Annotated in this window: 49 protein-coding genes and 1 pseudogene (2 of these 50 running past the window's edge); 26 read left to right on the forward strand and 24 right to left on the reverse strand. The window is 68.2% G+C overall.

The window, feature by feature from the left end; translation table 11 throughout:
• Positions 1–363, reverse strand: partial view of a histidine-type phosphatase gene (locus tag AC07NI_RS09015; protein WP_494617925.1) — the beginning only. Its footprint begins 828 nt before the window's first position; the window shows 363 of its 1191 coding nt (coding positions 1–363); the start codon lies at positions 361–363; its stop codon lies beyond the left edge, outside the window.
• A 251-nt stretch (positions 364–614) separates the two neighbouring features.
• Here AC07NI_RS09015 and AC07NI_RS09020 point away from each other — a divergent pair, with 251 nt between their 5' ends.
• Together AC07NI_RS09020 and AC07NI_RS09025 are read left to right on the forward strand one after the other, a co-directional pair.
• Positions 615–2840 (forward strand): transglycosylase domain-containing protein, encoded by a 2226-nt coding sequence (locus tag AC07NI_RS09020; protein ID WP_494617927.1) that lies wholly within the window; start codon positions 615–617, stop codon positions 2838–2840.
• 70 nt (positions 2841–2910) lie between these two features.
• On the forward strand, positions 2911–3564 hold the full coding sequence (locus AC07NI_RS09025) for a DUF2799 domain-containing protein (protein ID WP_494617928.1): 654 nt from the start codon (positions 2911–2913) through the stop codon (positions 3562–3564).
• Here the strand turns inward: AC07NI_RS09025 and AC07NI_RS09030 are convergent.
• Entirely contained in the window at positions 3549–3749 is a 201-nt protein-coding gene (locus AC07NI_RS09030; protein WP_494617930.1) for a hypothetical protein, read from the reverse strand. The two genes, AC07NI_RS09025 and AC07NI_RS09030, sit on opposite strands and share 16 nt — an antisense overlap.
• Before the next feature lie 24 nt (positions 3750–3773).
• Entirely contained in the window at positions 3774–4376 is a 603-nt protein-coding gene (locus AC07NI_RS09035; protein WP_494617932.1) for a TetR/AcrR family transcriptional regulator, read from the reverse strand.
• 85 nt (positions 4377–4461) lie between these two features.
• On the opposite strand from AC07NI_RS09035, the gene AC07NI_RS09040 reads away from it, so the two are divergent.
• Positions 4462–4926, forward strand: a complete 465-nt coding sequence (locus tag AC07NI_RS09040) for a PaaI family thioesterase (protein WP_494617934.1) — start codon at positions 4462–4464, stop codon at positions 4924–4926.
• Here AC07NI_RS09040 and AC07NI_RS09045 read toward each other — a convergent pair.
• Both AC07NI_RS09045 and AC07NI_RS09050 read right to left on the reverse strand, forming a co-directional pair.
• Complete coding sequence (locus tag AC07NI_RS09045) at positions 4923–5327, reverse strand: DUF1636 domain-containing protein (RefSeq protein ID WP_494617936.1); 405 nt, start codon at positions 5325–5327, stop codon at positions 4923–4925. The genes AC07NI_RS09040 and AC07NI_RS09045 overlap by 4 nt on opposite strands.
• A gap of 23 nt (positions 5328–5350) precedes the next feature.
• The gene (locus tag AC07NI_RS09050) at positions 5351–6838 is read right to left on the reverse strand and encodes an esterase-like activity of phytase family protein (protein WP_494617938.1); all 1488 of its coding nucleotides are present in this window, start codon (positions 6836–6838) and stop codon (positions 5351–5353) included.
• 200 nt (positions 6839–7038) lie between these two features.
• Between AC07NI_RS09050 and AC07NI_RS09055 the strand changes: the two genes are divergently transcribed.
• Positions 7039–9393, forward strand: coding sequence for a TonB-dependent receptor (locus AC07NI_RS09055; protein ID WP_494617939.1), 2355 nt, complete (start codon positions 7039–7041; stop codon positions 9391–9393).
• Positions 9394–9452: 59 nt separating this feature from the next.
• On the opposite strand, the gene treF is transcribed toward AC07NI_RS09055, so the two are convergent.
• The 6 genes from treF to hmpA all read right to left on the reverse strand — a co-directional run bounded on the left by treF (position 9453) and on the right by hmpA (position 17082).
• On the reverse strand, positions 9453–11018 hold the full coding sequence (gene treF, locus AC07NI_RS09060; protein WP_494617941.1) for an alpha,alpha-trehalase TreF: 1566 nt from the start codon (positions 11016–11018) through the stop codon (positions 9453–9455).
• Between the two features lie 78 nt (positions 11019–11096).
• Positions 11097–13664, reverse strand: a complete 2568-nt coding sequence (locus tag AC07NI_RS09065; protein WP_494617943.1) for a TonB-dependent receptor — start codon at positions 13662–13664, stop codon at positions 11097–11099.
• Positions 13665–13720: 56 nt separating this feature from the next.
• Positions 13721–14800, reverse strand: a complete 1080-nt coding sequence (locus tag AC07NI_RS09070) for a FecR family protein (protein WP_494617945.1) — start codon at positions 14798–14800, stop codon at positions 13721–13723.
• 8 nt (positions 14801–14808) lie between these two features.
• Complete coding sequence (locus AC07NI_RS09075) at positions 14809–15315, reverse strand: RNA polymerase sigma factor (protein WP_494617947.1); 507 nt, start codon at positions 15313–15315, stop codon at positions 14809–14811.
• A gap of 105 nt (positions 15316–15420) precedes the next feature.
• Complete coding sequence (locus AC07NI_RS09080) at positions 15421–15855, reverse strand: hypothetical protein (RefSeq protein WP_494617949.1); 435 nt, start codon at positions 15853–15855, stop codon at positions 15421–15423.
• 21 nt (positions 15856–15876) lie between these two features.
• The gene (hmpA, locus tag AC07NI_RS09085) at positions 15877–17082 is read right to left on the reverse strand and encodes an NO-inducible flavohemoprotein (protein ID WP_494617951.1); all 1206 of its coding nucleotides are present in this window, start codon (positions 17080–17082) and stop codon (positions 15877–15879) included.
• A 120-nt stretch (positions 17083–17202) separates the two neighbouring features.
• On the opposite strand from hmpA, the gene AC07NI_RS09090 reads away from it, so the two are divergent.
• From AC07NI_RS09090 to AC07NI_RS09115, 6 genes are all read left to right on the forward strand, one after another.
• Positions 17203–17661, forward strand: a complete 459-nt coding sequence (locus AC07NI_RS09090) for an Rrf2 family transcriptional regulator (RefSeq protein ID WP_494617953.1) — start codon at positions 17203–17205, stop codon at positions 17659–17661.
• A gap of 128 nt (positions 17662–17789) precedes the next feature.
• Positions 17790–19367: an MFS transporter gene (locus AC07NI_RS09095; RefSeq protein WP_494617955.1), complete on the forward strand. Its 1578-nt coding sequence runs from the start codon at positions 17790–17792 to the stop codon at positions 19365–19367.
• Positions 19364–20467 carry an HlyD family secretion protein gene (locus AC07NI_RS09100; RefSeq protein ID WP_494617957.1) on the forward strand — a complete coding sequence of 368 codons (1104 nt, stop codon included), beginning with the start codon at positions 19364–19366 and terminating at the stop codon, positions 20465–20467. The genes AC07NI_RS09095 and AC07NI_RS09100 overlap by 4 nt, the downstream gene beginning before the upstream one ends.
• On the forward strand, positions 20467–21825 hold the full coding sequence (locus tag AC07NI_RS09105) for an efflux transporter outer membrane subunit (protein WP_494617959.1): 1359 nt from the start codon (positions 20467–20469) through the stop codon (positions 21823–21825). Before AC07NI_RS09100 ends, AC07NI_RS09105 begins: the two co-directional genes overlap by 1 nt.
• An 82-nt stretch (positions 21826–21907) precedes the next feature.
• Positions 21908–22255, forward strand: a complete 348-nt coding sequence (locus tag AC07NI_RS09110; RefSeq protein WP_494617961.1) for an arsenate reductase family protein — start codon at positions 21908–21910, stop codon at positions 22253–22255.
• Between the two features lie 114 nt (positions 22256–22369).
• On the forward strand, positions 22370–23410 hold the full coding sequence (locus AC07NI_RS09115) for a substrate-binding domain-containing protein (protein WP_494617963.1): 1041 nt from the start codon (positions 22370–22372) through the stop codon (positions 23408–23410).
• 52 nt (positions 23411–23462) lie between these two features.
• Here AC07NI_RS09115 and AC07NI_RS09120 read toward each other — a convergent pair whose 3' ends face one another.
• From AC07NI_RS09120 to AC07NI_RS09135, 4 genes are all read right to left on the reverse strand, one after another.
• Positions 23463–23831, reverse strand: coding sequence for a GFA family protein (locus AC07NI_RS09120; protein WP_494617964.1), 369 nt, complete (start codon positions 23829–23831; stop codon positions 23463–23465).
• Between the two features lie 97 nt (positions 23832–23928).
• Positions 23929–24273 carry a hypothetical protein gene (locus AC07NI_RS09125; protein ID WP_494617966.1) on the reverse strand — a complete coding sequence of 115 codons (345 nt, stop codon included), beginning with the start codon at positions 24271–24273 and terminating at the stop codon, positions 23929–23931.
• Positions 24274–24373: 100 nt separating this feature from the next.
• Positions 24374–25030: a peptidoglycan L,D-endopeptidase MepK gene (gene mepK, locus AC07NI_RS09130; protein ID WP_494617968.1), complete on the reverse strand. Its 657-nt coding sequence runs from the start codon at positions 25028–25030 to the stop codon at positions 24374–24376.
• 57 nt (positions 25031–25087) lie between these two features.
• On the reverse strand, positions 25088–26644 hold the full coding sequence (locus tag AC07NI_RS09135; RefSeq protein ID WP_494617970.1) for a L,D-transpeptidase family protein: 1557 nt from the start codon (positions 26642–26644) through the stop codon (positions 25088–25090).
• 205 nt (positions 26645–26849) lie between these two features.
• Here AC07NI_RS09135 and AC07NI_RS09140 point away from each other — a divergent pair, with 205 nt between their 5' ends.
• The 4 genes from AC07NI_RS09140 (at position 26850) to AC07NI_RS09155 (ending at position 34029) form a co-directional block, all read left to right on the forward strand.
• Positions 26850–28661: a glycoside hydrolase family 15 protein gene (locus AC07NI_RS09140; RefSeq protein ID WP_494617972.1), complete on the forward strand. Its 1812-nt coding sequence runs from the start codon at positions 26850–26852 to the stop codon at positions 28659–28661.
• 94 nt (positions 28662–28755) lie between these two features.
• The gene (locus AC07NI_RS09145) at positions 28756–31653 is read left to right on the forward strand and encodes a TonB-dependent receptor (RefSeq protein ID WP_494617974.1); all 2898 of its coding nucleotides are present in this window, start codon (positions 28756–28758) and stop codon (positions 31651–31653) included.
• 118 nt (positions 31654–31771) lie between these two features.
• The gene (gene otsB / locus AC07NI_RS09150; RefSeq protein ID WP_494617976.1) at positions 31772–32551 is read left to right on the forward strand and encodes a trehalose-phosphatase; all 780 of its coding nucleotides are present in this window, start codon (positions 31772–31774) and stop codon (positions 32549–32551) included.
• Positions 32548–34029, forward strand: a complete 1482-nt coding sequence (locus AC07NI_RS09155; RefSeq protein ID WP_494617978.1) for an alpha,alpha-trehalose-phosphate synthase (UDP-forming) — start codon at positions 32548–32550, stop codon at positions 34027–34029. Before otsB ends, AC07NI_RS09155 begins: the two co-directional genes overlap by 4 nt.
• A gap of 3 nt (positions 34030–34032) precedes the next feature.
• Here the strand turns inward: AC07NI_RS09155 and AC07NI_RS09160 are convergent, their stop codons facing one another.
• Together AC07NI_RS09160 and AC07NI_RS09165 are read right to left on the reverse strand one after the other, a co-directional pair.
• Entirely contained in the window at positions 34033–34398 is a 366-nt protein-coding gene (locus tag AC07NI_RS09160) for a BlaI/MecI/CopY family transcriptional regulator (RefSeq protein ID WP_494617980.1), read from the reverse strand.
• A gap of 68 nt (positions 34399–34466) precedes the next feature.
• Complete coding sequence (locus AC07NI_RS09165) at positions 34467–35357, reverse strand: PAS domain-containing protein (protein ID WP_494617982.1); 891 nt, start codon at positions 35355–35357, stop codon at positions 34467–34469.
• Positions 35358–35599: 242 nt separating this feature from the next.
• Here AC07NI_RS09165 and AC07NI_RS09170 point away from each other — a divergent pair, with 242 nt between their 5' ends.
• The 3 genes from AC07NI_RS09170 to AC07NI_RS09180 are packed head-to-tail and all read left to right on the forward strand — an operon-like array spanning position 35600 to position 37964.
• Positions 35600–36025, forward strand: a complete 426-nt coding sequence (locus tag AC07NI_RS09170) for a TadE/TadG family type IV pilus assembly protein (protein ID WP_494617984.1) — start codon at positions 35600–35602, stop codon at positions 36023–36025.
• 1 nt (position 36026) lies between these two features.
• Positions 36027–37676, forward strand: a complete 1650-nt coding sequence (locus AC07NI_RS09175; RefSeq protein WP_494617986.1) for a pilus assembly protein TadG-related protein — start codon at positions 36027–36029, stop codon at positions 37674–37676.
• A 27-nt stretch (positions 37677–37703) separates the two neighbouring features.
• On the forward strand, positions 37704–37964 hold the full coding sequence (locus AC07NI_RS09180) for a hypothetical protein (protein WP_494617987.1): 261 nt from the start codon (positions 37704–37706) through the stop codon (positions 37962–37964).
• Here the strand turns inward: AC07NI_RS09180 and AC07NI_RS09185 are convergent.
• The gene (locus AC07NI_RS09185; RefSeq protein ID WP_494617988.1) at positions 37961–40048 is read right to left on the reverse strand and encodes a hybrid sensor histidine kinase/response regulator; all 2088 of its coding nucleotides are present in this window, start codon (positions 40046–40048) and stop codon (positions 37961–37963) included. The two genes, AC07NI_RS09180 and AC07NI_RS09185, sit on opposite strands and share 4 nt — an antisense overlap.
• A 269-nt stretch (positions 40049–40317) precedes the next feature.
• On the opposite strand from AC07NI_RS09185, the gene AC07NI_RS09190 reads away from it, so the two are divergent.
• The 4 genes from AC07NI_RS09190 to AC07NI_RS09205 all read left to right on the forward strand — a co-directional run bounded on the left by AC07NI_RS09190 (position 40318) and on the right by AC07NI_RS09205 (position 46582).
• Entirely contained in the window at positions 40318–41139 is an 822-nt protein-coding gene (locus AC07NI_RS09190; protein ID WP_494617990.1) for a 2-keto-4-pentenoate hydratase, read from the forward strand.
• Positions 41140–41174: 35 nt separating this feature from the next.
• Entirely contained in the window at positions 41175–42449 is a 1275-nt protein-coding gene (locus AC07NI_RS09195; protein ID WP_494617992.1) for an MFS transporter, read from the forward strand.
• A gap of 72 nt (positions 42450–42521) precedes the next feature.
• A complete protein-coding gene (locus tag AC07NI_RS09200; RefSeq protein ID WP_494617994.1) occupies positions 42522–43565 on the forward strand; it encodes an oxidoreductase in 1044 nt (347 codons plus the stop codon).
• A 113-nt stretch (positions 43566–43678) separates the two neighbouring features.
• Complete coding sequence (locus AC07NI_RS09205; RefSeq protein ID WP_494617996.1) at positions 43679–46582, forward strand: hypothetical protein; 2904 nt, start codon at positions 43679–43681, stop codon at positions 46580–46582.
• A gap of 25 nt (positions 46583–46607) precedes the next feature.
• Here the strand turns inward: AC07NI_RS09205 and AC07NI_RS09210 are convergent, their stop codons facing one another.
• Positions 46608–47798, reverse strand: coding sequence for a putative Ig domain-containing protein (locus tag AC07NI_RS09210; RefSeq protein ID WP_494618000.1), 1191 nt, complete (start codon positions 47796–47798; stop codon positions 46608–46610).
• Positions 47799–48176: 378 nt separating this feature from the next.
• Between AC07NI_RS09210 and AC07NI_RS09215 the strand changes: the two genes are divergently transcribed.
• The gene (locus AC07NI_RS09215) at positions 48177–49724 is read left to right on the forward strand and encodes a tryptophan halogenase family protein (RefSeq protein WP_494618002.1); all 1548 of its coding nucleotides are present in this window, start codon (positions 48177–48179) and stop codon (positions 49722–49724) included.
• 9 nt (positions 49725–49733) lie between these two features.
• Here the strand turns inward: AC07NI_RS09215 and AC07NI_RS09220 are convergent, their stop codons facing one another.
• Positions 49734–51392 carry a flagellar hook-basal body complex protein gene (locus AC07NI_RS09220; protein ID WP_494618005.1) on the reverse strand — a complete coding sequence of 553 codons (1659 nt, stop codon included), beginning with the start codon at positions 51390–51392 and terminating at the stop codon, positions 49734–49736.
• A 220-nt stretch (positions 51393–51612) separates the two neighbouring features.
• Positions 51613–52977 (reverse strand): cation:proton antiporter, encoded by a 1365-nt coding sequence (locus AC07NI_RS09225; protein WP_494618007.1) that lies wholly within the window; start codon positions 52975–52977, stop codon positions 51613–51615.
• A 206-nt stretch (positions 52978–53183) separates the two neighbouring features.
• Here AC07NI_RS09225 and AC07NI_RS09230 point away from each other — a divergent pair, with 206 nt between their 5' ends.
• From AC07NI_RS09230 to AC07NI_RS09240, 3 genes and pseudogenes are all read left to right on the forward strand, one after another.
• On the forward strand, positions 53184–53426 hold the full coding sequence (locus AC07NI_RS09230; protein WP_494618010.1) for a type II toxin-antitoxin system Phd/YefM family antitoxin: 243 nt from the start codon (positions 53184–53186) through the stop codon (positions 53424–53426).
• Positions 53426–53926, forward strand: coding sequence for a PIN domain-containing protein (locus AC07NI_RS09235; protein ID WP_494618013.1), 501 nt, complete (start codon positions 53426–53428; stop codon positions 53924–53926). The genes AC07NI_RS09230 and AC07NI_RS09235 overlap by 1 nt, the downstream gene beginning before the upstream one ends.
• Positions 53927–53961: 35 nt before the next feature.
• Positions 53962–54097, forward strand: a pseudogene (locus AC07NI_RS09240) (hypothetical protein); the annotation flags it as partial.
• Positions 54098–54125: 28 nt separating this feature from the next.
• Here the strand turns inward: AC07NI_RS09240 and AC07NI_RS09245 are convergent.
• The gene (locus AC07NI_RS09245; protein WP_494618016.1) at positions 54126–54839 is read right to left on the reverse strand and encodes a hypothetical protein; all 714 of its coding nucleotides are present in this window, start codon (positions 54837–54839) and stop codon (positions 54126–54128) included.
• Positions 54840–54985: 146 nt separating this feature from the next.
• Here AC07NI_RS09245 and AC07NI_RS09250 point away from each other — a divergent pair, with 146 nt between their 5' ends.
• Entirely contained in the window at positions 54986–55651 is a 666-nt protein-coding gene (locus tag AC07NI_RS09250; RefSeq protein WP_494618021.1) for a LuxR C-terminal-related transcriptional regulator, read from the forward strand.
• Between the two features lie 11 nt (positions 55652–55662).
• On the opposite strand, the gene AC07NI_RS09255 is transcribed toward AC07NI_RS09250, so the two are convergent.
• Together AC07NI_RS09255 and AC07NI_RS09260 are read right to left on the reverse strand one after the other, a co-directional pair.
• Positions 55663–56409 (reverse strand): class I SAM-dependent methyltransferase, encoded by a 747-nt coding sequence (locus tag AC07NI_RS09255; protein ID WP_494618024.1) that lies wholly within the window; start codon positions 56407–56409, stop codon positions 55663–55665.
• 204 nt (positions 56410–56613) lie between these two features.
• Positions 56614–57343 carry the 3' portion of a sugar kinase gene (locus AC07NI_RS09260; RefSeq protein ID WP_099579441.1) on the reverse strand. Its footprint extends 377 nt past the window's final position, so only the last 730 of its 1107 coding nucleotides appear in the window; its start codon lies off the right edge, out of view; the stop codon is at positions 56614–56616.

The raw sequence follows: 57343 nt of genomic DNA on the forward strand, positions 1-57343 counted from the left end.
GGCCTCGGCGGTCTTGATGGCGCGCGGCTTGCTGCTGGCCCAGGCGACGATGTCGCCGCTCGGGGCGCAGCCGTCGCGCGGCAGGATCCCGCGCGCGCCCAGGAAGGTGCGGTAGTACGCGCCCATCAGCCGCGCGCCCTGAGCGCCATGTGGGGTCAGGTCGCCGTAGGGCGTGGTCCAGCTCGACCAAGGCTGAGCGGTCGTGCCGGCCGGCGTGGCCTGGGCCTTCGTCGGCGGACGGACGCTGTGGCGCATGACCATGACCACGCGCTCGAGCTTCAGACCGTCGGTCGCGTCGGCGGCATGCGCCATCGCCGGCATGGCGATCAGCGCCGCCATCAGCATGTTTCGCAGACCCGCCATCGTTCCCTCCGCGTGCGTCGTTTCCGTGGGCCTTAGGCCGGATCGGCGACGCAAGCATGACAGCCAAAAGAAAAGCCCGGCGAATGGCCGGGCTTGAGAAGTAGGGAGGAAACGCCCCAGGAAGGGCAGAGGCCTCGGGCCTCACGGGTGTTCATCTATGCCTGGAAGAACGCCGTTCAAGGGCGCTCCCGAAAAAACTTCGGTTTCGAACGCGCTTGGCTTGCCGGGGCCGTGTGGTAAAGCGCCAGTCCATGTCTGATCCCGCCGATCCCGCCGACACCCCGCCCGCTCCGAAGCCGCGCAAGCCTCGCAAGCCGCGCGCCCAGGCGGCGATGACCTCGGCGGCTGTCCTGCCCGAGACCCCGGCCGAGCCCGCCGCGCCCAAGCCGCCGCGTCCGCGCAAGCCGCGCGCGCCGAAGCCGCCGGTCGAGGTTGTCGCCGAGACGCCGGAGATCGTCGAAGAGGTCCCGGTCCCAGAGCCCGAGGCCCTGCCTGAGGAAGCCCCCGCGCCCGAAGCCAAGGTGGTGCTGCCAGAAGCCGTCGAGGCCATCCCCGAAGCCGCCCTCTCGCCCGCCGAGCCGGTCCCGACCAAGAAGCCGCCGATCTGGAAGCGCCCCGCCTGGCTGATCGGCGCGGCCGCCGCCGTCGTGCTGGCCGTCGTGCTTGTCGCGTCACTGTTCTGGTCGCTGCCGCTGAGCCGAGCTCTCGAGCCGCTGAACAACTCGGCCATCGTGCTGGTCGCCGAGGACGGCTCGCCGATCGCCCGTCGCGGTTCCTACAAGGAAGCCCCGATCGATGTCGCCAAGCTGCCGAAGTACGTGCCCGGCGCCTTCATCGCCATCGAGGACCGCCGCTTCTACAGCCACATGGGCGTCGACCCGAAGGCCATCATGCGCGCCCTGGGCAAGAACGCTCAGGCCGGCGGCGTGTCGGAAGGCGGCTCGACCATCACCCAGCAGCTGGCCAAGAACGCCTTCCTGAGCAGCGACCGCAACCTGCGTCGCAAGGCGCAGGAAGCGATGATCGCGGTCTATCTGGAAGCCCGTCTCTCCAAGGACGAGATCCTCTCGCGCTACCTGTCGTCGGTCTATTTCGGCGACGGGGCCTTTGGCCTGCGCGCCGCGGCCCGGCACTATTTCGGCAAGCAGCCCGAGCAGCTGTCGATCGGTGAGGCCGCCATGCTGGCCGGCCTGGTGAAGGCCCCTTCCCGCCTGGCCCCGACCAACAACATTGAAGGCGCCCGCGAGCGGATGCGGGTGGTGCTGGGCGCCATGGTCGAGACCAAGACCATCACCCAAGCCCAGGCCGACGCGGTCGGCGAGGTCTCGGCGGTCGAGAACCCGGACAAGCTGCCGACCGGCTCCTACTTCGCCGACTGGGCCCTGCCCCAAGCCCGCGCCTCGATCGGCGCCCGCTACGGCGAGACGGTCGTCAAGACGACGCTCGATCCCGAGATGCAGGAGAAGGCCGAGAAGATCCTCAACGACTACATCGCCCGCGACGGCAAGGTCCTGAACATCACCCAGGGCGCCCTGGTGGCCATGCGCAAGGACGGCCGCGTCGTCGCCATGGTCGGCGGTCGCGACTACAAGACCAGCCAGTTCAACCGCGCCGACGGCGAACGCCAGCCGGGCTCATCGTTCAAGCTGTTCGTCTATCTGGCCGCCCTGCAGTCGGGCATGACCACGACCTCGCCGATCCTAGACACCCCGGTGCAGGTCAGCGGCTACACGCCCAAGAACCACGAGGGCAAATACCGCGACCGCGAGATCCCGCTGATCAGCGCCTTCGCCGCCTCGTCGAACGTCGCGGCCGTGCGCCTGGCCCATGACCTGGGCCCGGCCAAGGTGATCAAGGTCGCCCGCCAGCTGGGCGTCACCGAGGACATCCCCAACGACCTGACCATGGCCCTGGGCACCGGCGGCATGAGCCTGACGCGGCTGACGGCGGCCTACGCCTCGATCGCGGCCGGCGAATATCCGATCACGCCGCATGCCCTGGACAGCTTCAAGGCCCCCAAGACCACCGCCTATGATCCCAAGGTGCTAACCGGCATGCGCGACCTGCTGCGCTCGGCCACCCATCGCGGCACCGGCCTGGAAGCGGCCATCGACGGCGCGTTCGGCAAGACCGGCACCACCCAGGACTATCACGACGCCCTGTTCGTCGGTTACGTCGACGACCTGGTCGTGGGCGTGTGGGTGGGCAACGACGACAACAGCTCGATGAACGGCGTGGTCGGCGGCGGCGAGCCCGCCAAGATCTGGAAGGCCTTCATGTTGTCGGCCTTGGGCCGCAGCGCCGGGCCGGCCATCATCGAGGACCCGCTGGACGACCTGGGCCTGCCGCTGGAAGGCGAGATCGGCCCCGACGGCCTGCCGGTCGCGCCGCTGACGGTGCCGACCGATCCGGCCCAGCCGGCGCCGCCCGCCCCGCCGCCTCCGGTCGCGCCCCCGCCGCCCGAACCGCGCGCCTAGGGGTCGTTCAGACACCGTTCAGGTGGCCAAGGCCTAGCTCCCCGAAGGCACAGCTTTGGGGAGCTTCGCAATGCGCCATCTACCGGGACGAGCCCTGTTGGTCGGAGCGCTTCTTGTCGCCGCCGCCACGGTGATCGCCAGCTGCGAGACCATGAGCCCTAAGGAGTGCCTGAGCGCCGACTGGCGATCGATCGGCTATGGCGATGGCGCCAGCGGCTATCTGATGAGCCGCATCGACCTACATGCGAAGGCCTGCGCCAAATCCGGCGTGACGCCCGAGCCCATCAGCTACGCCCAGGGCCGCGACGAAGGCCTGCTGCGCTACTGCACCGAGGCCAGCGGCTTCTCGCACGGTCGCGACGGCGCCCAGTACTACAACGTCTGCCCCGCCCCGACCGAGGCTGAGTTCATGGGCGGCTATGTCGACGGCAAGCGGGTCTATGAGGCCGAGCATCGGCTCAAGCTGGCGAAGATGGACCTCGACCTGGCCGACAACCGGGCGGACAAGCGCGCGCGGCAGGCCGACGGCGTCGAGGAGGAGCTGCGCAATCCCAAGCTCACCGACGAACAGACCCGCGAACTGCGCGACCGCCTGAACCGTCTGCGCCGCGAACGGCGCGAGGCCATCGAGGACGGCCGCCGGGCCGACGCGGCCATCCGCGACGCCGAACGCGAGGTCGATGACCTCAAGCAGCGCTTCGGCTCGCACTACGGCTGGTGGTGACGCCTCCGGCCCGGCACGGTCGAGGCCCAGACGACTACCGCCACGGACAGCAGGACGCCGCTGAACAGCGCGCCGACCGCCAGGATGCCGGCCGGCGTGACGCGCACCTCGGCGCGGGCGTGCAGCGGGCCGGCTTGGAACTCGGCGACGGCGGTTTGTAGGTCGGGGGTCTGGACTTCGGACATCGGCGCCTCCGCAGCGGTCTGCCGTCAGATATCGCGTGGAAGCGTCCATGACGCCAGATAGGCGCGGCCGAGACGCACCAGCTCGTCCTCGAACTCTCGGCTTTCCAAGAAGTCGACGCCCTCCAGCACCGCCGCGCGCATTGCACCGTGGATCGCCCGCGACAGCACGAAAGCCTGGACGCGGGTGAGCGGACGGCCTTGGGCGTCGGTGAGCCCCACCTCGGCCGCCGCGAACTTCGCCGCCAGTTCGGCGTGGTCGGCCTTGGCCAACAGCGCCGACATCGCGATCCGCCGTGCTTGGCTCCGTCCGGCGAAGCCCCGGATGAAAGCGCGGATCATCGCTCGGTCGCGGGCCACGCCCTGGCCGCCCTCCAGCGCCGCCATCACCCGGTCGCGGTGGGCCTCGGTCTCGCGCAGGGCCAGGGCCCGCAGGATGGCCTGCTTGTCGGGGAAGTAGCGGTAGAGCGTGCCGATGCTGACCCCTGCCCGCTCGGCCACGGCATTGGTGTTGAAGCCGGCCTCACCGGTGGCCTCCAGAACCTGAGCCGCCGCCTCCAGGACGACGTCGACCGATGCCTGGGCGCGGCTTTGGCGCGGCGTTTCCCGCATGTTTTCAACGAGGCTCATAGCGGCCCTCCGTCCCCTGGAAAGTCGAGTAACAGAGGCCGCGCCGCTCCCCTAGCCTTCCGTAGGATCACATGGAGGGACGGACATGACCTGGGCGACCGAACGCCTCGACGCGCTGAAGGCCGGGACCGCGACCCCGCCGCCGATCGTCGAGACCCTGAAGCTGGGCCTGATCGACGATTGGGGCGAAGGCTGGGTGCGGAAATCCTGGCGTCCGTCGCCGGAGCTGGCCACGGCCGACGGCTCGCTGTTCGGCGGCTATCTGGCGGCGCTGGCCGACCAGGTGCTGGCCTTCGCGGCCATGACCGTGGTGCCGGGTGATCAGCTGTATCGGACGGTGAACCTGCAGCTGAACTTCCTGAAGGTCGCCCGCGACGGGCCGCTGGCGATCGAGGCTCGGGTGGTGGCCAAGACCCGCCAGTTGATCACTGTCCGCGCCGAATTCCGCCGCGAGGACGGCGCGCTGATCGCCGACGCCACCGCCCAGCAGATCGTGCTGGCGTTCGAAAATTGGCCGGCCGAGCGGGAGGCGGTGAATGGGCTGGGTTAGTCCCCGACGAGCTTCCCCGCCGGCGGCACCCGCACGATGAAGTGGCCCTTCACGCCTTCCGGCCACTGGCGGTACGGCACCACGCCCTCTTCGCTGGCGGCATAGGCCACAGCGTAGTCGACGATCGCTTGAGCGGCCTCGGGCGTCGGTTCGAACCGGCCCAGGACGTAGCCGATCTTGCCCGGCGCCCGCAGGTGGATCGAGCAGTGCTGGGTGCAGTTGAATAGGCACGGCATCTCCTGGATCGCCACACCCGAACCGGCCGCCGCCTCGCGCAAAGCAGCCGCCAGCAGCGCGCCGCCGCGCACGCCCTCAGGCGTCTCGCGCTCCTCGGCCGAGAAGCGGCAGGTGTTGCAGACCACGACGGCGGTCCCGTCGTCGGCGTCGCGGAGAATAGCCATGCCTCGCCCCTAGAGGCTCAGGCTCATTTCGGCAAGGACAGCCGGTAGACCAGCACCAGGTTGTCGTTGTCGCCTGTCCCGGTGTCGCCGTGCAGCGAGGCGTCGAAGTCCTGGCCGTTGACGTGGCCCTTGGCCGTGGCGAAGTCGTTGTCCGAGCCGACCAGCAGGAAGACGTCGCCGGTCTTGTCGAAGGCCGAGCCGATGGCCATGGCCTCGATCTTCTCCGGCAGGCTGGTCTGGGTCGAAGGCGCGACCGACAGGTTGATCCCGGACTTGGCGAGCTGGACCGGGTTCAGGATGTTGATCAGCTCGGCCTGGGCGGCCGGCTTGATGTCGGGGTTCAGAACGCCGTCCTTGGCGACGGGCTTGGCCTCAAGCTCGTAGGGCGTGCCGGCCAGGTTCGTCGCGCCGGCCAGATCGACCAGCAGGATGCTCTTGTAGACCGGCGCGTTGGCCGTGCCCTTGCCACGGCCGTTGCCGTCGCGGGCAAGGACCAGGATGCGGTCCTCGCTGAGCGCCACGGCTTCCGACTGGGCGGCGGTGACGTCGGCGGGCTGGCCGTCACCGTTCTCGCGCACGGTCGGCAGTTGCAGCACGTAGTGGCCGACCGGGGCCTTGGGCAGCTTGGTCTTGCTGATGTCGTAGACCAGCACGCGGGTGTTGTTGCGGGTCGCGGCGTTGGACGTCGAGTCCTGCATGGTCGCGCTCTGCAGCACGGCGATAAGGCGCTTGCCGTCGGGGCTGATGCTCAGGGCCTCCAGGCCCTGGTTGTTGCGGCGGCCTGTCGCCGGCGCCTTCTCGGCCCCGAAGTCCAGCTTGCCGGCCTTCATCGGCAACAGCGCCGGCACAGTCTGGATCGCGCCGACCAGCTTGGCGGACTTGTCGAACAGGTAGATGCCCGCCGCATATTCGTCCGAGACGTAGAAGCTCCCGTCCGGCAGATAGGCGATCGCCTCGCTGTCCAAGCTGAGCTTGCCGCCCCCCTCCCCGCCGACGGCCGGCGACGGATAGCGGACGCCGCCGCGCTCGACGACGTTCGAACCCGGATCCATGCCGGTGAAGGGCTGGCCGGTCTGGTCCTTCAGCAGGAAGCCGCCGGTCGGGGTGATGGTCAGGCCCTTCCCCGGAACGAGTTTGATCGCGTGCTCGTGGACGCGGTTGGCGTAGTCGGTCGTGCTCTTGAACGGGCCGACATTGTTCGGGCCGCGATCCGGCAGGGTGCGCAGCGTGCCGGTGTAAGAGCCGTCGGCCGCCTTTTTCCAGTTCGACAGCGCCATGCTGGAGAACGAGCCCAGGCTCTCGCCGTTGAAGTCGCGCGTCGCGGCCGGCAGCCAGCCGACGGCCACCAGGCCGTGATTGACATAGGTCTTGCCGCCGAACTGGACGGTCACGTCGCCCGGCGCCTTGTCCCAGTGCGCGCTCGTATAGGTCTGCGATTGGGCCGAGGCGCCGGCCGCGAAGGCCAGGGCGGCGAAGCCCACAATGGTTCCGACAAGACGACGGCGCGACATCGAGAGCTCCTTGAAAGGATGCTGAGTGTTTTCTGAGCTTGGCGCGCTCTTAGGGAGCGTCTGCATAGGTTTTGTGACAGCGAGCGTCGTGCGATCGCAGCAAAACTGTCATCTACATGTGGAATAGACGCGGCGCTCAACAACAATCGGCGCCGTAGACGGGAATCCGCGGGGCGCTCGATATCCAGGGGGATATCCTAATGCTGCTCCGATCCGCCAGCTTGGTGGCCATCGCCGCCTGCCTGATGCTTTCCAGCCAGGCCTACGCCGCCGATGAGGCTCCCGCCGCCAAAGCCGACGCGCCCGCCGACAACACCGAACTCGACGCCGTCGTCATCGTTGGCAGCGGCCAGACCCGCTCGGTCTCGACCCTGACCCCGGCCAGCCTGGAAGTCCTGCCGCCCGGCACCAGCGTCCAGAAGGCGCTGAACTTCCTGCCGGGCGTGAACGCCCAGTCGATCGACGCCCTGGGCGTCAACGAGCAGTCGCTGTCGCTGCAGGTCCGCGGCTTCAACACCACCCACCTGGGCTACAGCCTGGACGGCATGCCGCTGGGTGACGGCGCCTACAACAACTACAACGGCCTGACCATCAGCCGCGCCCTGATCTCGGAGAACCTGGGCCGCGCCGATCTGGCCACCGGCATCGCCGGCCTGTCGATCCCGTCGACCAGCAATCTGGGCGGCGCGCTGATCTACACGTCCGCCGAGCCGAAGAAGGAACAGGGCTTCTCGATCAACGGCACCGTCGGCAGCGAGGACACCGCCCGCACCTTCATGCGCTTCGACACCGGCGAGCATGACGGCTTCTCGGCCTACATCTCGGGCCAGTACAGCCAGCAAGACCTGTTCGTGAACCAGCCGGCCTACAACAAGTCGACCGGCAAGCAGATCAACGCCAAGGCGCAATACAAGTTCGACCGCGGCGTGCTGACCGCCTTCGCCGACTTCTCGCGCACCAACCAGGCCGACGACACCTACCTGTCCAAGGACATGGTCACCCGTCTGGGCTGGGACTGGGCCGGCTATGCGCCGAACTGGGCCGACTATGTGAGCCGCGCCTACTGCTCGGTGACCGCCCCGACCGCGCCGACCAAGTGCGTGACCGCGCCGTCGCCGCAGAAGAACGCCGACGTGACCTTCACGAACGGCCAGATCCTGCGCAACGATAACCTCTGGTACGTGTCGGGCGACTACAACCTCACCTCGGCGATCACGGCCCACGCCCAGATCTACCAGCACACCGACAAGGGCGCGGGCAACAACTTCATCACCGGCTGGTCGACGCAAGGCACGACGGACGTCTCTGACGACCTGCCCGTCCAGATCCGCGACACCCGCTACACCATCGACCGCAAGGGCGTGGTCGCCAGCCTGGCCTGGCAGTTCGGCTTCAACCACCTGCAGGCCGGCCTCTGGCTGGAAGACAACACCAGCAGCGCCGCGCGCTACATCTGGACCAACGTCACCGGCCCGTTCAGCCTGGCGCGGTACCTGGAAGGCGTGCCGGACACCGCCCAGTGGGTGCAGCAGACCGACTGGACCACCCGCCAGTTCTATGTCCAGGACACGGTCACCCTGCTGAACGACGCCCTGAGCATCGATTTCGGCTTCAAGAGCACCTACTCGAAGTCGGCCGCCCAGGCCCTGCGCGGCATCGCCAAGGCCCCGGTCACGGCCTCGAGCCAGTTCGCCAGCGGCACGCTGTACGCCAAGGACAACTTCCTGCCGGAAGCCGGCGTGCGCTGGCGCATCGCCGAAGGCCACGAGGTCTTCGCCAGCTACGCCGAGAACATGGCCATGTTCCAGGGCGGCTTCAAGCTGGGTCCGCAGTCGGTCTCGCAGGCCGTCTGGGACGCCCAGGGCAAGTACCTGGAGCCGGAAACCTCCAAAAGCTTCGACGCCGGCTACCGCTACATCAGCGGCCCGCTGCAGGTGTCGCTCGCGGCCTATGACGTGAAGTTCCAGAACCGCCTGCTGCAGTACAACCCCTGCCCGACCAACCAGCAGCAGAACCCCGGCTGCGGCAACTCCTTCCACAACGCCGGCGGCGTCACCAGCAAGGGCGCCGAGATCGGCGTGCTGTGGAAGGCCACGTCGTTCCTGAGCTGGTACAACTCGGCCTCGTACAGCAAGTCGACCTACGACGAAGACCTGAACTGGTGCACGACCACCTGCGTGATCAAGCAGACCAAGGGCAAGCAGCAGGTCGATACGCCCAAGACCATGCTGGCCAGCGTGCTGACGCTGAAGCAGGGCGGCTTCTCGGCCTCGCTGCAAGGCAAGTACACCGGCCGCCGCTACTACACCTACACCAACGACCAGGGCTTCGGCGGCTACACCACCTTCGACCTGGGCCTCAGCTACAAGTTCGCTCCGACCAGCTTCATGAAGGGCGCCAAGGCCTCGCTGAACGTCACCAACCTGACCAACGAGCGCCACGCGGCCAACTTCGACAGCAGCGTGTTCGCCCCGGATGACGCCGCCGGCAGCATCCTGGTGTTCCACTCGTCGGCCCCGCGCCAAGTGTTCGGCACGATCGGCTTCGAGTTCTAAGCCCTACGTCCAAGGGTAGACGTGACGAGGCTCTCCTCCGGAAACGGAGGGGAGCCTTTTCATTTGGCGGCAGGTTCCATCAGCGCGCGGGCCACGCCGTTGGTCCAGCCGAAGCCGTCCTGGGTGGGATACTCCCCGCCCCCGCCGGCCTTGGCCTCCTCGACGTCGTACTTCTCCAGCATCTTGCCGCTGGCCTTGTATTCACGCTCGACCGTGGCCAGCCAGCGCTTGGAGATCTCGCCGGCCAGGGCGTCCTCGCCATAGCGGCGCAGCCCCGAGACGGCGACCCACTGCAAAGGCGCCCAGCCGTTAGGGGTGTCCCACTGCTGGCCGGTGCGGATGGTGGTGGTGCGCAGGCCGCCGGGGGCCAGGAGTTCGTCCCAGGTCTTCTGGGCGACGATGTGGGCGCGCGCCTCCTCGGCCGCGCCGACGAACAGCGGATAGAAGGTCGCCGCGCTGAGCCGGTCCAGCCGCTGGCCGGTCTTCCACTGGTAGTCGAGATAGGCGCCCTTGGCCGAGTCCCAGAGGTAGAAGTCGATCGCCTGGGCGCGGGCCTGGGCGCGGCGGTCGAACTCGGTGACGCAGTCGGCGTCGGCCAGCTTGGCGCAGCCCGCCCCGATCGCCTTCTCCAGGCCGTACATCAGGCTGTTGAGGTCCACCGGCGCGATCGAGGTCGTCTGGATCGTCGCCAGGGTCTTGCCGTCGGCCATCCAGCGCGAGGAATAGTCCCAGCCGCTCTCAGCCCCGGCGCGCAGATCGCGGAACACCTCGGCGGGCGGACGGCCGCTCTTGGACGCGGTCTCCAGATCCTCGCGGTAGGACTCGTCGCGCGGCGTCTCGCGGTCGTCCCAATAGCGGTTCAGCACCCCGCCGTCGGCCATGGCCACCACGCGGCGGTGGGCCTCGCCCGGCTTCAGGTCGGCCTCGCCCTCCATCCAGAAGGCGTGCTCGCGACGCATCAGGTCGACGCGGGCCTTGATGGTCTTGGGATCCGTGGCCCCCGACAGCCCGACCATGGCGAAGAAGAACGGCGGCTGCGAGCGGCTCAGATAATAGGTCCGCGCGCCGTTGGGGATATGGCCATAAGTCGTGATCAGGCCGCCGAAATCGTCGATCATGTTCTCGACGAGGTCGTCACGCTTGTCGGCCTTCAGGCCCAGCATCGTGAAGTAGCTGTCCCAGTAGTAGATTTCGCGGAAGCGCCCGCCGGGCACGACGAACGGCTCGTCCATGGCCAGGGCCGAGCCGCCCGCCACGGGCTTGACCGGCGGCCGGGTTAGGTGCGGCCAGAGCGCGGCGATGTGGGCCTTGATCGGCGGCCGGGCGGCGCTGGGCTTGGGCGCCTTGCCGGCCTGCGGGACCACGAAATTGGCGGCGACGAAGCGCTTGAGTTCGGCGTCGCTGAACCGAGCCCGGGCGCGATAGTCGGCCATGATCTTCGCCGGCGCGCGCTTGGGGACCGCATCGACGAAGGTCTTGCCGTCCGGGAAGATCCGGCGCGTCTGAACCTGGTGGAAGAGCTCCTGGTAAGTGTCCGCCGGCGTTGGGACTTTCGCCGCCTCCTGCGCCTGGACGGCCGTGGACAGGGCAAGCGCGGCAAGCGACGCGGCGAACAGGCGGACCATACGGGGAGCCTCTCGGAACAGAAAAACGCGGACCGGCGAGCCGGCCCGCGCACGAAGTCTAGGGGATAAGTTCGTGGATCAGAAGTTGTAGCCGACGGACAACCGCACCGACCGACCCAGGATCGGACGGGCGTTGGCGCCGCTGGTCGAGCGCGGATCGCCCTCGGTCAGGCCATGGCTGTCGGTCAGATTGTCGGCGGCCACCTGGACGCTGAAGTCGCCGACGTTGAAGATCGCGCCCAGGTCGACCTTAGTGTAGCCCTTGAGCTTCTGGGTGTTGGCGTTGTCGCCCCAGCGGTCGTCCACCGCGCTAACCGTGCCGTAGAGCGTGGTCGCCACTTCGCCGATCCGGACGTCGTAGCTGGGCGTGAAGCGGATCTGCCAATCCGGTTGGCGCTGGGCGCTGTTGCCCTTGTTGGCCACGATCGAGGACTTCTTGATCTCGGTCTTCTGCAAGGTGCCGTTCAGGGCCAGCGACAGGCCGAAGTCCGAGCGCCACCGGCCGTCCAGCTCCAGGCCGTGGGCCTTGTTGGCGTTGGTCTCCAGCACCCCGCCGACATCGGCGAACTTGGCCCCGTCGAAGGTGTTGGCGAAGCCCGTGGCGTAGAGCTCGAACGGGCCCGAGCGCAGCTTGTAGCCCAGCTCGTACTGCTTGACGCTCAGCGTGTCGGTCAGGTTCTCACGGAAGTTGTCGAAGCTGGGGAACTTGTAGCCCTTGGAGTAGCGGGCGAAGACGCCCGAGGTCTCCGACAGGTCGTAGTTCAGACCGACCGTGTACGAGGTCTTGGACTGGCTGTAGTCGACCGTGCGGATGGCCAGGCCGTCCGGATAGCCGTTGCCGTCGTCGACCACATAGTCGGTCGAGAACTTCTCGCGGCGCACGCCGACGTCCAGGCGCAGGGGCTCCATGATCTGCCAGCTGTCGGCCAGATAGAACGCGTTGACCTTGCCGTCGCCGTTGGAGTTGAGGCCATAGGCCCAGCAACCCGTGCCGCTGCCGGCGGTGGCCAGATTGGCGCAGCTGATGTTGGCGGCCAGATAGTCGCCATTGGCCTTCACCTGCATCGGCTTGAAGTTGCCGATGGTCCAGAAGTCGTCCGACGAGAAGCTGGAGGCGTAGTAGCCGGCCGACACCGCGTGGGCGCCGAACGTCTTGGCGATGCTGAAGTCGTTGGTCAGGGCCTGGATCTGCTTTCCGACGATCCACGCGCCCCAGGCCTGGACGTAGTCGCCTGCCCCCAGGGTCGTTCCGCCGCGCGTGCGGACCGGACCGCCGATCACGGTCGCCACCGAGGCGGCCGTCACCGCCCCGCCGTCCGGCACCAGGCCATAGGTGTTGGCGTCGCCCTTGGTGAAGCTGAAGCGGTCGCGCACCGTCCAGCCATCGCCGAACTCGTGCTCGAAGCTGCCACCGGCCACATAGCCCTTCCAGCCGCGGCCATCGGCCAGGTCGAAGCTGCGGGCCGCGCCGTTGGCGTGGACCTGCAGGGTCTGCTGGCGCGAGAGCTCGCCCAGCTGGGTGTACTCGCCCTTGTCGATGCCGGGCACATTGACCGCGAACGGCAGGTACCAGGCGCCGTGGTCATCGGTGAAGCGGGCATAGAAATTGACCTTCCCGCGCTCCAGCTTCTTGGTCAGGTTGACCGTGAACTGCTGGCCCTTTTCGTTGTCGAACTGGGTGTCGCGCACGCCCGGCGAGCGGGTCACGTAGCCGCCGGCCATGAAATAGAGATCGTCGCCCAGCTTGCCGCTCATCACCCCGTCGATGCGGCGCAGGCCGTAGTCGGAGGTGGTGGCCTTGACGAGACCCTTGGTCTCCTCGCCGCCTTCCTTGAGCATGAAGTTGGTGGTCAGGCCCGGCTGGCCGTTCGAGAAGATCGGGTTGGGACCACCGCGCAGGGCTTCCATCCGCGAGATCGTCTCGTCGACGCGGAAGATCGACGAGTTCTCCAGGAACGACAGGGTCGAGGGCGGATAGATCGGCGCGCCCTGCAGCTGGATGGTCAGGAACTCGGCGTCGCCAGTGGCGGGGAAGCCGCGCACGAAGACGTTGGCGCCGGCCACGCCGCCCGAGGTCTCGACCCAGACGCCGGGCACCATGGACAGCAGCTCGGCGCTGCTCTTGGGCGAGGCCTTGAGGATGTCCTGGGCGCTGACCGTGGTGACCGCGAAGCTGGCCGACAGCTTGTCGATGCCGGCGCCGCCGGGCGTACCGACGACGATCACTTCCTCGACCTGGGCGGGCTCTTCCGGACGGCTTTGTTCTACGGCGGTGGCCGGCGCGGCGGCCTGGCCGGCGGCGCTGGCCGAGACCAGCAGCGGCCGCTCGCGGATGGCGTAGACGCCGCTGGCGGTGGACTGGGCCACCAGGTTCGAGCCCGACAGCAGGCGGGTCAGGCCCTCGTCGGCGCTGAACGCCCCCTTCAGCTTAGGAGCCCGCTTTCCGCGGGTAAGATTCTCGTCGAAGGCCAGCTGCTTGCCCGAGGCCCGGCCGAAGGCGCGCAGGGCGCCGGCCAGGTCCTGGGCCGGAATGTCATAGGCTTGTTCGGCGCGTGCTTGCGCCTGCACCGCGACGGGCGCGGCCAGGGCCATCAGCACGGCCGCCGAAGCGCCCAGCAGCCAGCGTTGCTCGAAAGACTTGCTCATTCGTCCCTCCCTCGCGCCGTTGTTTTTGTCTCGGCGCTTTCGGTCAGTTAGACGCCTCACTCCACGGAGGACTCACCGCCGGTCGTGAAGTTTTTTGGCTGGCGCTGGAACGAGCGCAGCACGGTCTCGCCGCCCTGGCCGTTCACCGCGCGCACGGGCAGCACCGCCGTCACGCCATCGATAAAGGCGCGGGTGTCGCCCGAGGTGAAGACGCCGCTGATGCGCAGGTTGGCCACGGTCGGATCGCCGATGCGCAGCTTCTCGCGGGCGTAGCGATTGACCCGCTCGACGGCCAAGGCCATCGGCTCGTCCTGGAAGACCAGCTGGCCGCTCTCCCACGAGGCGGCGCGATTGGGATCGGCGGGCGTGACCGAAGCGGCCTCGGAATTGACCTGGGCGACCAGCTCGTGGTCGGGCGTCAGCGACTTCTCGGTCGGCGCGCCATTGACGCGCAGCAGCGGCGGCGGACGGTTCCTGGCGCCCTCCCCGTCCAGCACGGCGACGTGGCCTTCGTACAGCACCACCCGCATCTGGTCGGCGACGCGCTCGACGCTGAAGGTGGTGCCGGTGGCGACCACCAGCTTGCCGCCGGCCGCGACCGAGAATGGCCGCAGCGGGTCCTTGGCCACCGCGAACTTGGCGCGGCCCTGCTCCAGCCACAGCCGGCGGCGGTCGCCGTCGTAGCGGACCTTCAGCACGGTGGCCGCATCCAGCGACACACGCGAGCCGTCAGCCAGCTCGACGATCCGCCGCTCGCCTTCGGTGGTGCGATAGACGTCCGGCAGGCTCGATTGCCAAGCGTAGGCCCCGCCCAGAGCGACGGCGGCGACCACGGCGGCCGCGGCGCTCCAGATCAGGGCGCGCGGACCAGGCTTGCGCGCCCACTGTCGGCGCTGGGCGCGGCGCAGGTCGTTCAAGGCCTCGCCGCGCAGAGCGATCATGCCGGGATGCGCGGCCTGCTCGTCCACCGCTCGCCAGGCGGCGACAGCGTCGTCCAGCAGCTCGCGATGCTCGGGATCGGCGGCGAACCAGGCGTCCAGCGCCAGCTGTTCGGCCGGCGTCAGCTCACCTTCGGAAAGGCGCACGCACCATTCGGCAGCCTGATCGAGGGCGAGGTCCATCTTGTCGTCGTCCATGGGAATGCTCATTCGCCCGCCCTCAGCTTGCGCGTCAGGTGGCCCATGGCCTTGAGGATGTGTTTCTGAACGCCACTGGTGGTCATGCCGTAGAGGGAGGCCAACTCGGCCTGCTTCATCCCCTCCAGGCGGTAGAGAAGAAAGATCGCCCGCGTGCGCTCCGGCAGTTCGCGCAGAGCGCGGGAGACGGCGCCCAGGTCCTCGCGGCCCTGCAGGATGCGAGCGGGATCCAGTGGCTCCTGGTCGAACACCTCGCCGGCCACGGCGGCGCGGTAGCTGGCCCGCACCCGCTCGCGCCGCTGGCGGTCGCGCAGCAGGTTGGCGGCCATCTGGAAGATGTAGGCGTCGGCGTTCTCCATGGCCGGGTCCTCGACCCGCGCCAGCTTGGCGAACAGCTCCTGGGTCATGTCCTCGGCGTCGCTGTGGGTGGCGGCGCGGCGCATGAAGAAGGCCATCAGCGCTGGCCTGTAGCGCCGATCCAACCCTCGAAGATCGTGTGGCGCGACCTGCCGCACGGCAAACCCCTGAATGACTGCACTCGACAGTCATGACGCACATGTCGCCCGAACGCACACCGGCCCCGCGAAGATTTTTCGCGGGGCCGGCATGAACGGAAGAGCCTAGACGCTCATCCGGATGATGATCCCGATGCCCAGGGCGGCGAAGGCCACGGCGACGGGGATGGTCAGGATCTGGGCCAGGGCCTCGCGGCCGGTGACGTGGCCGGTCCAGGTGGCGAGACCTCGTTCCAGGAAGTCGGCGAAGTCCGGACGCGGCTGGCCCGCCTTCGGCTCGACCTTCAGGAACACCCACGGCACGCCCAGGTACATGGCCAGATAGACCGCGCAGACGCCCAGATTGAACAGGACATCGCCCTGCCCAAAGAAGGCCCAGCCGAACGCGACGATGATCGCGGCATAGCTGGCGACGATCAGTCCGCCGACGGTCTTGGGCAGGTCGGCGACGGCCGCCTCGCCCATGCGGGGCGCGATGACGGGCGGGCCTTCGTACGGCTCGATGTCGGTGACGAAGACGGTGTAAGGCGCGTGTTCCATGATGTGAGCTCCTTTCCAGCTCTACGCGGCCAGGAGTTCGTCGGCCGGGCCGAAGAACTCATAGTGGATGCGGTCGACCGGCACGCCGGCCAGGATCAGCCCTTGGACGAGGCTCCGCAGGAAGGGCTTGGGCCCGCAGAGGTAGAAGTCGGCGGTGTCGAACGGCGTCTCGGCCTTCAGCCAGTCGATCGAGACGAAGCCCTCGACGTCGTGGCTGTCGCCCAGCACGTCGCCGGCCGCCGGCTCGCTGTAGAAGGTCGAGACCCGCGTGCCGCCGTGGGCGGCGGCCAGGGCCTTGATCTGGTCGCCCAGCGCATGGACGTCGCCGTTCAGCGCGCCGTGGACGAAGTGGGCCTCCAGGTCCGGATGGTCGGCGGCGATGGCTTCCAGCATGGCGACCATCGGCGTCAGGCCGACACCACCGCTCAGCAGCACCACGGGGCGCTCGGCGGGCTTGAGGTGGAAGTCACCGGCCGGCGGGGTGGCCACCAAGACGTCACCGACCTGGATCGCGTCATGCAGGTGGCCCGAGGCCACGCCGTGCGTCTCGCGCTTGACCGAGATGCGATAGGTCTCGCCGTTGGCGGCCTGGCTGATCGAGTAGTTGCGCTTCACGCCCTTCTGGCTCGCGGTGTCGAAGGCGAAGGTCAGGAACTGGCCCGGCTTGTGGGCCACGACCTTGCCGCCGTCCTGCGGACGCAGGACGAACGAGGTGATCACCGCGCTCTCGCGGATCTTCCGCTCGACCACGAAGGCCCGCCAGCCGATCCAGCCGCCTTCCTGGGCCTCGACGCCCTGGCGGATGTCCGTCTCGCGGCCCTGCAGGATAGCGGCCAGGAACCAGTAGGCCTCGCCCCAGGCGTCCAGGATCTCGTCGGTGGCGACGTCGCCGAGGACCTCCTTGATCGCGCCCAGCAGGGCCGAAGCGACGTAAGGGTAGTGCTCGGGCAGGATGTGATAGCCGACGTGCTTCTGGGCCATGCGCTCGACCAAAGCGCCCAAAGCGCCAAGGTTATCGATGTTGCGGGCATAGGCCAGGATGCCGCCCGCCAGCGCCTTCACCTGGGCCCCGGACTCCTGGTTGGCCTGGTTGAACAGGGCGCGGATGTGATCGGTCTCGAACAGCCGCTTGTACATCACCGCGGTGATGGTCGCGCCATGCTCGGTCAGGGCCGGGACCGTGGCCTTGACCAGGGCGATCGTCTTGCCGCTCAGCGGGGTGGTCATCGGAGGAACTCTCGGTTTAAATATGCAGACAAAATGCATCTATTCCGATGCCCGAACCTCGACAAGACAAAGATGCACCTTAAGTACATGTTCTAGAGCGACCCGCTCGACGTCCACGATATGGAACTGCTAAGTCCCCGCCCGATGCGCTTCACCCGCTACACCGACTACGCCATCCGCGTGCTGCTGCACCTGGCGGCCCATGACGGCCAGACGGTCTCGATCCAGGAGATCGCGCGCGCCTATGGCGTCTCCAAGGACCACCTGATGAAGGTGGTGCAGCAGCTGTCCAAGGCCGGCTTCGTGGCCGCCCAGCGCGGACGCGGCGGCGGCCTGCGCCTGGGCCGGCCGGCGTCGGAGATCCGCATCGGCGACGTCGTGCGCGAGACCGAGGAGAACCTCCAGTTGGTCGACTGCGCCAACTGCAAGGTCTCGCCCGTCTGCGGCCTGCCCCGCGCCCTGAACGAGGCCACCGCCGCCTTCATGGCCGTGCTGGACCGCCAGACCCTGGACATGATCGTCAGCGACCAAGGCGCGGCCCGGCTCCTGCTGACGCCCCTCGAGCCCGCTTCCGCCTAGACCGGAGCAGAATTGTTCAAGCGGCGGACGTCGCACGCCCTTTAAGCCGGGGTCATGAACCGGCGTTCGCTCACCCCCTCGCCCCGCGCGCGTCCCGGCGCTACAGCTAGGGCAGCGAGGGCGACGCCATGAGTCATCCCGGTATCGACAGCCTGCGACCGCACGAGCGGCCGCTGTTCCCCGGCTCCCCGGCGACGCCCGACTTCTCCATGCCCGTCCGCGTCGCCTATGGCTGCGTCGGCGTGCTGCTGGCCTTCACCAGCGCCATGGGCACGGCCCTGATCACGGTGAACCTGCCCAACATCCAGGGCACGCTGGGGCTGGACCCGGCAGAGGCCTCGTGGCTGCCCACGGCCTATGCGATGACCTCGGTGTCGATGAACCTGATCCTGGTGAAGTTTCGCCAGCAGTACGGGCTTCGGCTGTTCGTCCAGCTGGCGCTGGGGACCTATCTGGCCGCCGTCGTTGCGCATCTGTTCGTCAACGACTTCGCCTCAGCCCTGGTCGTGCGCGCCGCCAGCGGCGTCGCCGCCGCGCCCCTGACCACCCTGGCGATCTTCTACCTGCTGCAGGCCTTTCCCGCCGCGAGGCGATTGTCGGCCTTCGTGCTGGCGTTCGGCCTGCCGCTGGTCGCCACGCCCCTGGCCCGCTGCTTCTCGCCCGACCTGCTGGAGCTGGGCCAGTTCCGCACGCTCTACCTGATCGAGCTTTCCCTGGTCCTGACCACCCTGGCCGCCGTCCTGGCCCTGCGCCTGCCGCCGTCCGAGCGGCTGAGGGTGTTCGAGTGGGCCGACTTCGTCACCTATCCGCTGATGGCCATCGGCATCGCCTTGATCTGCGCCGTGCTGGGCCAGGGACGGCTGGAGTGGTGGTTCGCAGCCCCGTGGATGGGCATGGCCCTGGCCGTGGCGGCCGTGCTGATCATCGCGGCCGTGACACTGGAATGGGGGCGAGCCAACCCGCTGCTCGACCTGCGCTGGGCGATCACGCCCGACTTCATCGGCTTCATCCTGATCGGCTTCCTGACGCGGGTGCTGCTGGCCGAGCAGAACGTCGGCGCCGCCGGGCTGCTGGCCGCCGTCGGCATGGGCCAGGAGCAGACCCGCGACCTCTATGTGGTGATCACCCTGGCCACCCTGGCCGGCGCCGTCGTCGGGGCCCTGACGATCAGCCCGCAGACCGTGTTCTTCCAGATCATGATCGCCGTGGTCCTGATCGGCGTGGCCGCCTATATCGACAGCCATTCCAACGACCTGACCCGGCCGGCCCAGCTCTATGTCAGCCAGTCGATGCTGGGCTTCGCCACGGCCCTCGTCCTGGCCCCTACCCTGCTGATCGGCTTCATCCAGGTGCTGCAACGCGGCTGGCGCTCGTTCCCGACCCTGGTCGTGTCCTTCGCCGTCACCCAGAACATCGGAGCCCTGTTCGGCAACGCCCTGGGCCAGACCTTCCAGTACGACCGGATGCGCTTCCACTACGCCCATCTGGTCGGCCAGCTGGACGCCACCATCCCGTTCGTCGCCGACCGCCTGCGCGCCGGCCCCGCCGCCCTGGTCGGCCAGGCGACGCGCGAGGCCAACATCCTGGCCTACAACGACCTGTTCCTGCTCCTGCTCGTCCTCGCCGTGCTGACCCTGGCCAACACCGCGATCTTCACGCTCCGCGTCATCGCCAAGATGAAAGCCGCGCAAAGGGCCGCCTCATGACCGACGCCGCTGCTCCCTCGCCCGCCCCCTCGCCAGAAGCCGCCGAGGCTTTGCGCCATCCGACGCATGTCAGCCCCGGAACCCTGGCCATCGCCGTCACCGCCGCCGTCGCGGCCGTGCTGGTCATCCTGTTCGTCTGGCGGCTGCCGCCGTTCGCCACCACCCTGCAGGTGACAGAGAACGCCTATGTCCGCGGCCAGGTCACGGTGATGGCTCCGCAGGTCAACGGTTATGTCGTCGAGGTGGCGGTGCAGGACTTCGACCACGTCAAGCAGGGCCAGATTCTGGCCCGCATCGACGACCGCATCTACAAGGCCCGCGTCGAGCAGGCCAAGGCGACCCTGGCCGCGCGCGAGGCCGATCTCGCCAATATCGACCAAGCCCAGCGGGCGCGCACGGCCGCCCTCTCCGGTCGCGAAGCCGAGCAAGCCTCTGCCCAGGCCCAGGCCGCCCGGGCCCGCGCGGACCTGGCCCGCATCAACGACCTGGCCTCGGACGGCTCGGTGTCGCTGCGCGAGCGCGATCAGGCCGTCGCCACCCTGCGCCAGACCGAGGCCGCCGTGCGCCAGACCGCCGCCGGCGGCGAGATCGCCCGCCAGGACATCCGCTCGGTCGCGGTCTCACGCGATGGCCTGAAGGCCGCCGTCGAGGCCGCTCGCGCCGCCCTGCGCCTGGCCCAGATCGATCTGGACAACACCGTCATCAGGGCTCCGCGTGATGGGCAGCTGGGCGAGGTCTCGGTGCGGCTAGGCCAGTACGTTTCGGCCGGCACGCAGCTGCTGGCCCTGGTCCCCGCCCGCCTGTGGGTCACGGCCAACTACAAGGAGGCCCAGACCGCCCGCATGGCCGTCGGCCAGCCGGTGACCTTCACGGTCGACGCCCTGGGCAAGAAGAAGCTGCGCGGCGTGGTCGAGGACCTGGCCCCGGCCACCGGCTCGGAGTTCGCGGTGATCAAGCCCGAGAACGCCACCGGCAACTTCGTGAAGGTCGCCCAGCGCATCCCGGTCAAGATCGCCATCAGCCCGAACCAGCCGCTGGCCGCGCGGCTGCGGCCGGGGATGTCGGTGGTGACCAAGGTCGACACCAAGGGCGGCCGCTGATGCGCCGGCTACTTCCTTTGCTGCTACTCTTGAGCGCTTGCGCGACCACGACGCCCGAGCGTCCGGCCTCGCCCGTACCGCCACCGGCCGCGTGGCGCACGACGCCGAATGCCCAAGGCCCGCTAGCCGCCGACTGGTGGACGCTGCTGGGCGATGCGCGACTCAACGCCCTTGTCGATAAGGCCTTGGCCCGCAACGCCGACATCGCCCTGGCCACGGCCCGCGTCGACGAAGCCCGCGCCCTGTCCCGCGTCGCCCACTCGGCGCTGGTCCCGACCGTCGACGCCGTCGCCGGGATCCAGGGAACGCGGCAACTGGACGCCTTCGCCCGCTCCTACGAGTCGACCGCCGAACAGGTCGGCCTGCGGGTCGCCTACGAGGTCGATCTGTGGGGCCGCGTCCGCGACCTCGACGCCGCCGGTCGCGCCAGCCTGCAGGCCAGCGCCGCCGCTCGCGACAGCGTCCGCCTGGCCGTCGCCGCCACCGTGGCCCGCAGCTATGTTGGCCTGCTGTCGCTGGACGCCCAGCTGGCCGTGGCCAAACGGACCATCACCGCCCGCGAGGCCGGCCTGCACGTGATCGAGCGCCGCGAAGGCGCCGGCTACTCCACCAAGCTGGAGCGCGACCAAGCCCAGGCCGAGCTGGCCGGCGTCCGTCGTCAGGTCCCAGCCCTGGAGCTGTCCATCTCGCGGCTGGAGGCCTCGATCAGCGCCCTGACCGGCGATCCGCCCGGCCCAGTGGCCCGTGGCGGCGACCTCGCCGGCCTGCTGAGAAACCCGATCCCGGTCGAAGCCCCGTCCAGTCTGCTGGCCCGCCGGCCCGACATCGCCCAGGCCCAGGACAGCCTGATCGCCGCCGACGCCAGTCTGGCTGCCTCGCGCGCCCAGCTGCTGCCGCAGCTGCGGCTGTCGGTGTCGGCCGATCGGGTGTTTACCGACGCCCTGCCCGATCCGGTCGCCCTGTGGAACGTCGGCGCGGGCCTCGCCCAGCCTCTCTTCAACGGCGGCCGGCTGAAGGCCCAGGTCCAGGCCTCGGAAGCCCGCAAGGCCCAGGCGGCGGCCAGCTATCGCGGCGTGGTGCTGAACGCCTTCGCCGAGACCGAGACCGCCCTGCGCGCCGTCGACGCCTTGCAGCGCCAGGAGGTCGAGATCGCCGCCCAGCGCGCCGCCATCGCTGAAGCCGCTCGTCGCGCCAAGGACCGCTACCGCGCCGGTTACGCCTCATACCTGGAGCAGATCGACGCCGAACGCGGCCTGCTGGCCGCCGACCAGGCGGTGATCCAGGCCCGCGAGGCCCGCGCCGTGGCCGCCATCGACCTGGCTCGCGCCCTCGGCGGCGGCTGGACGCCGGTCCCTTAAGTAGTCGCGGAACAGCGGTTCAGGCGCGGTTGAAAGCGGCTGCCGAGGGTTCTAGACCGGCTCTCGTCTCCAGGAGTTCCCCATGGCTGTCACCGTCTACCACAACCCCAAATGCAGCACCTCGGTGAAGACCGTCGCCCTGTTGCGCGAGGCGGGCCTGAACCCGACGGTGGTGGAGTACCTCAAGACCGGCTGGACTCGCGAACAGCTGCTGGACCTCGCCGCGCGCTCTGACACCGATCTCAAGGGCCTGCTGCGCGAGCGCGGCACGCCAGCCGAGGAACTGGGTCTTCTGAAGGCGGACGTTTCGGACGAGGCGATCCTGGCCGCGATGCTCGAGCACCCGATCCTGGTCAGCCGCCCGATCGTCGATGGTCCCAAGGGCGTGGTGCTGGCCCGGCCGATCGAGAAGGCCCTGACGGTCGCCTGATTTTCATCCGCACACGGACACCACGTCGTAAAACTGTCGCGGAACCGTGACAAAAGGCCCAGCATTGCTCCGGCACGTTCCCCCGTGTCCCCGGACCACACAGGATATGACGAGATGAACAAGCTCCTTGGCGCGGTCGCGACGATCGCCCTGCTCGCCGTCGCCGACCAAGCTCACGCCGCCCGCGACTACGTCTGGGCCGCCGGCTCCTCGACGGTGTTCCCCTTCTCCACCCGCGTCGCCGAGAACTTCTCGAAGAAGACCGGCAAGAAGTCGCCGAAGGTCGAGAGCCTGGGCACCGGTGGCGGCATCAAGATGTTCTGCGGCGGCGCCGGCGAGCAGTTCCCCGACATCGCCAACGCCTCGCGTCCGATGAAGAAGTCCGAGTTCCTGGCCTGCCAGAAGGCCGGCGTGAAGGACATCGTCGAGATCAAGATCGGCTTCGACGGTATCGTCGTGGCCGCCGACAAGAAGTCGCCGGACTACAACTTCAAGCTCGAGCAGCTCTATATGGGCCTGGCCGACCAGAGCGCGAAGGGCACGGCGACCGTCAAGAACCCCTACAAGACCTGGAAGGACGTCAACGGCGCCCTGCCCGGCAACCGCATCCTGGTCTACGGGCCGCCGCCGACCTCGGGCACCCGTGACGCCTTCGTCGAGCTGGCCATGGAAGGCGGCGCTTCGAAGATCCCGTTCCTGGCCGCTCTGAAGGCCTCGGACGAGAAGAAGTTCAAGGCCACCGTCTCGCCGATGCGCACCGACGGCGGCTGGGTCGACGCGGGCGAGAACGACAACGCCATCGTCGGCACCATCGAGAAGACCCCGAACGCCCTGGGCGTCTTCGGCTACTCGTTCCTGGAAGAGAACGCCTCGCGCATCAAGGGCGCGGCGATCAACGGCGTGAAGCCGACCGCCCAGGCCATCGCCAGCGGCCAGTATCCGCTGTCGCGCTCGCTCTACATCTACGTGAAGAAGTCGCAAGTCGGCGTGACGCCGGGCCTGAAGGACTTCGTCGCCGAGTTCGTGTCGGACTCGGCCACGGGTCGCGGCGGCTACCTGCAAGGCCGCGGTCTGATCCCGCTGCCGCCGGCGGTCCACGCCCAGATGAAGACCAAGGCTAACGCCCTGCCGGCCATGGCCGCGCCGAAGGAATAAGCTTCCTTCGAGGCTGAGTTTGGAAAGGCGGTCTCTTCGGAGGCCGCCTTTTTCATTTGCCCCCCAACCCTTTGTCCCAGGGTGGCTTGTCCGGGACGAACTCCTCGAAGCTCACCGCCACGCCGGGATCGTCGTCCAGGCAGCTGGCGGCGATGGCCAGTATCCGGCCACTCTCGGGATCGCCCAGCGACGTGCCGCAGCGTTTGCAGAAGCTGCGGGTCAGCCGGAACGGCGGCTTGGGGCGGTAGTGGGTGAGCAGCTCGCGCCCCGCCAGCCAGTGGAACGCCTCGGCGCGGACATAGGCATAGACGCCGGACCCGGCCTTGCGGCACCGCGAGCAGTGGCAGGTCCCCATCAGCAGCGGCGGCTCGAACAGCTCGAAGCGGACCCCGCCGCACAAGCAGCTACCCTTGATCGTCAATACGCATCTCCTTGATCACTCAAGGAGTTTGCGCGGGGGCTGCCGCCAGCTGTGTGTCAGCAGGCTGATGAGACGGGTTGTCGCACCGTGTAGCGGGTTACCGCGTCCGCGAGGTCATGCCGGCGGCGGCGGCGTCGTCCGCCACTTGCGGGTCGAGCTCCGGGGCCGGGCCGCTCTGGCGCGTGGCCGGCGGCGCGGCGGCGGTGGGGTCGGCGACCGGGGCCGAGGTCTCGACCTTGTGCGGGGCGGGCTGGGACGTGGTCGAGCGCGCCGACATGGCCGCCGTCGCCGCGTCATCGGCGGCGGTGCGGGTCTCGGACGGGCCGTCTTCGTAGCCGCCGCCGCTGGAGGTCAGGAACAGGATCGTGCCGAACGTCGCCAGGACGCCGATGATGAAGCCGAGGATCACCCAACCGAACGGATTGCTGCGACGCTCGCTCATCTGACTTCGATCCCCTACGCCGATACTGCCGGCTACCATGCTCTAAACGCCTGAACTAGAGCTTGGTTACCCATTTCGGCTGGCAGGGGAAACTAGAGCGTCAGGTGCCCGACCACTTGCGGACCGGGCCGACATCGACGTGGACGAAATTGCTGGTCGGGTAGTAGCCGACGCCGCCGCGTCCCAGGTCGAGAGCGGCCTGGCGGACATAGCGCAGGTCGACGTCCTCCAGCTTGATGTCCATGGCCTTGCCGTCCATGTGCAAGCTGCGCTTGGCCACCTCGCCGCTGCGCTCGGCCAGCAGCCTGTTGGTGGCCGGCGAGCGGTAGCCGGAGATGATCTGGAACGGCGACTTGCTCTGCGTCTTGGCCCGGATCTGGTCGAGGATGTCGTAGAGGCCCGTATCCATCGGATGGGTCTCGTCGTTGCGGTAATCGCGCAGCACCTTGTTCAGGGCTTCGACGGCGTCGGGAACGTACTCGCCCTTCTCCCAGTAGATCGCTTCCAGCTTCTCGTCGGTGTGGATGTTGCGCAGGTGGACCCAGCGCGGCTCGACGGCCCCCTGGAGGGATGGCGCGGCGAAGCTTTCCGTCGGCGTCGGGCGCAGGCCCACCGGCGGAACCGGAACGGCCGTCGGGGCTTTTCCTTCCAGGATCGCCCCGATGATGTCGTCATCGGCGGCGCGAGCATCCGCGGCCGGCAGCAGGCCGGCGCCAAGAATGCCCAGCCCCATCTGGAGCAGCTTACGTCGATGCATGCGTACGCCCTAACCCGACACTAAGGTCGGGGAGGACAACCCAAAAGCTTTAAGAAATCAAGCTGAGCCAGGACGAAGTGCGGCGATCCGCTGCACCAGCTCGCGATCCCAGCCGTACGGGTCGTCGCGGAAGTTCACCTGCCCGTCCGGGGTCACATAGGCCGTCCAGTAGAGCAGGAAGACCGCGATCTGCTGCGGCAGCTTGGCCCGCACGGTGTCGCCGCCGGCCAGGGTTTCGTCGATCTTCTCGGGCGTCCAGGTGGCGTCGCCGGCCAGCAAAGCCTTGGCCAGTTCGGTCGGCTTCTGCAGGCGCACGCAGCCGTGGCTGGCCAGGCGGCTGAAGCTGTCGAAGCGGGCGCGGCTGGGGGTGTCGTGCAGATAGACGCCGTACGGATTGTTGAAATCGAACTTCAGCTTGCCCAGCGCCGCCAGCGGGCCAGCCTTCTGTTGCAGGCGCGAGCCGCCGTCGCCGGTCGGGATGACGATGAAGTCGTTGCGGCGCAGATAGCCGGGGCTCTTGCGCTCCTTGGGCCACAGCTCCTTGGACGCGATCGAGGACGGCACGTTCCACGGCGGGTTCAGGACGACCGAGTGGATCATCGACGACAGCATCGGCGTCTCGTCGCCCGGACGGCCAGTGACCGCGCGCATGGTCAGGGTCGGGGTGTCGTGGCTGAACACCGACAGGATCGCGGCAGCGACATTGACCTGGATGCGGTCGGCCGGCAGCACCTGCGGCAGCCAGCGCCAGCGCTCCATATTGGCGGTGATCTGGTCCAGGCGGCGTTCGACCGGGACGTTCAGCGCGTCCAGCGTGGACTTGCCAACCACGCCGTTCGGGTTGAGGCCGAAGCGCTTCTGGGCCCGCTGCACGGCCTGGGTCAGGGCGGCGTCGAAGATCGGCGCGCCGTCGACGGCGATGGTCGGGTCCTCGGCGGCCAGGCGGGCTTCCAGCGCGACGACGCGCGGACCGGTCGAGCCTTCCTTCAGCTCCGGACCGGCGGCCAGCGGCGCCCAGCCGCCCTTGGCGGCGATGTCGCGATAGGTGACCAGGCCCTTCTGCAGGGTCTGATAGCCGGTATAGGGCGGCGGCAGCGTGCCCAGCCACTCGGCCAGCCGATCCTGCTGGACGGCGGCGTAGAATTCCGGCGCGGGGTCATAGGCGGCGGGCTTGAGGCCCCACTCGTTCATGAAGCCGCTGACCGGCAGACGGCCCGAGCGCACGGCCTTGGCATAGGCCAGGGTCAGGCTGATCAGCTGGGTCTGGCCGACGATGCGGGCCATGGCGTCGCGCGACTGCAGCTGGGCGATCGCCTGGTCGGGCGCGAAGGTCCCCGGCTCGAAGCCGTGCAGGTACGAGTCACTCAACACCTGGCGCAGCAGGTCGATCTGCTCGGACCGCAGCTGGATGTTGGAATAGTCGGGCTGGATCGGCGACGGCCGAGGGGCATAGACCAGCGGAGCGGCCTGCTGGGGCGCTGCCTGCGGGGGACGGCCGCCGGCCAAGGGCGGGCGCTGCGACTGGGCCATAGACGACCGAGCTTGGGCGGCCTCCAGGGACAGCAGGCTCATCGCCGCCGCCAGGACGCCGCAGGTTCTCGAAACTCGCATCACCGTTAAGCAGCCCGCCCACACGCGCGGCCAGGCCGCGTCAAGGTTTCCAGATGGCCGTCGCCGGCCCTCCGCGTCAACGAAAGTAGCGTGAAAGGCGAGCCTTCCAGGCCTGTCTCGACAACGTTTTCCGACAACAGGAACCCGCAAGCCACACCGTCGGTTTCACTCAAAACGGGGACCGCCGGAAAACCGGGCGGCGAAGGCGATGGACAAGGCTTTGCACCAGAAGACTCTCGACCTCTATCCGATCGGCAACTGCGCCGTCAGCGCCTTGATCGACACCGAGGGCCGCTTCGTGTGGGCCTGCGCGCCGCGCGTCGATTCAGATCCGGTGTTCAGCGCCCTGCTCGACAACGCCGACATCGAAGGCGCCGAGGCCAAGGGCGTGTGGGACGTGCAGGTCGAGCGCCGGGCCGAGACTCGCCAAGGCTATCTGCGCAACACCCCGATCCTGCGCACCGAGATCGCCGACGAGGACGGGGCGCGGTTCGAGATCATCGACTTCGCGCCCCGCTACCAGCAGTTCGGCCGCACCTTCCGGCCGACCGCCTTCATTCGCCTGATCCGGCCGATCATCGGCGTGGCCCGCATCACCCTGCGCGTGCGCCCCACCGCCGGCTGGGGCGCCAAGGTGGCCGAGCACACCAATGGCTCCAACCACATCCGCTACCTGTGCTCGGACATGACCTTGCGGCTGACCACCGACATGCCGGTCTCGCACATCCTGGAGGAGCGCACGTTCCGGCTGGAGCGACCGATCGCCATGTACATGGGGCCCGACGAGGGCTTCGACGCCCCGATCGGTCCGACCTGCCTGCGGATGCTGAACGAGACCGAGAGCTACTGGAAGAACTGGGTCCGGGGTCTGGCCATTCCGCTGGAATGGCAGACGGCGGTGATCCGCGCCGCCATCACCCTGAAGCTCTGCATGCACGAGGAGACAGGCGCGATCGTCGCGGCCCTGACCACCTCGATCCCCGAGCACGCGAACAGCGGCCGCAACTGGGACTACCGCTACTGCTGGCTGCGCGACGCCTATTACGTGGTCCAGGCCCTGAACCGCCTGGGCGCGGTCGACATCCTGGAGAACTATCTGGGCTATCTGCGCAACATCGTCGACCGGGCCGGCGGCGGCCATATCCAGCCGCTGTTCGGCGTCGGTTTCGAGGAGGTGCTGACCGAGCGCTTCGCCCCCGACCTGCCCGGCTATCGCGGCATGGGGCCGGTGCGGGTCGGCAACCAGGCCTTCGAGCACATCCAGAACGACGTCTACGGCCAGATCATCCTGTCCACGGTGCAGGCCTTCTTCGACGAGCGCCTGCTGCGCCCGGCGACGGTCGAGGACTTCGAGGCCCTGGAGCCGGTCGGCGAGCGCGCCTTCCAGCTGCACGACCAGCCCGACGCCAGCCTGTGGGAGTTCCGCGGCCGGGCCAATGTCCACACCTACTCCTCGGCCATGTGCTGGGCCGCGTGCGACCGCCTGGGCAACGCCGCCGAGAAGCTGGGGCTGAAGGACAAGGCCGCCCTGTGGAACGGCCGCGCCGCCCAGGTGCGCAAGGTCATCGAGGACCGCGCCTGGAACGACAAGCTGGGCCGCTTCGCCGCCACCTTCGAGGGCGACGAGCTGGACGCCTCCTTGCTCCAGCTGGTCGACCTGCGCTTCCACGCCGCCGACGACCCGCGCAACGTCGCCACCCTGGCGGCGATCGAGGACGGGCTGCGGCGCGGGGCCTACCTGCTGCGCTACGCCATCCCCGACGACTTCGGCTCGCCGCAGACGGCGTTCAACATCTGCACCTTCTGGCTGATCGAGGCGCTGCACCTGTCGGGCCGCTCGGAGGAGGCGCGCGCCTTGTTCGAGGATATGCTGTCGCGCCGCACGGGCGCGGGCCTGCTGTCGGAGGACATCGGCTTCGCCGACGGCGAACTGTGGGGCAACTATCCCCAGACCTATTCCTTGGTCGGATTGATCAACTGCGCGGTGCTGCTAAGTCGGCCATGGACATCCGTCCGCTAGACTTGGTGAGCCGTGTTGCGGCTTTGACATCCAGCCGTCACAACTTGCAGGCAACTGCGAAGGCGGGACGCTCGAAAATCGGAGAAGCTCTTTGGTGAGCCGCAAACTGGCCTTGGCCGGCGTCCTGGGGTGTGTCGCGACGAGCGCCTATGCGCAGACGACTCCTGCTGCCCCTGCTCCTCAGGCTCCAGCCGCGCAAAAGCCGGCCGAAAAGCCGCTGACGCCGGAAGACCTCGACACCGAGGTCGAGGCCGTCACCATCACCGCCAGCGGCAAGCCCTTTGGCGCGGTCATGGGCGACATCCCGCCCGAAGAGACCTTCAGCGCCGCCGATGTGCGCTCGTTCGGGGTCTCGTCGATCACCGACCTGCTGACCGAGCTGACCCCGCAAACCACCAGCGGCCTGGGCGGCGATCCGGTCGTGCTGCTGAACGGCCGCCGCATCTCCGGCATGGGCGAGATCCGCGATGTCCCGACCGAGGCCATCCAGCGCGTCGAGATCCTGCCCGAGGAAGTGGCCCTGAAATACGGCTACTCGGCCGACCAGAAGGTCGTGAACGTGGTGCTGCGCCAGCGCTTCCGCGCCGCCACGATCGAGGGCCAGGTCGGCGGCTCGACGGCCGGCGGCCAGCTGAGCGAGATGGCCAACTACAGCCGCCTGCAGCTCAATCGCGATGGCCGCACCAACATCGCCGTGAAGATCCAGAACAGCGACCGGTTGCTGGAGAGCGACCGCGACCTGATCAGCCGCAACGACAACGGCCTCTACGACCTGGTCGGCAATATCGGCCCCGCCCTGCCCGGCGCCAGCCAGATCGATCCTTTGCTGCCCGTCGCCGTGGCCGGCGTCCCGGCCTCGGCGGCCGGCGGTCGTCCGGCCCTGTCGGCCTTCACGCCCGGCGTGGTCAACACCAGCGACCTTTCGGACAGCCGCACCCTGCTGCCCGAGAACCAGCAGCTGACGATCAACAGCGTCACCAACCGCTACATCCTGGACCGGGTGTCGGCGACGCTGAACCTCGGTTTGACCGCCTCGCGCAGCAACTCGCTGCTGGGCCCGGCGCGGGCGCGGCTGGTGATCCCCGGCGGCGACCCATTCTCGCCGTTCAGCCAGCCCGTGGCGCTCTACCGCTATCTGGGCGAGCTGGCCCCGCTGGAGCAGAACAGCCGCAACCTGGCGGGCCACGCCGGCTTCACCCTGACCAAGGACACCGAAGACCTGCGGCTGTCGCTGACCGGCAACTACGACCACGCGATCAGCCGGACCGAGACCGATCGCGGCGTCGACCTGAGCGGCGTCCAGAGCCGCCTGACCGCGCTGGACCCGACCCTGAACCCGTTCGCGCCGCTGTCGGGTCTGTCCCTGACCCAGGACCGCGCCCGCTCGACCACCGACACGGGCGACCTGCAGTTCGTCGCCAACCGCTCCCTGTTCAAGTTCGCGGCCGGGGACCTGTCGACCACCTTCAAGCTGGGCGCGACGGGCACCAAGCTGAACGCCAAATCGTTCCGCAATGGCGTCGAGACCGACAGCGACCAGTCGCGCGGCGACATCAACACCCAGGTCAGTTTCGACCTGCCGCTGACCAGCCGTCGCAAGGGCGTGCGGGCCGGGCTGGGCGACCTGTCGGCCAACCTGAACCTGGCCGCTCGCCAAGTCTCGGACTTCGGGACCCTGACCACGATCGGCGGCGGCCTCAACTGGTCGCCACTCAAGCCGGTCAGCTTCATCGTCTCGGCGACCCGCCAGGAGAACGCCCCCAGCATCGCCCAACTGGGCAATCCGCTGGTCACCACGCCCGACGCCCGGGTCTTCGACTACGTGACCGGCCAGACGGTCGATGTCACCCGCATCAGCGGCGGCAACGCCAATCTGCGGGCCGAGGAGCGCAACGTCCTGAAGTTCGGCGTCAATGTCCGGCCCGAGAAGATCCAGGGCCTGACCCTGAACGCCAACTACACCCGCACCCGCATCGACAACCCGGTGGCCGGCTTCCCAGCGGCGACGGCGGCGGTCGAAGCGGCCTTCCCCGATCGCTTCACCCGCGACGCCGACGGCAACTTGACCCGCATCGACAGCCGGCCGGTCAACTTCGCCAAGCGCGAGAGCGAGCAGATCCGCTGGGGCCTGAACTTCTCCCGTCAGATCGGCAAGACCCCGCCCCCGCCGCCCGGCGGCTGGCGCGGTCGCCAAGGCGGCGGCCAAGGCGTGGGCGGCCAGCGCCAGGACGGCTCGACCGTCCCCGGCGCCGATCTCCTGCGCCGCACGCCCGGTAGCGCCGGTGGCGACGGCGCGCCAGCCCGTGCGCCGCAGCCCGACGACCAGGCCCAGAACCAACAGACCCAGCCGCCCCAGACCGGCGAAGAGCCCCCGCGCCCGAACTTCGGCGACCGCAGCAGCGGCGCCGGCGGCGACGGCCCCCGCTTCGGCGGCGGCGGCGCTGGCGGACGCGGTGGCGGCGGCTTCGGCGGCCGGGGTGGTGGTGGCGGCGGCAACCCGCGCGCCACGCGGCTGCAGCTGGCTCTCTTCCACACCATCCACCTGCGCGAGCGCGTCACGATCGCCGACGGTATCCCGGCCCTCGATCTGCTGAAGGGCGACGTACTGGGCTCGGGCGGCGGCGAGTCGCGTCACGAGGTCGAGGCCCAGGCGGGCATCACCAAGTACGGCCTGGGCGCCCGCGTCTCGGCCAACTGGCAGAGCGCGACCCACGTCCGCGCGGGCCTTGGCGGGGCCTCCACCGATCTGGACTTCTCGGACTTGGCGACGGTCAACCTGCGCCTCTTCGCCGACCTGAGCGTCCGGCGCGAGCTGATCCAGGCGCATCCGATCCTGCGCGGCGTGCGGCTGACCTTCGCGGTCAACAACCTGTTCGACGAGCAGCAGACGGTGCGCGACGGTACGGGCGTGGCGCCGCTGACCTACCAGCCGGACTACCTGGACCCGCGCGGCCGGGTGGTGTCGTTCAACGTCCGCAAGCTGCTGTTCTAGTCCTGCCCCCTCGGTAAGCAGTAGCGCAAAAACCCGTGAGCTTCAGTGTTTCGCGGGATCGAACCCGGGCCTCCGGCGTTCTTGGCGCATGTTGCTTACTGATGAGGGGGTTCTCGCCATGACCGCGGCTCACACGGTCTCGCGCCTGGAATCTGTCGATCTCCCGCCCCCGCCGCTCGATCTGCCGCGCCGCTGCGCGCTGTTCCTCGATCTCGACGGTACGCTGGCGCCGATCATGCCGCGTCCCGACGATGTCGGGCCTGACGCCCGCCGCGCGCGGGTCCTGGCCCGCCTGCGCGAGACGTTCGAGGACCGCGTGGCCGTGGTCAGCGGCCGGGCCCTGACCAATCTCGACTACATCCTGGGCGGCGCGGTGCCCGCTATCGGCGCCGTGCACGGCTTGGTGCGTCGCACCGCCGACGGCCAGGTCATCGAGCGCGAGCCGCACGCCGGCCTCGCCGACGCCCGCCGCATCCTCGTGGAGCTGGCGCACTGCGAACGCGGTCTGCTGTTCGAGGACAAGGGCCTGTCCGTCGCCCTGCACTACCGCAATGCTCCAGCCTGCGCCGAGGCGGTGATCGAGGCCGGCGAGCGCCTGTCACAGGCCACGGGCCTGGTCCTCCAACTGGGCGACATGGTCGTCGAGCTGCGCACCCCCGGCGCCGATAAGGGCGCGGCGGTGACCGCCTTCCTGCGCGAGGCCCCGTTCCTGGGCGCCATGCCGGTGTTCATCGGCGATGATCTCACCGACGAGGACGGCTTCGCGGCCGCCAACCGCCTGGGCGGCTTTGGCATCCTGGTCGGCCAGCGCCGCCCGACGGAGGCGCGCTACAGCTTGGCCGACACCAACGCCGTCTTCAAATGGCTGGAGGGCCTGTCAGCCCCGGTGACCGCATGAGCCGGCTGATCGTCGTCTCCAACCGCGTCAATCCGCCGAACCCGGCGGAGGGCGGCGAAGGTTCGGTCGGCGGTCTGGCCATGGCCCTGGCCGCCGCGCTGCGGGAATATTCCGGCATCTGGTTCGGCTGGAGCGGCAAGACCATTCCGGAATTCACCGGTCAGCTGAACATGCAGCGGATCGAGGGCGTCACGGTCGCCACCGTCGACCTCGAGGAGACCGACTACCAGGAATATTACAACGGCTACGCCAACAAGACGCTGTGGCCGCTGTTTCACTACCGCGTCGACCTGACCGCCTACGACCGCTCGTTCGGCGAGGGCTATGACCGGGTCAACAAGCGATTCGCCGAGACCCTGCTGCCACTGATCGAGCCGGACGACATCGTCTGGGTTCACGACTATCACCTGATCCCCGTGGCCCGAGAGCTACGGCGGATGGGCGTGACCAACCGGATCGGCTTCTTCCTGCACATTCCCTGGCCGGCCCACCAGTTGGTCACCACCCTGCCTCGCCACAAGGCGCTGGTGGAGGCGCTGTTTCACTACGACCTGATCGGCTTCCAGACCGAGGAGTCGCTGCAGGCGTTCGAGGGCTACGTGTTCTCCGAGGTGCAAGGCAGCAAGAACGAGCGCGGCGAGCTGGTCGCGTTCGGCCAGCGCACCTGCGCGGCGGCCTTCCCGATCGGCGTGGACGCGGCCGACTTCGCCCAGATCGTCCAGGGTGAGAACGCCCGCAAGGTCTACGACCGGATGATGGCCCACAGCGTCTTCCGCAAGATGATCGTCGGCGTCGACAGACTGGACTATTCCAAGGGCCTGGAAGAGCGGCTGATCGGCTTCGAGCGGTTTCTGCACGACCATCCGGACCTGGTCCGCGACGTCATGCTGCTGCAGATCGCCCCGATCTCGCGCGACGAGGTCGAGGCCTATCAGGACCTGCGCTCACGGCTGGACGGCCTGATCGGCCGGATCAACGGCGCCTATGCCGAGATGGACTTCACGCCGATCCGCTACGTCAATCGCAGCTACCGTCGCGACGAGCTGGCCGGCATCTACCGCGCCAGCCGCGCGGCCCTGGTCACGCCGCTGCGCGACGGCATGAACCTGGTGGCCAAGGAATATGTCGCGGCCCAGAACCCCGACGATCCCGGCGTGCTGATCCTGTCGCGCTTCGCCGGCGCGGCCCGGCAGATGAAGGACGCCCTGATCATCAACCCCAACAGCCCGGAGGAGATCTCCGACGCGCTGGAACGGGCCCTGTCGATGGAACTGCCCGAGCGCAAGCGCCGCTGGGAAGCCCTGTTCGACAATGTGAGCCGCGAGGACGTCACCGCCTGGCGCGACAACTTCGTCACGGCTTTGCGGGCGCGGTCGGGACCGGATGAGACGCCTGAAGAGCCGGCCAAGGTGCGGTCGCTGGACGTGACGGCCAAGGCGCTGAAGGCTGGGCCGGAAGCGAAAGCGATGCGGGCCTAAAGCCTACTTCTCCGCCATCCCGTCGATCAGCTTCTTCAGTCGCTCCACCTCATCGGCCTTCAGCGGCCGATGCTGGGCGAAGTGGCTGATCAGGGGAGCAAGCTGGCCTTCGAACAGGCGGTCAAGCAGGCCCTGGCTCTCGGAGTGCACATAGGCGCTACGGTCGATCAGCGGGCGGTAGCCGTGCTTGCCTTCGGCGCGCTCGGACTTGATCGCCTTCTTCTTCAGCAGGCGATTGATCAGCGTCTTGACCGTGGCCTCGCCCCAGGCCTGGGACGCGCCGACCTCGGCCACCAGATCGTCGGCCGACATCGGCTGGCGACGCCAGAGGGCTTCCATGACATGCGCTTCGGCGGCGGTGATGTGCATGACACTTACATCCGTAATTCACCGGGGACGCTATACCCGCTATTACGGGTGTCAAGCGCGGCGAACGCTCACGCGGCTCGCGCCGCCACGATCAGGCCCGCCGGCGCATGGTCCTCCATCAGCGGCGCCAGGCTGAGCTCGATCTCGCGCTCCCCGCCATTCTTGACGAGCAGAGTCGCGCCCGTGACCTGCGGCTCGTTGGTCCGCATCACCGTCTCGATCCGCGCCGACAGGGCGTGGCGCTCGGCCGGGCGCACCACATCGGTCAGGCGGTAGTCGATCAGCTCCTCGACCTTGAAGCCGGTCATGGCCGCGAAGCGTTCGTCCAGCTCGGCGAACGCCCCGCGCACGTTCAGCCGCGCGGCGCCAACATCGTGCAGGTTCGAGGTCGCCGTCCGGAACGCCGCCGCCGCATCGAACCGCCGCCGCAGGTCGCGCTCCTCGCTGCGATTGAGCATTAGCAGGGCCACCCCACCCGGATAAGGGAAGGCCCGCATGCTGCAGCGTCGCTCGCCGCCCGGCGCGGCGCTGGCCTCGAACTCGCTGATCTCGCCGGCGCTCAGCGCCCGTCGCAGTTGCTCGCCGATCATCGCCTGGCAGGGCGCCGGGAAGAGCTCCCCCCACGACAGCCCCTCCAGCTGGCCGGCGCTCAAACCCGCCAGCGCCTCGAACGGACGGTTGACGGCCACCGCCTTCAAGGACTCATCGAAGGCCACGAACGCCTCGCTCATCGCCCCCAGCAGCGCCGCCAGCGCGGTCTCGGACCGTCCCCGTGTCTCGCGTATCGCGCCGTCGTCGGTCAGGCCGAAGAACAGGCCGGCCGAGACCACCGCCACGCGCGGGCGGCCGTGGTGGGTGACGATGACCGGCGCCTCCAGCGCGCGATCCTGCCAATGTCCGAAGTTGCGACTGATTTCGCCGGCCGTGACCGACAGGGGTTCCGAGTTCAGCGTCTTCATCACAGCCTCCTGGCTGTCCGCAAAATCCGCAAAACGCTCAACCGCCTCGCCTTAAGGATGATTGGCCTCGGCGACACACGGCAACGCTATAGTTGCACAACGCGTGTCACAACAGCCGAGACGCGCGATACCTCTGCGGCAGGACGTCGCACTTATCGCGGGAAATCCGCCGATCGGTCTCGTTACCAATCCCAAGTCGTGCGGACGCACACTCTCCCCTCGGAGGAGAGAGGAGACGTCACATGAAGGGACGCTCGAACAACAAAAGACTGCGGGGGAGCGAAAGCGGATCGGTGGCGGTGGAGTTCGCTATCCTGGGTCCGATCTTCCTGGTGCTGGTCATGGGGATCATGGTCTGGGGCCAGTACTTCTGGATGTCCCACGCGGTGCAGCAGCTGGCCAACGACTCGGCCCGCGCGGCCCTGGCCGGACTGGACGCCGGCGAGCGCGAGCATCTGGCGCGCGACACCCTGGGCGAAGAGGTCGGCGACTACGCCAACCTGAAGGCCGCCGCCGCGACCATGGTCGTGGAGACCCTTGGCGACCGCATGGTGGTCTCGGTCCGCTACGACACCTCGGACGCCGGCTTCCAGGCGCTGACGGGCCTGGTTCCCGCCCCGCCCAAGACGCTGGTGCGTCAGGCCACGGTGCGCCTGGGGGGCTACTGACATGGGACGCAAGCGCTTCGCCTCGAACCAGGACGGCAGCGTCGCCATCATCGGTGCGGTCAGCATGCTGACCCTGGTCGGCTTCTCGGCCGCCGCCGTCGACCTGGGCTCGGTGTTCATGGAGACCCGCCGGCTGCAGGGCGCGGCCGATCTAGCCGCCCTGGCCGCCGCCCGCGACCTGGATCACGCCGAGGCCGCCGCCACGGCCACCGCTCGCGACAACGGCTGGACCGGCCCCTTGGCCGTAAAAGTCGAGAAGGGCAGCTACCAAGCCAACCGCGCCATGGCCGCCCACGAGCGTTTCACGTCCGGCGTCAGCGATCCGGACGCGGTGCGCGTCAAGCTCAGCGGCGAGACCCCGCTGTTCTTCGGCCAGGCCCTGCTGGGCAAGCCGACCCTGACCATCCACCGCCAGGCCACGGCGGCCCGCGCGGAGTTGGCCAGCTTCTCGATCGGCACGCGTCTGGCCTCGCTGAACGGCGGCTTGGCCAACGCCCTGCTGACGGGCCTAACCGGCTCGCAGGTCAATCTGTCGGTCATGGACTACCAGGCGCTCGCCACGGCCAATGTCGATCTCTTCGACTATCTCGACGCGCTGAAGCTGGACCTGGGCCTGAAGGCCGCCTCATACAACGACGTGCTGGACGCCAAGCTGACCACGGGCCGCGCCCTCAAGGTCCTGGGCGCCGCGCTCGACACCCAGGGCCAGACCCGCGCCGCCAACGCCGCCAAGGCCCTGTCACGCGCCGCCGGCGACCGCACGCCGGCCCAGCTGAGCAAGCTGTTCGACCCCGGCCCCTACGGCGCCCAGGGCCACGTCACCGGCGGCCAGGGCGCGACCGTGCAGCTGGACGCCCTAAATCTGTCCAAGGCCGTGCTCGCCCTGTCCAACGGCGACCGCCAAGTGGCGCTGGACCTGGGCGCGACGGTTCCGGGCCTGGCCGGCCTCAAGGCGTGGCTGGCCATCGGCGAACCGCCCAACAACGCCCCCTGGATGACCATCACCGCCAGCCGCGATGTCATCGTCCGCACGGCCCAGACCCGCCTCTATCTGGAGGCCAAGGTCGGCGGGACGGGCCTGTTGCAACTCGCCGAGATCAAGCTGCCGCTGTTCGTGGAAGCCGCTTCTGGCGAGGCCCGGCTGAAAGCCATGGCTTGCACGGCCGGCGAGGCCACCTTGGACGTCCGTCCGGGCCTGGGGACCCTGGCGGTCGGCGAAATCGACACCGGCAAGCTGGCGGACTTCAAGACGCCCCTGACCGCGACCGACGCCGCGATCGCCAAGGCCCCGCTGTTCAGCGTCACCGGCAAGGCGTCGGTGTCGCTGGGCGGCAAGACCTGGCAGCCGGTCCGCTTCAGCCAGAGCGATATCCGCACCGGCGTGGTCAAGACGGTCGCCACCCACGACCTGGCCCAGGCCAGCATCGCGACCTTGCTTGGCAACCTGTCGCTGAAGGCCAACCTGGCGGGTCTGGGCCTGAACCTCGGCGAGAACGCCCTGACCGCCGCCACGGCCGCCCTGCTGACGCCCCTGGGCGCGCCGCTGGACGAGGTGCTGGACGCCCTGACCGGCCTGGTCGGCGTGCGCCTGGGCGAAGCCGACGTGCGCATGAACGGCCTGCGCTGCCGCGACGCGGCGCTGGTCGCCTAAACCCTCTCTTGGAAAGGAAACAACCCGATGCCCCTGCCCTATCACCGTCTGCGACTGGTCGACACGACGCCGGCGACGGAGTTCAGCCTGCTGGGTTCGGCCTTCGAGGCGCCGAACATCCGCGGGCGGCTGCACGCGATCTGCGCGCTCTATGCCTATACGCCCGTCCAGGCCCGGCGCGCCGAGCTGGTCGACGCGCTGGAGGACCTGACCCTGGAGGTCGCCCACCTGATGGCGCTGGATCTCCTGGAAAACGGCTGGCGGCCGGAGCCCGGCCCGCGCGCCTAGCCCATCGCCAGGGCCATGGCGGCCAGCAGGGTCTGGGGCTCGATCGGCTTGGGCACCGCGCCCTTGAACAGGGCCGGGTCCAGGATCGGATCGCGGTCGGCGGAGAAGGCCAGGATCGGAGTCACCCGGCCGTCAGCCGAGTCGCGGATGCGGCGGGCAGCGCCCTCCCCGTCCAGGCCCGGCATGCGCAGGTCCATCAGGATCAGGTCGAAGTCGCGGCGGTCGGCCCAATCCACGGCCTCGCCGCCGTCGCAGGCTTCGGACACCTCGATGTTGAAGGCCTGCAGGATGGTGCGCAACAGGATGCGGTTGGCGGCGTTGTCGTCGGCGACCAGCACCGAGCGGCCATCGACCCGGGCGGCGTAGTCCTCGGCGTCGGCCTCGACCGGCGCGTCGCGTTCCGCCACCAGCAGCGGCAGGGAGAACCAGAAGCGCGAACCGTCGCCCGGGACGCTCTCGACGCCGATCTGGCCGCCCATGACGTCGACCAGGCCCTTGCAGATGGCCAGGCCCAAGCCCGCGCCGCCGCCCTGGCCGCCGCCCTCGACCTGCGAGAACCGCACGAACAGTTGCTCGACGCCCTCGGCCGAGATGCCCGGCCCGGTGTCCTGGACCGTCCAGACCAGTGAGGCGCCGTCGGCAGACGGGCCCAGGGTGACAACCACGGAGCCCGTCTCGGTGAACTTCACGGCGTTGCCGGCCAGGTTCAGCAGCAGCTGGCGCACGCGGTCGCGATCGACCAGCACGCGCTCGGGCGTGGCTGGATCGACCTTCAGCTCCAGGCTCAGGCGCTTCTCGGCGGCCAGCGGGGCCAGCAGCTCCAGGGTGTCGCGGACGCAGGCCTGGACGGCGACCGGACGCGGCCGGATCTCGACATGGCCGTCCTCCAGCCGCGAGAAGTCGAGGATGTCGTTGATCGTGTGTAGCAGGGCCTCGCCGGCGTTCATGATCCGGTCGACCAGCACGCCATTCTCCGGGCTCAACCCCTCGTCGCGGGCGATCAGGCGCGAGAAGCCCAGCACCGCCGTCAGCGGCGTGCGCAGCTCATGGGTCATGTTGGCCAGGAAGGCGGCCTTGGTGCGGGCGGCGGCCTCGGCCACGCCGCGCGCCTTGAGCAGTTCAGCCTCGCGCTCATACTGCTCGGTGACGTCGCGGACCACGCCCATGATCGCCGTCTTGCGGCCGGCGGAGTCCAGTTCCACGGCAGTCAGGGCCTGCAGGCGGCGCTCGCGTCCGTCGTCGGGGCGGGTCCAGCGGAAGTCGATGAACGGCCCGGTCTCGCCCAGCGGCCGGCTCTGGTCGACCAGGGTGCGGACCAGGATCTGGTCGTCAGGATGGATCTGGGCGAAGACGACCTCGCCCGTGATCGGCGATCCTCGCGACATACCGTGCATGTCGTACATCTGGTCGGACCAGTCGCTGCGCCCGCTGACATAGTCGAAGCTCCAGCGGCCAAGGCCGCCCATGACCTCGGCCATCTCGGCCCGCTTCATCTCGGCCACGGCCTCGTCGCGGGCCATGGCCAGCTCCACCAGCAGGCCTTCGCGCTCGCTGTGCGCCAACTGCTTGGCCAGGGCCGCGCCCAGGGTCTCCGCGACTAGGCTGACGGTCTCGATGTCGTCGGCGTCGAAGGCGTCTGGCGCGGCGTCGAAGGCCTTCAGCACCCCCACCGCCCGGCCGTCCTGGAACAGCGGCGCGCAGACCATCGAGCGGATGCCGATCTTCTCGCAATTGGCCCGGTCGACGCGCTCGTCCGTGTGGGCGTCGGCGCAGTGCATCAGCCGGCCCTGAATGGAGGCCTGGCCCGACAGCGAGGCGGTCCGCGACAGCCTCAGGCCGCGATACTGGGCGTTGGCGGCGTCGATAGCGACATAGACCATCTCCTCGTCGTCCACGAGCTCGACCGCCACCCCGCCAGCGTCGAACACCGAGCGTAGAAGATCGACCGACATCTGCATGAATTCGTCGATGTCGAAATCGGCTGACGCAATCTTCGATTGCGCGCGGCAGATTTCAAGCAGGTGGCGATTACGCCGCTCCAGATAATCCAGGACCTTATCCTGCTTGTATACCACCGGTTGCACCTAGATAACGCAAGTATCTCGAAGAGAGCTTAACTATAGCGACTTTGTGACTGTTATACTCATCCACTTTTCTGAGAAGCGCTCACGCTCGACAATTGAAAACATTCACCCTGCTCGACCACAGCGCGACCCACTCGCCTGTGTGGAAGGTTCCCGGTGACCGAACGGGCGTTCACGGGCTCATTGTCAATGACACCGGTTTCCACTAGAGACGTCACAACACCCGCCAAGCGGGACCTGTGCCGAATATACGAGGGAGGACTAGCGGCGTGACCGTTTCTGAGGCCGACAGCGCGATTTTCGCCCCCGCGGCCATTGCTCCCCAGTTCGTAAAAGCCCGCCAAGAGGGCGTCAGCGTTCCCGGCTATCCCGGCGGCGTGATTCCCTCGTCCATGGCCGAGGGCTACGCGGTTCAAGACCTCGCCATCGCCGCCTGGCCGGACGAGCTGGTCGGCTGGAAGGTCGGCCTGGTGCCGCCGCAGCATCGTGAGCGCCTGGGCGTCGATCGCCTGGCCGGCTGCATCTTCAAGTCCAAGGTCCAGGACGCCAAGGTCGGCGCGCCGAACGAATTCCGCGCCATCGAAGGCGGCTTCTGCGCCGTCGAGGCCGAGTTCATCATCCGCCTGGGCAAGGACGCCCCGGCCGACAAGACCGAATGGACCGCCGAGGAAGCCGCCGAATATGTCGGCGAGCTGCTGGTCGGCGTCGAGATCGCCGGCAGCCCGCTGGCCACCATCAACGCCCTGGGCCCGACGGTCGTGGCGTCTGACTTCGGCAATAACGATGGTCAGATCATTGGTCAGGCCATTTCCAACTGGCGCGACATCGCCTGGGAGGATATGCCGGTCGAGACCATCATCAACGGCAAGTCGGTTGGCACCGCCACCGCCGCGACGATCCCGGGCTCTCCGCTGGCCGCCCTGGCCTTCCTGCTCGGAACCGTCGCCGCGCGCGGCAAGCCGCTGAAGAAGGGTCAGATCGTCACGACCGGCGCGACCACCGGCATCCACGACGTGGCTGCTGGTGACGTGGCCCATATCGATTTCGGCCCGTTCGGAACCGTGGACTGCGTCGCCGTTCCGGCGAAATAAGAAACGACCCGCTAAAAGGGGGAAGGAAGGCGTCCATGGACTTTTCGAAAGCGCCCGCCCCGTCCGAGAAGATCGGACGGTATCGTTGGGTGGTGGTCTCGCTGCTGTTCGCCGCGATGGTCATCAACTACGTCGATCGCCAGACGATCGGCCTCCTGAAGGCGGACCTGTCGAAGGAATTCGGCTGGGACGAGACCCACTACGCCGACCTCGTGTTCTACTTCCAGATGGCCTACGCGATCGCGTATCTCGCCTGGGGCAAGATCATGGACAAGATCGGGGCCCGCTGGGGCTTCGGCGTGGCCTTCGCCATCTGGCAGATCGCCCACATCGCCCACGCGGCGGCGGCCGGCTTCGGCGGCTTCGTGGCCGCTCGCATGGGCCTGGGCATCGGTGAGGCCGGCGGCTTCCCCGGTGGCATCAAGGCCGTGGCCGAGTGGTTCCCCAAGAAGGAACGCGCCTTCGCCACCGGCCTGTTCAACGCCGGCACCAACATCGGCGCCATCGTCACCCCGCTGGTCGTTCCCGGCATCGTGCTGGCCTTCGGCTGGCAGATGGCCTTCATTGTCACCGGCGTCGCCGGCCTGATCTGGCTGCCGATCTGGCTGATCATCTATCGCCGTCCGCGCGAGGCCAAGAAGCTCTCGGCCGCCGAACTGGCCTATATCGAGCAGGATCCGGCCGACCCCGTCGAGAAGATCGGCTGGGCCAAGCTGCTGACCAAGCGCGAGACCTGGGCCTTCGCCCTGGGCAAGTTCCTGATCGACCCGATCTGGTGGATGTTCCTGTTCTGGCTGCCGGATTTCCTGGGCAAGACCTACAAGCTGGACCTGAAGACCTTCGGCCCGCCGCTGATCGCCATCTACCTGCTGTCGGACGTCGGTTCGGTGGCCGGCGGCTGGATGTCGTCGACCCTGATGAAGAACGGCGCCAGCATCAACAAGGCCCGCAAGCTGACCATGCTGGTCTGCGCCCTGCTGGCCGTGCCCGTGATCTTCGCCGCCAACGCCAGCAACGTCTGGCTGGCCGTGCTGATCATCGGCGTCGCCACCGCCGCCCACCAGGGCTTCTCGGCCAACCTCTACACCCTGCCGTCGGACGTGTTCCCGCGCGCCGCGGTCGGCTCGGTCGTCGGCATCGGCGGCATGCTGGGCGCCTTCGGGGGCATGGCCTTCTCGAAGTACATCGGCAAGGTGCTGGACGGCATCGGCACCTACACGCCGATCTTCCTGGTCGCCGGCAGCGCCTATCTGATCGCCCTGCTGGTCATCCACCTGCTGATGCCCAAGATGGAGCCCGTGAAGATCTAAGGATCGCCACGACCCCACGATATCGAAGGCCGGGGAGCGATCCTCGGCCTTCTTTCGTATAGGACGGAGATTATGGCCACCTCCTCTTCCCTGAACGTCGCCCTGGTCGGTTACGGCTATGTCGGCAAGACCTTCCACGCCCCGCTGATCGCCGCGACGCCGGGCCTTGAACTCCACACCGTTGTGTCGAGCGATCCGGCCAAGGTCGCCGCCGATTTCCCGGACGCGCGCGTCGTCGCCGAGCTCGACACGGCCCTGGCCGATCCCGCGATCGACCTGGTGGTCATCGCCACGCCCAACGTCCTGCACGCGCCCCAGGCGATCGCCGCGCTGAACGCCGGCAAGGCCGTCGTCGTCGACAAGCCCTTCGCCGTCACCGCCCTCGATGCGCACGCGATGGCCGACGCGGCCAAGACCGCCGGCAAGCTGCTGACCGTGTTCCACAACCGCCGCTGGGACAGCGACTTCCTGACCGTCAAACGCCTGCTGGCCGAAGGCGTCCTGGGCGACATCGTGCTGGTCGAGAACCGCTACGACCGCTTCCGCCCGGAAGTCCGCGACCGCTGGCGCGAACGGGCGGGTCCCGGCTCGGGCGCCTGGATCGATCTGGGTCCCCACCTGCTGGACCAGGCCCTGGCCCTGTTCGGCGAGCCCCTGGCCATCTCGGCCGACATCGGCGCCCAGCGCCAGGGCGCGACCGCCGACGACTATTTCCACGTCACCCTGCGCTACCCGGTCCTGCGGGTGATCCTGCACGGCAACCTGCTGACCGCCGCGACCGGCCCGCGCTTCTCGGTCCACGGGACCAAGGCCAGCTACGTCAAGCACGGCCTGGACCCGCAGGAAGGCCAGCTGAAGGCCGGCATGATCCCCGGCGCCGGCGGCTGGGGCATCGACACCCGCCACGGCGCGATCACCACGGTTGAGAACGAGACTCCGGTGCACACCGACGTCCCGACCGAACCCTCGGACTACCGCGCCTTCTACGTCGGCGTCCGCGACGCGATCCGCGATGGCGCGCCCTCGCCCGTGTCGGTAGAGAGCGCCCTGCGGACAATGGAGCTGCTTGAGCTGGCCCAACGCTCGGCGGACGAGCGACGAGAATTGGCGGTTTAACGGCCGTCACGGAAGGTCGCGCCGAAACAGAAACGGCAACCGCCACGCCACATGTTGCCGTCACGCGAGTCAGCTTACGTAGCGTCGCGTTGCAGACATAGGGGCGTGCCGGCATGGCGACGATCAAGCAGCTGACGGACGCCTATGCGTCCGTGAACGCCGGACGCCAGCCCAGCCCCGAGATCCTGGGGCAGTTGAACAGCCTGGCCAATCTGAGCGTCAACGGCCCGATCAGCGACGCCCAGGCGCTGGGCTACATCCTGAACAGCGCCGACAAGACCACGTCGCTGGCGCTGCTCAGCTATCAGTTCTTCACCGGCAAGAGCCCGACCCAGGCGGGCCTGGCCTATCTGACCAATTCGCCCGACAACCCGAACGACCTCAACGACGCCTACTACGCCGGCTTCAGCCTCGAGGACCGCTACATCAACTTCGCCGGCAACCTGGCGACGGCGGGCGAAAGCGCCACGGCCTTCGCGGCGAAGTATGGGACACTGGACTTCTCGGCCTATGTCGCCTCGATCTACGAGACCATCGTCGGCGGCGCCTACGCCAAGGCGGCCGGCGTGGACGCCGCGGCGGCGATCGCGAGCCTGGTCGGCCAGCATGACGCCCTACTGGCCAAGGCCCAGGCCGCGGGCCTGATCAACGCGAACTCCAGCGCGGCCCAGATCGACCTGGCCCTCAAGGCGGTCACCGCCGGCTATCTGATGAGCCAGACGGTCCAGAGCGATGTCGGCCAGTACGCCTCGGCGGCCAACAACTTCATGGTCGCCCAGATCACCGACAAGGCGACCTACAACACCGACCTGGCGACCGGCTACGCGGCCGCGCCAGGCGCGGGCGGTGGCGATGGCCATGCCACCGGGTCGGATTTCACGTTCTACACCCCGCCGCCGCCTCCCCCGCCGGAGCCCGAACCCGAACCGGATCCCGACCCGACCCACGCCTTCGCCCTGACCACCAGCGCCGACACCCTCACCGGCAAGGGCTCGGCCGACACCTTCACCGGCGTGGCCACCTACGCCGGAACCACCGAGAACGTATCCTCGACCTTCAACGCGGCCTCTGACGTCCTCAACGGCGCGAGCGGCTACGACACGCTGTCGCTGACGATCGGCGGCAACGCCATGCCCAGGGTCACTCTGGACCCGACCAAGATCCGCAATATCGAGCGCCTGAAGGTGACGTCGACCGCCGTCGTTACGGTGACCCTGACAGGGACCAGCTTCACCGAGCTGGTCAACGATCAGTCCTCCAACACCCTGAACTTCACCGGTTTCGGAAGCAGCGTCACCAAGCTGGGGCTCAGCAATCTCGGGGCGCGGACGACCACCTTCAGCGCCGACGGCGCGGCCCTCACCGGCGCTCACGACGCCGTGACCTTGAGCCTCACGAGCGTGGGAACGACCTCGTCCGCGGCGTCGGTGACGATCAAGGCCGTCACGGCCGTCGCCAACGAGTACGAGACCCTGAACATCGTCTCCAGCGGTTCGCTGAACAACATCACGCTGATCACTGACGCCGTCCAAACCAGCCTGGCGACGATCAACATCAGCGGCGCCGCCCCCCTGACCCTGCTCCTCAACAACGACAGAGTCCGCGTCGCCTCGACGATCGACGCCAGCGCGGCCACCGGCGGCGTCACGCTCGGGAACTACCCCGGCACGAACACGCTCGGCGCGACCGACCACACCGTGATCCTGGGGACCGGCGCCAATATCGTCTATTTCGGCGCCAATCTCACCGCCGCGGACACGGTGGACGGCCACCGGGGCGACAACGACACCGTGGCCGTCGGCGTCGCGGTGACCGCCGCGGACCTCAGCCACCTGACCGGCGTGGAGGCCCTTCGCTTCTCGGCCTTGGGCTCCATGACCCAGGACGTCAGCCTGCTGCCCACCGGCATGCGCTTTGACGCCGAGCTTCTCCTCGGTGGCGAGGTCACGTTCACGCACCTGTCCAACAATGCGACCGTGGACCTGTTCCGGGGGAATGGCGGCGCAACCCTGACCCTGGTCTTGGCCGCTGACACAGGCGCCTCCGATGCGCTGACGCTGCGCTTCAACGCGCCTTCCGGCGCGTCCAGCGGCCTGTTCAGGCTGACAGACGTGAGCGGCTTGGAAACGCTGAACATCGTCTCCGGAGGCGGGGCGTCCAGCAACTCGATCTCCGATGATCTCGTCGCGGCCCGCCACGTCGTGACCGGCAATGTGGACCTGAGCCTCGGCCTCCACGCGGGCGGCAGCGTGGACGCCTCGGCGTTCACGGGAAAGCTGTCGCTCACCACCTCCGGGATCGCGGCCGACGCCATCGGCGGAACGGGCGAGGACACGTTCATCGGCGACGAGACCATTGCCGACCGCTATCAACTCGGCGCCCAGGGGCGCAACGCCCAGTCGGGCGCCGACCACGTCTATCTCAGCGCCAACGACATCGTCGCCTTCGTTGGCAATGCGCCGACCGGAACCGGCGCGGCGTCGACCTATGCCAGCGTGGCGGAAGTCCGGGATGGCGTGAATACGGGTGCGGTGCGCGGCGTCATCGCGACGTTCAGCGCCGACGACCACGATTTCAGCCTGAAGAACGCGGCCGGAACCGCCTTCACGGGCCTGGCCAAGGGCTCGGTCAGCCAGGGCCTCGCGGCGGGCGACACCATGGTCGTCCAGAGCCTCGCGGGCAGCGACGGGGCCGTGGCGGCGACGGCCAATGTCACGCTCATCAAATTGACGGGTCAGGTCTCCTTGAACAACAGCGGCGACGTGAAGACCTTGTTCGCCGACGCGATCGGCTCGGCCTCGATCACCGGCCTGGCGGCGGATGCGAACTATCTCGTCGCGGTCTTCGACGCTGGTTCCAGCAACAAGACGGTGTTCGCCGTGGTCAACACGGGCGCCAGCGGCGCGGGCGACACGACCCTGAGCGCCGCCGACTTCACCGACAGCGGCGTCGCCCTGATCGGCCAAGTCTCCTCGACCAGCCTGCTGGCCGCCATGAGCCTGGGGGCGGCCTTCTAAGTCCCTTCATCTTCGGCGGCTGCTGTCAGCCGCCGAAGATGTAGTCGGCCTTGTAGTAACCGTTGGCCGAGTCGAGGATGTTGACGCCATAGGGCGCCGTGCCGTCGGCCAGATCGGTCAGCCAGGCGTCATTGGACTTGGCGATCACACCCAGGTTCTCGGTCGCCGCCGCGGCGAGCAGGAAGCCGACCATCGCCGCCTTCGTGCCGATGCCGGTCGCGCCGTCGCCGCCATACGAGGCCAGATAGTCGACGCGGGTGTCGATCAGGCTGTGGACCTTGGCGTCGGTCGGCGTGCCGCCGAAGATCGCCGCATAGGCCTTCTTGGTGGCGTCGAACAGCGACAGAGAGCCGTAGCTGGCCGCGAAGCTGTCCTTGGCCTCGCCGTTCTTGCCCAGGTTCACCGCGAAGTTGATGTAGCGGTTCACGGTGTCGAACTTGGCGTAGTAGGCGCTGTTCAGGTTCGTCGTGTTGGGGCCCGTCGGCGAGATCAGGAAGTCGATACCGGCGCTGCTGGGCACCTTCCCCGTGAAGAACTGATAGTTCATCGAGGCCACCGAGGTGGTGGCGTCCGCTAGGGTCAGGATCTGGGCGATCGCGGCCGAGGCGGTCAGCGTCCCGGCCTCGGCCTTGGTGACCAGGCCGGCGACGTTCGTATCGCGCGCCGAGGTCGTTCGCAGGATCGAGGCCGCGGCGACCGTCACCAGCGATCCCGGCGCCACATAGGGGGCCGCGGGCGTCGAGATGACGAAATCCAGCGTGGCCCTCAGGCCGCCCGGGTCCGTGGCGATGAGCTGCATGGCGTAGTCGCTGGCGCCCGCCGGCGGCGTGCCGGAGAAGGTCAGCGTCACGGGGTCGAAGGTCATCCAGCTGGGCAGCGCGGCGCTGTTGGCGCGCGCGGTGAAGGTCAGCTTGTCGCCGTCGGGATCGCTGAAGACGGTGGGCGCGATGACGTACTTGTTCGTCGCGCCTTCCGTCCAGCTGATCTGGTTGAACGAGAAGGCGGCGGTCGGGCTGTGGTTCGGCCTTACCGGGTTCTGGTCCTCATACACCATGAGGGTCGTACCGGTGTAATATACACCCGCATTCCAAGCCGGATTGATGTAGTACACGCCTGTATATGGCGCGAAGAAGCTCGAGATGTTCTCTTTCTCGTCGTACAGATGATCCTGACCAACGGCCACGACATTGCCGAACTGGTCATACAACTCCATCATCGTCGGATTGAAGAAGCTGCTGCTGGATATGTCGTAAGAATACCCCTTGGTGAGGTACACCTTGAAAAGACTTCCGCCGTCTCGATTGGTGGCCTCCGCATAGGTTTCCCAAGGCGTTCCACCGATATCCATCGGACGAAATGTCATTAGCGGCGCTATCGACATCAGCCCGGCATTGATCGGATGGACGGCAGAATAGGTCGGATACGGTAGATCGGCCATTACGCTCCCCTTGCCGCGGCAATACAGCAGCCGAGACTGACTCCCACAAGGTCAAGTTGACCCACTCGACGGCGAGTAGCCCCAGGCAAGACCGCCTCCGACCGAAAGCGGTCGAAGCCCCCTCCTCTGTCGCCGAACTCTGCTATCACTCCTCCCATGCAACGCAGGCGAAGCATCCTCATCGTGGGCGGCGGGACGGCCGGGTGGCTGACGGCCGCCTATCTGGCCAAGGCCCTGCGCGTGGCCGAGCACGCGCACCTGGAGATCACCCTCCTGGAGTCGCCCGACATCGGCATCGTCGGCGTCGGCGAGGCCACCTTCCCCACCATCCGCAACACCTTGCGGTTCCTGGGGATCGACGAAGCCCACTTCATCCGCGAGACCTCGGCGACCTTCAAGCAGGGCATCCGCTTCGTCGACTGGGTCCACGCGCCCGAGGGCGGCAAGCATCACAGCTTCTTCCACCCGTTCGAAGCGCCGTTCTCGACCGAGGGGACCTCGCTGGCGCCCTACTGGCTGCTGCAGGACGAGGCCGCCCGCGCGCCGTTCGCCGAGGCCGTGACCATCCAGGCCCGGGTCGCGGACGCGGCCCGCGCGCCCAAGCGCCCGCACGAGAGCGACTTCGCCGGACCGCTGAACTACGCCTACCACTTCGACGCGGCCAAGCTGGCCCAGGTGCTGGCCGACCGCGCCCGCGAGCTGGGCGTGCGCCACCTGCAAGGCCAGGTCACCGAGGCGCCGCTGGACGAGACCGGGGGCATCGCCCGCATCGTCAGCCCCGAGCATGGCGAGCTGACCGCCGATCTCTATATCGACTGCTCGGGCTTCCGCGCCGAGCTGATCGGCAAGGCCCTGGGCTCGCCGTTCAAGTCGGCCAGGCCGATCCTGTTCGCCGACCGGGCTCTGGCCTGCCGCGCGCCCTATGATCGCCCCGACGCGCCGATCCAGAGCTACACCGTCGCCACTGCCCACGCGGCCGGCTGGACCTGGGACATCGGCCTGGCCGGTGCGCGTGGCGTTGGATGCGTCTATTCCAGCGACCACATGGACGACGACCAGGCCGTGCAGGTGCTGCGTGACTATCTGGGGGGAGCAGACATCGAGCCCCGCAAGATCAGCTTCGACGCCGGCTATCGCGAGAAGCAGTGGATCAAGAACTGCGTCGCCGTGGGCCTGTCGGCCGGCTTCCTGGAGCCGCTGGAATCCACCGGCGTGGTGCTGATCGAGGCCGCCGTGGCGATGATCGCCGAGCTCTTCCCGCACAACGGCCCGGTCAGCGCCCCGGCCCGCCGCTTCAACGAGTTGATGACGGCGCGCTACGACAACATCATCGTTTTCCTGAAGCTGCACTACGCGCTCAGCCAGCGGCCCGAGCCGTTCTGGCGCGAGAACACAGATGCGGCCTCGATCCCCGAGCGGCTGGCCGACCTGCTGGAGCAGTGGCGCTATCGCCCGCCGGCCCGGTTCGACTTCATCCTCGACCTCGAGACCTTCGCCTTCTTCAACTACCAGTACATCCTGTACGGCATGGGCTTCAAAACCGACCTGGCCGACGGCGCGGGCGAGTTCCCGGACGTCGCGGCGGCCGCCAAGCTGTTCGCCAAGATCCGCGGCTTCGCCGACCGCGCCACCCAGGATCTGCCGAGCCACCGCGACCTGATCGCTCAGATCAACCAGTTCGGCTTCGCCCTCGAGGGGGCTTAAGGCCGCGCCTCATCGCTTCATGTCCAGAAGCTCGACCAGCATCTCGTCGGCGACCTTGATGATCCGCGAGCAGGCCGAATAGGCCCGCTGCACGCTGACAAGATCGGTGAACTCCACCGCCAGATCGACGGTCGAGGCCTCCAGCGTGGCTGGAGCGATGTCACCGGCTCCGCCCTGCCCCGGCGCGCCCAGATGATAGCCGCCGCTGTCGCTGGTCACCTTGTAGGCGCCGCCATCGACCGCCTGCAGGCCGTCGGGGTTGGGAAAGGTGGCGATGGCGACCTGGGCGATCCGCCGGACGACGCCGTTGTCGTAGGTGGCTGTGACATAGCCCTGCTCGTCGATCTCGACACCCGTCAACTCGCCAACCGCCGCGCCGTTGGCCTCCGCCGTCTGGGCCTGGGACGGCGCGCTGAGCTGGGTCAGGCCGCCGGTCGCACCGGCCAGATCGATCTTGATCGTCTGGGCGGCGATCCCCAGACGATCGGCCCATCGCGGCGCGCTGCCGGTCGCGGAAGGGTCGGAGCCGCCGATGGCGATCGACGGCGGATCCCCCGTCAGCAGGCCACCGGTGTCCAGCAGCTTGCCGTCGTTTGTGAAGGTGACCTTGCCCGAGCTGATCAGGCCGTTGGCGTTGTTGGCCAACTCGCCTGGCCTAGTGCGCAGTTCGGCGAACCACTCGTTCGGACCCGGCCCCTTGATGAAGGACAGGGTCAGGCTGCGATCGCCTCCCTTGGAGTCGGAGATCGGGATCTGCATCTCGAAGTCCGGCTTGACGCCGGTGGACGGGTCGCGAGCGTAGTCAGCCATTGAGCGGGACGCGGGGTCATAGACGGCCAGGCCCGTGACATCGCTCTTGTCGGCCAGGCCCAGGTCGGCCAGCGCGACCGTCTGGCCGGCCGTGGTCAGGCTGGTGACGGGCGTGGTCGTCCCTTTCGGCGTATAGCCGACCAGAGCGCCGCTGGCCGGGTCGTAAGTCGCCACGCCGGAGGAGATGGCCACCCCCTCGCGTTTGATCTCGACCGCGTACTGATTTGCCTGGCCTGTCGGACTGTAGACGACCTCGTAGTCGGCCGCGCCGGAGGGGCTTTCCGGCGCTCCGGACTTGGCGATGGTGGCGCGGGCGGACGGCGATACGGCTTGGGCCGCGTTCAGATTGCCGCCGAGGCCGGCGCGCGTGGTCTTGTCGGTCGCGCCACCGCTGGAGGCGACCCGGATCGAGGACAGGCTCGACAGGTTCGACGGATCGGTGGTGATCGCGCCGGTCACCGGGTCGGCCAGCCAGCCCTGCAGGTACAGGCCCGCGTCGTTGCGCAGGTAGCCTTGGCTGTCGGGGAGGAACGAACCGGTGCGGGTGAAGAGCCGGCTGTCGGCCGCCGTGACCCCTTCGGCCTTCTTGGTGGTGACAAAGAACCCCGCGCCGGCGATCGACAGATCGGTTGTCGACTGGGTCGACATCGCGACGCCCTGCTGGGAGACGTGCTGGCGGGTCTTGGCGGTCAGCCCCCCGGCTCCGCCGGCATTGCCGACCAGGGACGAGAACGCCGTCGCCTGGCGCTTGTAGCCAGGCGTATTGACGTTGGCGATGTTGTTGGAGATCGCCGCCAGGGCCTGCGAATAGGCCAGCAGGCCTGAAACCCCGACTTGAAATGCGCTGCCTACAGTCATGACGACTCCCGTTGCGCGGGAGCGTCATGCAGCGATCGTGCGAGTTTGCGGATTCACTCAACATTGAGTGGATTAGATGGTTAACCCACGGAATCGTTTACCATATTTAGAGCGAAACTGCCGGGCGCCGACTGCGCGTGGAGCGTTTCCTGCCCGGTTCGCCGCAAGAAAAAGGGCCCGCCGAAGCGGGCCCTGAGGGGAACGTCGAGATCGAAAGTTCTTAGGCCCGCGCGCCGTCCGGCACCGCGCCCAGCTCGCCCGACTCGCGGGCCTTCTTGCCATAGACGACCTCGAACAGCGGGCTGGCCATCACCGTGGTGACGATCGCCATCAGCACCAGCATCGAAAACAGGGTCGGGCCGATGATGCCCTTCTGCAGGCCGATATTGATGATGATCAGCTCCATCAGGCCGCGCGAGTTCATCAGCGCGCCGATGCCCATCGAGGTGGCGTGGTTCTCGCCGGTCATGCGGGCGGCGACGTAGCAGGCGCCCCACTTGGCCACGATCGAGGCGGCCAGCACGCCCAGGGCGATCAGCAGCAGCTGGGGCGAGTTGACCATGTCCATCCGGGTGTTGAGGCCCGAATAGGTGAAGAACATCGGCAGCAGCAGCACGACGGCGATCGGCTCGACCTTCTTCTTCAGCTCCTCGACCAGCAGGCCGCGCGGCATGACCACGCCCAGGATGAAGCCGCCGAAGATGGCGTGGATGCCGACGGCGTCCATCAGAAACGCCGAGGTGCAGAAGGCCAGGATGACCAGGGCCAGCGACTGGGTGCTCATCTCGCCCTCGCGCTCGACCTTGCGGCCCAGCGGCGCCAGGATCTTCGGGCCCATGGTGACGACGAACAGCACCCACAGCAGACCGCCGCCGATGGCGAGACCCGCCACGCCGGGACCGCCGCCGAAGGTGGCCAGCACCAGGGCCAGCACGCACCACGACACGGCGTCGTCGAAGGCGCCGGCGGTCAGGGACAGTGTGCCCAGCGAGGTCTTGGCCAGGCCGCGCTCGTTGATGATCCGGGCCAGCATCGGGAAGGCGGTCAGGGCGATGCAGGCGCCCATGAACAGGGTGGCGTTGGCCTGGCTGATGCCGGCGGCGAACAGGCCTGGCACCTTCAGCAGGAACGGGGTGATCAGGGCGGCGATGACGAACGGCGCGGCGATGCCGGCGAACGACACGCTCATCGCGCTCTTGGCCTTGGCCTTGAAGTGGCCCGCCTGGAAGCTGGTGCCGACCATGAACATGTAGAGGCCCACGCCCAGCTGGGCGCCCACGTACAGGATGTTCTTGGTTTCCTTGGGGAAGATCGCGGCTTGCAGATCGGGGGCCAGCAGGCCCAGCAGCGACGGGCCAAGCACCACGCCGGCGATCATCTCGCCCACGACCTGGGGCTGCTTCAGCAGCTTTTGGCCGAGCCACCCGACCACGCGGCAGGCCAGCACGATCACAGCCAACTGCAGGAAGAAGTGCACGGAAAAGTCGGTCGGCGAGTAGCTGTGCTCGGCCGCCTTGATGGCCGGTCCGTGCTTGTTGAGCAGATCCGCCGCCACGGCGATGGTCTGCGAAAATAGGTCTGACACCGTCTTAGCCCCCTAATGAATGTCGTCTGGCTTTGCGCCTTGGCCCCATGCCGCGCAGGAATCCCGGACGCGCGCAACATCGCGACGGCATTTTTGACACCCCTGTCAGCCGATTGTTTTCGTTGCCCATTTTTTGTTGCCGGAACGCCACTATGTAGTAACGTACCTACAGACAGCCTTGTCATTATCGGGCGCTGGGGAGAGCCATGAAGGTCCTGACGAGCCGCGATTTCAACCAGGATGTCAGCCAGGCCAAGCGCGCGGCCAGAATCGAGCCGGTGTTCATCACCGACCGCGGCCGCCCCACCCATGTGCTGATGAGCGTCGAGACCTATCGCCGGCTGACGGGCCAGACCGAGACCATCGTCGACCTCTTGGCCATGCCGGGCCTGGCCCCGACCGAACTGCCGCGCTCGACCGAGGCCTGGAACCGGCGGGACGGCGGCTGATGCACCTTCTCGACACCGACGTCGTCTTCGAACTGCGCAACGCCAAGGCTGGCGCCACCGATGGCGGCCTGGCCGCCTGGGCGACCAACGCCGCGCGCTCCAGCCTGTTCATCTCGGCCCTGACCCTGCTGGAGCTGGATGCCGCCGCCGCCCGCGCCGAGCGCAAGGACAAGGCCCAGGGCGCCCAGTTGCGCGACTGGCTCGACAACCGCGTCACGCCCGCCTTCGACGGCCGCGTCCTGGCGATCGACGCCGCCGTGGTCCGCCGCCGCGCCCACGTGCCGCTGGCCGACAGCCGCGACGCCCTGCTGGCCGCCACGGCCCTGCAGCACGGCCTGACCCTCGCGACGCGCGACCTGGCGGCCTTCGCCAAGGTCCCCCGGCTGAAGGTGTTCAATCCCTGGGGCTACAAGCCCGAGGCGCTGGACGACGAGGAGGACTGGGGCCAGGCCGCCAAGGCCGGCACCCAGTGGCTGCGCAACATCTTCGTGCGGGGCTAAAGCAGAGCAGCTCCTAAGTTCGTCCACACTCTAAACTTCCGTCATTCCCGCCCTTGTGGCGGGAACCCCTCTGTCCGCCGCACGTGCGGGAGGGGCGGACTGCCGAGCAGTCCGCTTGCGTCTCTCGTGTCAGCTGAGCCAGGGGTTCCCGCCACAAGGGCGGGAATGACGGAAGTGTTTGGATAGAAGCGCTCACGACCTACTGTACGCCCGTGGCATCGGCCGCAGCGACGCGCACGGTCATCGAGAACGGCGCGAGCGGCGCGGCGACCTGGGGCGTCGGGGCTGGCGGCTGAGCCGCGACCATGACCGGGACGGGTTCGGCGGCGATCAGCACCGGCGGCGGGGCGGGCTTGGCGGCGACGAACACCAGGCGGTTCCCCTTGCAGGTCCCGGCGTTGTAGAGGCCCTTCAGATAGCCGCGCCGCACGAAGCCGGCCTTGATGGCGTCGCGGACCATCTGGTCGTGGCGCTCGGCCCCGGTCAGGCGGCGGACCCAACCGCGCATCGGGATGACGTCGGTGATGGTGCTGGCCACCACGCCCAGGACCGGCTTGGCCATGCCGCCCTGCCCGCTCTTGGCGTCGCTGCGGTCGTCATAGTCGTCGCCCAGCACGGCGTCGAATTGGTCGATCTCGGCCTTCAGCGGCGCGCAGCCCGGGGACGGCGGGGCATAGGGATCGGTCTGAGCCTTCTTCAGCAGGTCGGGGATCTCGGAGCGCACGACGTTGATGTCGCGCAGCGGCGCGGCGACGGCCGAGCCGAGGCTTTCGGTATTGGCCTCGGCCGAGGTCTGGGGCGCCTTCTGCTGCTTGCCCGCCAGCGCCGCATCGGCCGCCCCCAGCCCGAGGCTCAGCGCCAGCACGGCCACGGCGCACCGGCGTCCCGTGGAACTGTGAACTGGCGAAACCATGGTCCTGAACTCGCGAAATTGATCTGACCGCCAATCAACCCGGGAATCGCTCCGTCCGTTCCGAAAAGCGCGCGTTCATGATCGTTGCCCGCCCCCACCGAAGCGTGCTGATCTGCCCGCCTCGACCCGGGGTTGGATTCTCTACCGTGACGCCTGATCTATCGCGCCTGACCGACGCCGAGCGTCAGGTCCTGCGCCTGCTCGCCCAGGGCCACACGGCCAAGAGCGCCGCCACGCAGCTGGGCCTCACCGAAGCGGCGGTCAACGAGCGGCTGCGCGAGGCCCGGCGCAAGACCGGCGTCGGCAGCAGCCGGGAACTGGCGCGGCTGGTCGGTCCCCAAGAAATTCGTGACGAGAAAATCGGGGTGGCCGAGGCGGCGACGCGCACCGAAATCGTGACGAGCCGCAAATGGCCCATCCTTCTCGGAGCAACCTCGATGATCGCCCTCGCCGCCGCCGTCGGCGCCTTCGCCGCCCTGGCGGTTTCCGCCCCGCAAGGTCCGCCGCGCGTGGTCTCGACCTATCCCGCCGTCGGGGCCGAGGTCCCGGCCGGCCAGATCCAGCTGAAGGTCACTTTCGACCGGCCGATGCGGGCCAGCTATTCGTTCGTCGTCGCCCGCGATCGCGCCAGCTTCCCCGACTGCGCACCCAAGCCCCAACAGTCCAAGGACGGACGCACCTTTACCCTGGCCTGCACGGTCAAGGCCGGGAAGGACTACTGGATCGGCTTCAACAGCGCGAAATTCCAGAACTTCGCGTCGGCGACGGGCGTCCCGGCCACACCGGCGACGCTGCGGTTCTCGGCGCACTAGGCCCGGCGGCGCTAGGCCTTCGTCATCACCATGAGACTGTACCAGAGCTGCCACCGCAGCCCGGGGACCAGGGCGATGACGCGGTCGCAGGCCGCCGCGACCTTCAGCGCCAGGCCCCCGATCGGCAACGAGCGGAACGGGACCGCGCCCAAGGTCAGCAGGCCGTAGAAGGTCCATTGGGCCTTGCCGAAGACCCGGCGGGAGATCCGGTAGTCGACCGGCATCAGCGGATGCTCGTCGTCCGTCCGGGCGGCCGGCGTCACCATGCGGTACATGTTGATGGCGACGTTGCAGCCCAGGGGCTCCTTGAAGATGGCGACGCCGCCCGGCTTCAGGATCCGGTTGATCTCCCGCAGGGACCTTTCGGTGTCCAGGTGGTGGATGATCCCGCTGCCGAAGACGACGTCGAAGGTGTCGTCGTCATAGGGCGTGTCGTGGGCGTCGCCGACCGTGAAGCGGACGTTCTCCACCGCCTGGGCCTTCGCGCGGTCGTTGGCCATGTCGATCGCGACGTCGGAAATGTCGATCCCGTCGACCCTCGCGGCGATGGGCGCCAGCTCGAACGAGCGCTCGCCCTTGGCGCACCCGTATTCGAGGATCCGCTTGCCGACCGCGGCGGCCCTGACGGCCTTCCACATGTCGTCTTCGCAGTCCTTGATGGCGAAATAGTACTTTTCCTGAGCTTCGCGATTGTCTTCCGCGAACCGCTCATTGTGAAACTGGCGCTCACGTTCGAGCGCATCCGCTGCCATTGACATAACGGCGTTCTCCGTCCCTTCGCAATCCATCTCACCGCGCAGGTTGCGTGGCAAGAGCGTTGCAAGTCGGAGAGCCGGCGCTTTCACGCCGTCGGACACCGCAATCCCAAGCGTCACAAGGGATCGCGTTAAGTAAAAGAATTCAAAGAAAAAAGCCCCCGGCCTTGCGGCCGAGGGCTTCTCTTCAGTCTTCCGGGAGAGAGCTTAGCGGATGACCCGCGCGCCCTTGCCCTTCATCACGGCCTCGACTTCCGCCTGGCGCACCATCGAGGTGTCGCCCGGGGTGGTCATGGCCAGGGCGCCGTGAGCCGCGCCGTACTCGACGGCGGCTTGCGGACCCTTGCCTTCCATGAAGCCGAAGGCCAGGCCCGAGGCGAAGCCGTCGCCACCGCCGACGCGGTCATAGATCTCGAGGTTCTCACGCATCATCGAGGCGTAGAACTCACCGCCGGCGTACAGGATCGCCGACCAGTCGTTGACCGAGGCGGTCTTGGCGTTGCGCAGGGTGGTCGCGGCGACCTTGAAGTTCGGGAACTGCTTCACGGCAGTCTCGATCATCTTCTTGAAGTTGGCCGGGTCGATCGAGCTGATGTGTTCGTCCAGGCCTTCGACTTCAAAGCCCAGGCAGGCGGTGAAGTCTTCTTCGTTGCCGATCATCACGTCCACGTACTGGGCGATGTGACGGTTGACCTTCTGAGCGCCTTCCTTGCCGCCCTGCGACTTCCACAGCGAGGCGCGGTAGTTCAGGTCGTAGGAGATCACGGTGCCGTACTTGCGGGCGACTTCCACGGCTTCGATCACGGCTTCGGCCGTGTTCGAGGCCAGGGCCGCGAAGATGCCGCCGGTGTGGAACCAGCGCACGCCTTCTTCGCCGAACAGCTTTTCCCAGTTCACTTCACCGGGGCGGATCTGCGAGGCGGCCGAGTGACCACGG

The sequence above is a fragment of the Caulobacter sp. GW821-FHT10E02 genome (genome assembly GCF_059415225.1).

Bases quoted from the DNA above. Each gene is read 5' to 3' on its own strand.
- AC07NI_RS09020 (WP_494617927.1), top strand. From the start codon at position 615: ATGTCTGATCCCGCCGATCCCGCCGACACCCCGCCCGCTCCGAAGCCG.
- AC07NI_RS09025 (WP_494617928.1), top strand. From the start codon at position 2,911: ATGCGCCATCTACCGGGACGAGCCCTGTTGGTCGGAGCGCTTCTTGTC.
- AC07NI_RS09030 (WP_494617930.1), bottom strand. From the start codon at position 3,749: ATGTCCGAAGTCCAGACCCCCGACCTACAAACCGCCGTCGCCGAGTTC.
- AC07NI_RS09035 (WP_494617932.1), bottom strand. From the start codon at position 4,376: ATGAGCCTCGTTGAAAACATGCGGGAAACGCCGCGCCAAAGCCGCGCC.
- AC07NI_RS09040 (WP_494617934.1), top strand. From the start codon at position 4,462: ATGACCTGGGCGACCGAACGCCTCGACGCGCTGAAGGCCGGGACCGCG.
- AC07NI_RS09045 (WP_494617936.1), bottom strand. From the start codon at position 5,327: ATGGCTATTCTCCGCGACGCCGACGACGGGACCGCCGTCGTGGTCTGC.
- AC07NI_RS09050 (WP_494617938.1), bottom strand. From the start codon at position 6,838: ATGTCGCGCCGTCGTCTTGTCGGAACCATTGTGGGCTTCGCCGCCCTG.
- AC07NI_RS09055 (WP_494617939.1), top strand. From the start codon at position 7,039: ATGCTGCTCCGATCCGCCAGCTTGGTGGCCATCGCCGCCTGCCTGATG.
- treF (WP_494617941.1), bottom strand. From the start codon at position 11,018: ATGGTCCGCCTGTTCGCCGCGTCGCTTGCCGCGCTTGCCCTGTCCACG.
- AC07NI_RS09065 (WP_494617943.1), bottom strand. From the start codon at position 13,664: ATGAGCAAGTCTTTCGAGCAACGCTGGCTGCTGGGCGCTTCGGCGGCC.
- AC07NI_RS09070 (WP_494617945.1), bottom strand. From the start codon at position 14,800: ATGGACGACGACAAGATGGACCTCGCCCTCGATCAGGCTGCCGAATGG.
- AC07NI_RS09080 (WP_494617949.1), bottom strand. From the start codon at position 15,855: ATGGAACACGCGCCTTACACCGTCTTCGTCACCGACATCGAGCCGTAC.
- hmpA (WP_494617951.1), bottom strand. From the start codon at position 17,082: ATGACCACCCCGCTGAGCGGCAAGACGATCGCCCTGGTCAAGGCCACG.
- AC07NI_RS09090 (WP_494617953.1), top strand. From the start codon at position 17,203: ATGGAACTGCTAAGTCCCCGCCCGATGCGCTTCACCCGCTACACCGAC.
- AC07NI_RS09095 (WP_494617955.1), top strand. From the start codon at position 17,790: ATGAGTCATCCCGGTATCGACAGCCTGCGACCGCACGAGCGGCCGCTG.
- AC07NI_RS09100 (WP_494617957.1), top strand. From the start codon at position 19,364: ATGACCGACGCCGCTGCTCCCTCGCCCGCCCCCTCGCCAGAAGCCGCC.
- AC07NI_RS09105 (WP_494617959.1), top strand. From the start codon at position 20,467: ATGCGCCGGCTACTTCCTTTGCTGCTACTCTTGAGCGCTTGCGCGACC.
- AC07NI_RS09110 (WP_494617961.1), top strand. From the start codon at position 21,908: ATGGCTGTCACCGTCTACCACAACCCCAAATGCAGCACCTCGGTGAAG.
- AC07NI_RS09115 (WP_494617963.1), top strand. From the start codon at position 22,370: ATGAACAAGCTCCTTGGCGCGGTCGCGACGATCGCCCTGCTCGCCGTC.
- AC07NI_RS09125 (WP_494617966.1), bottom strand. From the start codon at position 24,273: ATGAGCGAGCGTCGCAGCAATCCGTTCGGTTGGGTGATCCTCGGCTTC.
- mepK (WP_494617968.1), bottom strand. From the start codon at position 25,030: ATGCATCGACGTAAGCTGCTCCAGATGGGGCTGGGCATTCTTGGCGCC.
- AC07NI_RS09140 (WP_494617972.1), top strand. From the start codon at position 26,850: ATGGACAAGGCTTTGCACCAGAAGACTCTCGACCTCTATCCGATCGGC.
- otsB (WP_494617976.1), top strand. From the start codon at position 31,772: ATGACCGCGGCTCACACGGTCTCGCGCCTGGAATCTGTCGATCTCCCG.
- AC07NI_RS09155 (WP_494617978.1), top strand. From the start codon at position 32,548: ATGAGCCGGCTGATCGTCGTCTCCAACCGCGTCAATCCGCCGAACCCG.
- AC07NI_RS09160 (WP_494617980.1), bottom strand. From the start codon at position 34,398: ATGCACATCACCGCCGCCGAAGCGCATGTCATGGAAGCCCTCTGGCGT.
- AC07NI_RS09165 (WP_494617982.1), bottom strand. From the start codon at position 35,357: ATGAAGACGCTGAACTCGGAACCCCTGTCGGTCACGGCCGGCGAAATC.
- AC07NI_RS09170 (WP_494617984.1), top strand. From the start codon at position 35,600: ATGAAGGGACGCTCGAACAACAAAAGACTGCGGGGGAGCGAAAGCGGA.
- AC07NI_RS09175 (WP_494617986.1), top strand. From the start codon at position 36,027: ATGGGACGCAAGCGCTTCGCCTCGAACCAGGACGGCAGCGTCGCCATC.
- AC07NI_RS09180 (WP_494617987.1), top strand. From the start codon at position 37,704: ATGCCCCTGCCCTATCACCGTCTGCGACTGGTCGACACGACGCCGGCG.
- AC07NI_RS09195 (WP_494617992.1), top strand. From the start codon at position 41,175: ATGGACTTTTCGAAAGCGCCCGCCCCGTCCGAGAAGATCGGACGGTAT.
- AC07NI_RS09200 (WP_494617994.1), top strand. From the start codon at position 42,522: ATGGCCACCTCCTCTTCCCTGAACGTCGCCCTGGTCGGTTACGGCTAT.
- AC07NI_RS09205 (WP_494617996.1), top strand. From the start codon at position 43,679: ATGGCGACGATCAAGCAGCTGACGGACGCCTATGCGTCCGTGAACGCC.
- AC07NI_RS09210 (WP_494618000.1), bottom strand. From the start codon at position 47,798: ATGATGGAGTTGTATGACCAGTTCGGCAATGTCGTGGCCGTTGGTCAG.
- AC07NI_RS09215 (WP_494618002.1), top strand. From the start codon at position 48,177: ATGCAACGCAGGCGAAGCATCCTCATCGTGGGCGGCGGGACGGCCGGG.
- AC07NI_RS09220 (WP_494618005.1), bottom strand. From the start codon at position 51,392: ATGACTGTAGGCAGCGCATTTCAAGTCGGGGTTTCAGGCCTGCTGGCC.
- AC07NI_RS09230 (WP_494618010.1), top strand. From the start codon at position 53,184: ATGAAGGTCCTGACGAGCCGCGATTTCAACCAGGATGTCAGCCAGGCC.
- AC07NI_RS09235 (WP_494618013.1), top strand. From the start codon at position 53,426: ATGCACCTTCTCGACACCGACGTCGTCTTCGAACTGCGCAACGCCAAG.
- AC07NI_RS09245 (WP_494618016.1), bottom strand. From the start codon at position 54,839: ATGGTTTCGCCAGTTCACAGTTCCACGGGACGCCGGTGCGCCGTGGCC.
- AC07NI_RS09255 (WP_494618024.1), bottom strand. From the start codon at position 56,409: ATGTCAATGGCAGCGGATGCGCTCGAACGTGAGCGCCAGTTTCACAAT.